General features: G+C 73.3%; 49 protein-coding genes and 1 pseudogene (2 of these 50 cut by a window edge). 27 read left to right on the forward strand and 23 right to left on the reverse strand.

Going from position 1 to position 57,239, the window contains the following annotated elements; genetic code table 11:
* Positions 1–2,231: the 3' portion of a vitamin B12-dependent ribonucleotide reductase gene (locus HD595_RS28795; RefSeq protein ID WP_253774368.1), read on the forward strand. It extends 646 nt beyond the left edge of the window; only the last 2,231 of its 2,877 coding nucleotides appear in the window; its start codon lies beyond the left edge, outside the window; its stop codon occupies positions 2,229–2,231.
* A 51-nt stretch (positions 2,232–2,282) separates the two neighbouring features.
* Here the strand turns inward: HD595_RS28795 and HD595_RS28800 are convergent, their stop codons facing one another.
* The 4 genes from HD595_RS28800 to HD595_RS28815 form a co-directional block, all read right to left on the reverse strand.
* Entirely contained in the window at positions 2,283–3,098 is an 816-nt protein-coding gene (locus tag HD595_RS28800) for an alpha/beta fold hydrolase (protein ID WP_253774370.1), read from the reverse strand.
* A 12-nt stretch (positions 3,099–3,110) separates the two neighbouring features.
* Positions 3,111–3,527 (reverse strand): VOC family protein, encoded by a 417-nt coding sequence (locus tag HD595_RS28805; protein ID WP_253774372.1) that lies wholly within the window; start codon positions 3,525–3,527, stop codon positions 3,111–3,113.
* A gap of 134 nt (positions 3,528–3,661) precedes the next feature.
* A complete protein-coding gene (locus tag HD595_RS28810) occupies positions 3,662–4,624 on the reverse strand; it encodes an AraC-like ligand-binding domain-containing protein (RefSeq protein WP_253774374.1) in 963 nt (320 codons plus the stop codon).
* Positions 4,625–4,651: 27 nt separating this feature from the next.
* The gene (locus HD595_RS28815; RefSeq protein WP_253774376.1) at positions 4,652–5,131 is read right to left on the reverse strand and encodes a PPOX class F420-dependent oxidoreductase; all 480 of its coding nucleotides are present in this window, start codon (positions 5,129–5,131) and stop codon (positions 4,652–4,654) included.
* Between the two features lie 171 nt (positions 5,132–5,302).
* Between HD595_RS28815 and HD595_RS28820 the strand changes: the two genes are divergently transcribed.
* Together HD595_RS28820 and HD595_RS28825 are read left to right on the forward strand one after the other, a co-directional pair.
* A complete protein-coding gene (locus tag HD595_RS28820; RefSeq protein ID WP_253774378.1) occupies positions 5,303–6,400 on the forward strand; it encodes a PrsW family intramembrane metalloprotease in 1,098 nt (365 codons plus the stop codon).
* Between the two features lie 58 nt (positions 6,401–6,458).
* A complete protein-coding gene (locus HD595_RS28825) occupies positions 6,459–7,874 on the forward strand; it encodes an MFS transporter (protein ID WP_253774380.1) in 1,416 nt (471 codons plus the stop codon).
* A 30-nt stretch (positions 7,875–7,904) separates the two neighbouring features.
* Here the strand turns inward: HD595_RS28825 and HD595_RS28830 are convergent, their stop codons facing one another.
* The gene (locus HD595_RS28830) at positions 7,905–9,200 is read right to left on the reverse strand and encodes an MFS transporter (protein ID WP_253774382.1); all 1,296 of its coding nucleotides are present in this window, start codon (positions 9,198–9,200) and stop codon (positions 7,905–7,907) included.
* A 98-nt stretch (positions 9,201–9,298) separates the two neighbouring features.
* On the opposite strand from HD595_RS28830, the gene HD595_RS28835 reads away from it, so the two are divergent.
* Complete coding sequence (locus HD595_RS28835; RefSeq protein ID WP_253774384.1) at positions 9,299–9,820, forward strand: winged helix-turn-helix transcriptional regulator; 522 nt, start codon at positions 9,299–9,301, stop codon at positions 9,818–9,820.
* 34 nt (positions 9,821–9,854) lie between these two features.
* On the forward strand, positions 9,855–10,475 hold the full coding sequence (locus HD595_RS28840; RefSeq protein WP_253774386.1) for a pyridoxamine 5'-phosphate oxidase family protein: 621 nt from the start codon (positions 9,855–9,857) through the stop codon (positions 10,473–10,475).
* Positions 10,476–10,485: 10 nt separating this feature from the next.
* Here the strand turns inward: HD595_RS28840 and HD595_RS28845 are convergent, their stop codons facing one another.
* Together HD595_RS28845 and HD595_RS28850 are read right to left on the reverse strand one after the other, a co-directional pair.
* Complete coding sequence (locus HD595_RS28845) at positions 10,486–10,656, reverse strand: hypothetical protein (RefSeq protein ID WP_175588129.1); 171 nt, start codon at positions 10,654–10,656, stop codon at positions 10,486–10,488.
* Positions 10,657–10,996: 340 nt separating this feature from the next.
* Positions 10,997–11,485: an RICIN domain-containing protein gene (locus tag HD595_RS28850; RefSeq protein ID WP_253774388.1), complete on the reverse strand. Its 489-nt coding sequence runs from the start codon at positions 11,483–11,485 to the stop codon at positions 10,997–10,999.
* Between the two features lie 126 nt (positions 11,486–11,611).
* On the opposite strand from HD595_RS28850, the gene HD595_RS28855 reads away from it, so the two are divergent.
* Entirely contained in the window at positions 11,612–15,109 is a 3,498-nt protein-coding gene (locus tag HD595_RS28855; RefSeq protein WP_253774390.1) for a protein kinase domain-containing protein, read from the forward strand.
* Here HD595_RS28855 and HD595_RS28860 read toward each other — a convergent pair.
* Positions 15,106–15,579 carry a hypothetical protein gene (locus HD595_RS28860; protein WP_253774392.1) on the reverse strand — a complete coding sequence of 158 codons (474 nt, stop codon included), beginning with the start codon at positions 15,577–15,579 and terminating at the stop codon, positions 15,106–15,108. The two genes, HD595_RS28855 and HD595_RS28860, sit on opposite strands and share 4 nt — an antisense overlap.
* A 227-nt stretch (positions 15,580–15,806) precedes the next feature.
* Here HD595_RS28860 and HD595_RS28865 point away from each other — a divergent pair, with 227 nt between their 5' ends.
* The 4 genes from HD595_RS28865 to HD595_RS28880 all read left to right on the forward strand — a co-directional run bounded on the left by HD595_RS28865 (position 15,807) and on the right by HD595_RS28880 (position 18,793).
* A complete protein-coding gene (locus HD595_RS28865) occupies positions 15,807–16,058 on the forward strand; it encodes a hypothetical protein (RefSeq protein ID WP_253774394.1) in 252 nt (83 codons plus the stop codon).
* 59 nt (positions 16,059–16,117) lie between these two features.
* On the forward strand, positions 16,118–17,521 hold the full coding sequence (gene sthA, locus HD595_RS28870; RefSeq protein WP_253774396.1) for a Si-specific NAD(P)(+) transhydrogenase: 1,404 nt from the start codon (positions 16,118–16,120) through the stop codon (positions 17,519–17,521).
* A gap of 49 nt (positions 17,522–17,570) precedes the next feature.
* Positions 17,571–17,765 (forward strand): hypothetical protein, encoded by a 195-nt coding sequence (locus tag HD595_RS28875; protein WP_253774398.1) that lies wholly within the window; start codon positions 17,571–17,573, stop codon positions 17,763–17,765.
* A 98-nt stretch (positions 17,766–17,863) separates the two neighbouring features.
* Entirely contained in the window at positions 17,864–18,793 is a 930-nt protein-coding gene (locus HD595_RS28880; protein ID WP_253774400.1) for a DMT family transporter, read from the forward strand.
* Positions 18,794–18,806: 13 nt separating this feature from the next.
* Here the strand turns inward: HD595_RS28880 and HD595_RS28885 are convergent, their stop codons facing one another.
* Positions 18,807–19,634 (reverse strand): DoxX family protein, encoded by an 828-nt coding sequence (locus HD595_RS28885; protein WP_253774402.1) that lies wholly within the window; start codon positions 19,632–19,634, stop codon positions 18,807–18,809.
* 35 nt (positions 19,635–19,669) lie between these two features.
* Positions 19,670–21,199, reverse strand: a complete 1,530-nt coding sequence (locus HD595_RS28890) for an MFS transporter (RefSeq protein WP_253774404.1) — start codon at positions 21,197–21,199, stop codon at positions 19,670–19,672.
* 317 nt (positions 21,200–21,516) lie between these two features.
* On the opposite strand from HD595_RS28890, the gene HD595_RS28895 reads away from it, so the two are divergent.
* Entirely contained in the window at positions 21,517–24,024 is a 2,508-nt protein-coding gene (locus tag HD595_RS28895) for a hypothetical protein (protein WP_253774406.1), read from the forward strand.
* Between the two features lie 187 nt (positions 24,025–24,211).
* Complete coding sequence (locus HD595_RS28900) at positions 24,212–26,560, forward strand: AAA family ATPase (RefSeq protein WP_253774408.1); 2,349 nt, start codon at positions 24,212–24,214, stop codon at positions 26,558–26,560.
* A 13-nt stretch (positions 26,561–26,573) separates the two neighbouring features.
* Here HD595_RS28900 and HD595_RS28905 read toward each other — a convergent pair whose 3' ends face one another.
* Both HD595_RS28905 and HD595_RS28910 read right to left on the reverse strand, forming a co-directional pair.
* Complete coding sequence (locus HD595_RS28905) at positions 26,574–27,134, reverse strand: transposase (RefSeq protein WP_253774410.1); 561 nt, start codon at positions 27,132–27,134, stop codon at positions 26,574–26,576.
* Positions 27,046–27,630, reverse strand: a pseudogene (locus HD595_RS28910) (RNA-guided endonuclease InsQ/TnpB family protein); the annotation flags it as partial. The pseudogene HD595_RS28910 and the gene HD595_RS28905, both read right to left, overlap by 89 nt.
* A gap of 247 nt (positions 27,631–27,877) precedes the next feature.
* On the opposite strand from HD595_RS28910, the gene HD595_RS28915 reads away from it, so the two are divergent.
* The 6 genes from HD595_RS28915 to HD595_RS28940 are packed head-to-tail and all read left to right on the forward strand — an operon-like array spanning position 27,878 to position 35,740.
* Positions 27,878–28,861 carry an ABC transporter permease gene (locus HD595_RS28915; RefSeq protein ID WP_253774412.1) on the forward strand — a complete coding sequence of 328 codons (984 nt, stop codon included), beginning with the start codon at positions 27,878–27,880 and terminating at the stop codon, positions 28,859–28,861.
* Positions 28,858–29,778: an ABC transporter permease gene (locus HD595_RS28920; RefSeq protein WP_253774414.1), complete on the forward strand. Its 921-nt coding sequence runs from the start codon at positions 28,858–28,860 to the stop codon at positions 29,776–29,778. Before HD595_RS28915 ends, HD595_RS28920 begins: the two co-directional genes overlap by 4 nt.
* A gap of 48 nt (positions 29,779–29,826) precedes the next feature.
* Positions 29,827–32,001, forward strand: a complete 2,175-nt coding sequence (locus HD595_RS28925; RefSeq protein WP_253774416.1) for a dipeptide ABC transporter ATP-binding protein — start codon at positions 29,827–29,829, stop codon at positions 31,999–32,001.
* Positions 31,998–33,701: an ABC transporter family substrate-binding protein gene (locus tag HD595_RS28930; RefSeq protein WP_253774417.1), complete on the forward strand. Its 1,704-nt coding sequence runs from the start codon at positions 31,998–32,000 to the stop codon at positions 33,699–33,701. The genes HD595_RS28925 and HD595_RS28930 overlap by 4 nt, the downstream gene beginning before the upstream one ends.
* A gap of 55 nt (positions 33,702–33,756) precedes the next feature.
* Positions 33,757–34,884, forward strand: coding sequence for a winged helix DNA-binding domain-containing protein (locus HD595_RS28935; RefSeq protein ID WP_253774419.1), 1,128 nt, complete (start codon positions 33,757–33,759; stop codon positions 34,882–34,884).
* Between the two features lie 25 nt (positions 34,885–34,909).
* A complete protein-coding gene (locus HD595_RS28940) occupies positions 34,910–35,740 on the forward strand; it encodes a PhzF family phenazine biosynthesis protein (RefSeq protein WP_253774421.1) in 831 nt (276 codons plus the stop codon).
* Between the two features lie 17 nt (positions 35,741–35,757).
* On the opposite strand, the gene HD595_RS28945 is transcribed toward HD595_RS28940, so the two are convergent.
* The 6 genes from HD595_RS28945 to HD595_RS28970 form a co-directional block, all read right to left on the reverse strand.
* Complete coding sequence (locus HD595_RS28945; RefSeq protein ID WP_253774423.1) at positions 35,758–36,780, reverse strand: 5-oxoprolinase subunit C family protein; 1,023 nt, start codon at positions 36,778–36,780, stop codon at positions 35,758–35,760.
* Positions 36,777–37,397, reverse strand: a complete 621-nt coding sequence (locus HD595_RS28950; RefSeq protein ID WP_253774425.1) for a 5-oxoprolinase subunit B family protein — start codon at positions 37,395–37,397, stop codon at positions 36,777–36,779. The genes HD595_RS28945 and HD595_RS28950 overlap by 4 nt, the downstream gene beginning before the upstream one ends.
* A complete protein-coding gene (locus tag HD595_RS28955) occupies positions 37,394–38,149 on the reverse strand; it encodes a LamB/YcsF family protein (RefSeq protein WP_253774427.1) in 756 nt (251 codons plus the stop codon). Before HD595_RS28955 ends, HD595_RS28950 begins: the two co-directional genes overlap by 4 nt.
* A gap of 21 nt (positions 38,150–38,170) precedes the next feature.
* Positions 38,171–38,941, reverse strand: a complete 771-nt coding sequence (locus HD595_RS28960; protein WP_253774429.1) for a thioesterase family protein — start codon at positions 38,939–38,941, stop codon at positions 38,171–38,173.
* 11 nt (positions 38,942–38,952) lie between these two features.
* A complete protein-coding gene (locus HD595_RS28965; RefSeq protein ID WP_253781350.1) occupies positions 38,953–40,476 on the reverse strand; it encodes a hypothetical protein in 1,524 nt (507 codons plus the stop codon).
* Between the two features lie 121 nt (positions 40,477–40,597).
* Entirely contained in the window at positions 40,598–40,822 is a 225-nt protein-coding gene (locus HD595_RS28970) for a hypothetical protein (protein WP_253774431.1), read from the reverse strand.
* A gap of 154 nt (positions 40,823–40,976) precedes the next feature.
* Here HD595_RS28970 and HD595_RS28975 point away from each other — a divergent pair, with 154 nt between their 5' ends.
* The 3 genes from HD595_RS28975 to HD595_RS28985 all read left to right on the forward strand — a co-directional run bounded on the left by HD595_RS28975 (position 40,977) and on the right by HD595_RS28985 (position 45,771).
* Positions 40,977–41,558 (forward strand): HhH-GPD-type base excision DNA repair protein, encoded by a 582-nt coding sequence (locus tag HD595_RS28975; protein WP_253774433.1) that lies wholly within the window; start codon positions 40,977–40,979, stop codon positions 41,556–41,558.
* Between the two features lie 194 nt (positions 41,559–41,752).
* On the forward strand, positions 41,753–43,846 hold the full coding sequence (locus HD595_RS28980) for a SpoIIE family protein phosphatase (protein WP_253774435.1): 2,094 nt from the start codon (positions 41,753–41,755) through the stop codon (positions 43,844–43,846).
* 242 nt (positions 43,847–44,088) lie between these two features.
* A complete protein-coding gene (locus HD595_RS28985) occupies positions 44,089–45,771 on the forward strand; it encodes an RNA polymerase sigma factor (RefSeq protein ID WP_253774437.1) in 1,683 nt (560 codons plus the stop codon).
* A gap of 163 nt (positions 45,772–45,934) precedes the next feature.
* Here the strand turns inward: HD595_RS28985 and HD595_RS28990 are convergent, their stop codons facing one another.
* A complete protein-coding gene (locus tag HD595_RS28990; RefSeq protein ID WP_253774439.1) occupies positions 45,935–46,687 on the reverse strand; it encodes a YaaA family protein in 753 nt (250 codons plus the stop codon).
* A 254-nt stretch (positions 46,688–46,941) separates the two neighbouring features.
* On the opposite strand from HD595_RS28990, the gene HD595_RS28995 reads away from it, so the two are divergent.
* The gene (locus HD595_RS28995) at positions 46,942–47,643 is read left to right on the forward strand and encodes a GNAT family N-acetyltransferase (protein WP_253774441.1); all 702 of its coding nucleotides are present in this window, start codon (positions 46,942–46,944) and stop codon (positions 47,641–47,643) included.
* A 214-nt stretch (positions 47,644–47,857) separates the two neighbouring features.
* Here the strand turns inward: HD595_RS28995 and HD595_RS29000 are convergent, their stop codons facing one another.
* The gene (locus HD595_RS29000) at positions 47,858–48,088 is read right to left on the reverse strand and encodes a DUF7455 domain-containing protein (RefSeq protein WP_253774443.1); all 231 of its coding nucleotides are present in this window, start codon (positions 48,086–48,088) and stop codon (positions 47,858–47,860) included.
* Between the two features lie 280 nt (positions 48,089–48,368).
* Here HD595_RS29000 and HD595_RS29005 point away from each other — a divergent pair, with 280 nt between their 5' ends.
* The 3 genes from HD595_RS29005 to HD595_RS29015 all read left to right on the forward strand — a co-directional run bounded on the left by HD595_RS29005 (position 48,369) and on the right by HD595_RS29015 (position 53,388).
* Entirely contained in the window at positions 48,369–50,435 is a 2,067-nt protein-coding gene (locus HD595_RS29005; protein WP_253774445.1) for a DNA gyrase/topoisomerase IV subunit B, read from the forward strand.
* A gap of 93 nt (positions 50,436–50,528) precedes the next feature.
* Positions 50,529–51,587 carry a GNAT family N-acetyltransferase gene (locus HD595_RS46875; RefSeq protein WP_253774447.1) on the forward strand — a complete coding sequence of 353 codons (1,059 nt, stop codon included), beginning with the start codon at positions 50,529–50,531 and terminating at the stop codon, positions 51,585–51,587.
* A 67-nt stretch (positions 51,588–51,654) separates the two neighbouring features.
* Positions 51,655–53,388, forward strand: a complete 1,734-nt coding sequence (locus tag HD595_RS29015) for a histidinol-phosphate aminotransferase family protein (protein WP_253774449.1) — start codon at positions 51,655–51,657, stop codon at positions 53,386–53,388.
* 36 nt (positions 53,389–53,424) lie between these two features.
* On the opposite strand, the gene HD595_RS29020 is transcribed toward HD595_RS29015, so the two are convergent.
* Both HD595_RS29020 and HD595_RS29025 read right to left on the reverse strand, forming a co-directional pair.
* Positions 53,425–54,465: a hypothetical protein gene (locus HD595_RS29020; RefSeq protein WP_253774450.1), complete on the reverse strand. Its 1,041-nt coding sequence runs from the start codon at positions 54,463–54,465 to the stop codon at positions 53,425–53,427.
* Positions 54,466–54,532: 67 nt separating this feature from the next.
* On the reverse strand, positions 54,533–55,027 hold the full coding sequence (locus HD595_RS29025; protein ID WP_253774452.1) for a beta-class carbonic anhydrase: 495 nt from the start codon (positions 55,025–55,027) through the stop codon (positions 54,533–54,535).
* Between the two features lie 139 nt (positions 55,028–55,166).
* On the opposite strand from HD595_RS29025, the gene HD595_RS29030 reads away from it, so the two are divergent.
* The gene (locus HD595_RS29030) at positions 55,167–55,490 is read left to right on the forward strand and encodes a hypothetical protein (protein ID WP_253774454.1); all 324 of its coding nucleotides are present in this window, start codon (positions 55,167–55,169) and stop codon (positions 55,488–55,490) included.
* 191 nt (positions 55,491–55,681) lie between these two features.
* Positions 55,682–56,065: a VOC family protein gene (locus HD595_RS29035; RefSeq protein ID WP_253774456.1), complete on the forward strand. Its 384-nt coding sequence runs from the start codon at positions 55,682–55,684 to the stop codon at positions 56,063–56,065.
* Positions 56,066–56,278: 213 nt separating this feature from the next.
* Here HD595_RS29035 and HD595_RS29040 read toward each other — a convergent pair whose 3' ends face one another.
* Positions 56,279–57,239, reverse strand: partial view of a glycoside hydrolase family 3 N-terminal domain-containing protein gene (locus HD595_RS29040; RefSeq protein WP_253774458.1) — the final stretch only. 2,117 nt of this gene lie beyond the right edge of the window; 961 of the gene's 3,078 nt are visible here — the last part of the coding sequence; its start codon lies off the right edge, out of view; the stop codon is at positions 56,279–56,281.

Raw genomic sequence — 57,239 nt, forward strand, 5'->3', positions numbered from 1 at the left:
CCGACGCCAGCGCGGGCACCATCAAGTCCGGCGGGGCGACGCGCCGCGCCGCCAAGATGGTCGTCCTCGACGTCGACCACCCCGACATCGAGGAGTTCATCGAGACCAAGGCGCGCGAGGAGGACAAGATCCGCGCGCTGCGCGACGCCGGGTTCGACATGGACCTCGGCGGCAAGGACATCGTCTCGGTCCAGTACCAGAACGCCAACAACTCCGTCCGCGTCTCCGACGAGTTCATGCGCGCGGTGGAGAAGGGCGGCGAGTTCGGCCTGCGCGCCCGCCTCACCGGCGAGGTGATCGAGACGGTCGACGCCCGCGGCCTGTTCCGCAAGATGGCCAAGGCGGCCTGGGAGTGCGCCGACCCCGGCGTCCAGTACGACGACACGATCAACGACTGGCACACCACGCCCGAGACCGGCCGCATCACCGCCAGCAACCCCTGCAGCGAGTACGTCCACCTGGACAACTCCTCCTGCAACCTGGCCAGCATCAACCTGCTGAAGTTCCTGAAGGACGACAACTCCTTCGACGTGGCGAACTTCGTCAAGCTCACCGAGCTGATCATCACCGCGATGGACGTGTCGATCACGTTCGCCGACTTCCCGACCGAGAAGATCGGCGAGACGACGCGCGCGTACCGCCAGCTCGGCATCGGCTACGCCAACCTGGGCGCGCTGCTCATGGCCACCGGCCACGCCTACGACTCCGACGGCGGCCGGGCCGTCGCCGGCGCGATCACCTCGCTGATGACCGGCACCTCCTACCGGCGCAGCGCCGAGCTCGCCGGCGCGGTCGGCCCGTACGACGGCTACGCCCGCAACGCCGAGCCGCACAAGCGGGTCATGCGCAAGCACGCCGCCGCCAACGACAACCTGCGCACGATCGGCTCCATGGACGCCAAGATCCACGCCGAGGCGTCGCGCCAGTGGTCGGAGTGCCTCAGGCTCGGCGAGAAGAACGGCTTCCGCAACGCCCAGGCGTCGCTGCTCGCCCCGACCGGCACCATCGGCCTGATGATGGACTGCGACACCACCGGCATCGAGCCGGACCTCGCGCTGGTCAAGTTCAAGAAGCTGGTCGGCGGCGGCTCCATGCAGATCGTCAACCAGACGATCCCGCGGGCCCTCAAGCAGCTCGGCTACCTGCAGGAGCAGATCGAGGCCATCGTCGAGTACATCGCCGAGCACGGCCACGTCGTCGACGCGCCGGGCCTGCGCCAGGAGCACTACGAGGTGTTCGACTGCGCGATGGGCGAGCGGGCGATCGCCCCGATGGGTCACGTGCGCATGATGGCCGCGACCCAGCCGTTCCTGTCGGGCGCCATCTCCAAGACCGTCAACCTGCCCGAGTCGGCCACGATCGACGACATCGAGCAGGTCTACCTGGAGGGCTGGAAGCTCGGCCTGAAGGCGCTGGCCGTCTACCGCGACAACTGCAAGGTCGGCCAGCCGCTGTCGGCGGGCAGCGGCGCCAAGAAGGACGAGGCCAAGGACGCGGCGGAGGTCGTCCCGGCCGAGCCCGAGGTCAAGGTCATCGAGGTCAACCGCCCGACGCGGCGGCGGATGCCCAACCAGCGCCCGAGCACGACGACCCGCTTCACGGTGGGCGGGGCCAAGGGCTACATGACCGCCTCCTCCTACCCCGACGACGGGCTGGGCGAGGTCTTCCTCAAGATGTCCAAGCAGGGCTCGACGCTGGCCGGCGTCATGGACGCCTTCTCGGTGGCGATCTCGATCGGCCTGCAGTACGGGGTGCCGCTCGAGACGTACATGAGCAAGTTCGTCAACATGCGCTTCGAGCCGGCCGGCATGACCGACGACCCGGACATCCGCATGGCGACCTCGGTGATGGACTACATCTTCCGCCGGCTCGCCCTCGACCACCTGCCGTACGACGAGCGGGCGGCGCTGGGCATCTTCTCGGCGGCCGAGCGCGCGGCGCAGCAGCGCGGCGAGGACCCGGCGGCGCTGCAGGAGACGGTCGACCGGGAGGCGCTCGCCCAGTCGGCGCCGATCGAGGCCAAGCCCGAGGACGCCCAGGGCGAGGACCGGCCGGGGGCCGCGGAGACGCAGGGCGGGGCCGCGCCGGCGAGCCCGTCGGCCATGACGCTGGAGAGCCACCAGCGCTTCACCGCCGACGCGCCGCTCTGCATGACCTGCGGCACCAAGATGCGGCCGGCGGGCAGCTGCTACGTCTGCGAGGGCTGCGGCTCGACCAGCGGCTGCAGCTGAGTTGATCAAGGGGAGGGGGCCGGACGGATGTCCGGCCCCCTCCGCCGGTTCTCAGGCGGCCACGAAGAACTCCAGGAGCTCCGGCGCCAGCGCCCGTGACGACACCGCGTGCGTCTCACCCTCCAGCACCCGGTGCTCGGCCCCCGGTACGGCCGCGGCCACCGCGTGCCCCGCGGCCAGCATCCAGCGGGGGCTCGCGCCGCCGTTCAGCACCAGCGTGGGCCGGCTGATCGCGGCGAGCGGGCCGGCGGGCAGGGCGTTGCGCGGGCTCATGACGGCCGCCTCGTACGCGAGGGTGTGCGCCAGCGCCTCCATCCCGGCCCAGCCGGGCCCGGCGCGCATCGCGGCGACCGCCTCGGCGGGCACCTCGGCGGCCCGCACCATGAACAGCTCCACGGCGTCGCCGCGCCGCCCCTCTCTCACCAGCGACTCCAGCCGCTCCGCGAAGCGGGCGGGCAGGTCGGGTGTGCCGGGGCCGACGTGGTACGGGGGCTCCCACAGCGCCAGCTTGCCGATCGGCAGCCCCGCGGCCGCCGCCCGCAGCGCCAGCGCGGCCCCCGACGAGCCGCCGAACACCATCGCCGGCCCTGCCGGCCCGCCGGCCTCGGCCAGCAGGGCGGCGAGGTCCTCGACCTCCCGCTCCACCGCGTACGGCCGGCCGTCGCCGCTCGTGCCCCGGCCGCGCCGGTCGTAGTTGTAGACCGTGAACCACGGCGACAGGGCGGCCGCCACCTCACGCAGCAGGGGGTGCGTCCGGTCGGTGAACGCCCCGTGCACGAGCACGACGGGCGTCCCGGTCCCGCACCGGTCGTAGCTGATGGTGGTGCCGTCGGCCGAGGTCACCCGGCCGGTCGCGGGCTCGTCCACGCGTCCGCCGCCTCAGCCCGCCTGCGGCACCAGGCACAGGGCGGACCACTGGTGGCCGTCGGGGTCGGCGAAGCCGCGCTGGTAGCGCTGCCCGTCGTCGATCGGCTCGCCGACGGGGGTGGCGCCCGCCGCCACGGCCTTGTCGAACATCGCGTCGACCGCCGCCGGGTCGTCCAGGCCGAGGACGAGGATCACCTGCGTGGTCTTGGCCGGGTCGGCGGGCTCGGAGCGCGCGTACGAGGCGAAGACCGGCTCGGTGAGCAGCATGACCTGCGTCCGCTCGTTGATCATCACCGACGCCATGGCGTCGGACGCGCCGAACAGCGAGAACCCCAGCGCGGTGAAGAACGCCTTGGAACGGGCCAGGTCGGCGACCGGCAGGTTGACGAAGAGGGTGTGGGAGAGGGGAGTCCGGGACGTCGTGGGCATCGGGGATCCTTCGTTGCGTGAGCGGTGGTGCGGACGGGTCCCAGTCTGCTCACGCGATCCCCGGCGGTCTTGCGCGCGCGTGCCACCCCCTTGACGATCCGTGCCGTCCCGAGAAGGTCCCGTCGCAGGAGCGGTCAGCGGGGGAGGCGGGCGCGGCGGTACTCGGCGGGCGGCATGCCGTACGCCTGCCTGAACAGGCGGCTGAAGTGGGCCGCCCCCGGCAACCCCCAGCGGGCCGCGACGCCGCTCACCGGGACGCCGGACAGCGAGGGGTCGGCCAGGTCCCGGCGGCAGCGCTCCAGCCGCCGGTGCCGGATCCAGGCGGCCACGGTCGTGTTCCGCGGCTCGAACAGCCGGTGGAGCTGGCGCAGGGAGACGTGGTGGGCGGCGGCGACGGCGGCCGGATCGAGCCCGGGGTCGCCCAGCCGCTCCTCGATGAAGGCGTCGACGCGCATGAGCAGCGTGCGGGCCCGCGTCTCGTCCGGCAGCGCCGCGGTCCGCTCCGCCCGTTCGGCGATGACGGTGGTGAGCAGGTCCATCACCACGCCCGACAGTCGGGCCGCGCTGTCCGGCCGGTACGTCTCCAGGTCCAGGGTGACCCGGCGCAGGAGCGGCGCGGCGAGCGCACCGGCGCCGTCGTCAGTGGCGATCGGGACCGCGGTGAGCCGGGCCAGCGCGTCGCGCGGGAGGGCGAGCGCGTCGCGGGGGAGGCTGAAGACCGCGAGGTCCACCGTCGAGGTGTAGGCGAGCCGGTACGGCCGGGCGAAGTCGTAGAGGGCGAGCCGGCCGGGGGCGAGCCGGGTGGAGCGCCCGTCCTGCTCCAGGACGGGCTCGCCGGACAGGGCCAGCACCACCCGGTAGAGCTCCTGCGAGCCCTGGCGGATCTGGCCGGGCGTGCGGTGGACGCTGTGCGGCGTGGGGGTGCGCACCCGGCCGACGCCCAAGGAGCCGAGCGTCCCGGCGCCGATCTCGCCGCGCAGCGGCGCGTCCGGGTCGATGCGGCAGTCCAGCGGGCCGAGGGCGTCGCACACGATGTCCAGCCAGGCGGCGCGCCGCCGCCCCGGCGGCACGTCCTCGGCGCGGATCAGGACCCCCATCGCCTCACCTCCGGGTCGCCCGACGCGTCACCCGGTGACGGGCAGGGCGGTTCCGTACAGCCGCGACGCCCTGAGCCGGATCACCAGGCGCCGGTCCACGACCATCTGCCGCAGGAACGCCTCCTCCCGCGCCGGGTCGGCGATGCCGCCGGCCATCGCGAGCAGCTCGCGCCCGACCTCGTCGCCCGGCTCGGCGCTGACCGGCGACAGCTCGGCCACGCCCTCGGCGACCGCGAAGGACCAGAAGTCGTCGCTGGTCACGTACAGGGAGCCGCGGGGGTCGCGCTGCAACTGGCGGACCTTGAGCCGGTCGGCGATCGTCGAGATCCGCGCCACGCGCCGGTCGGGGTCCCAGGTGTAGAGGACCGTGGACAGGTGGGGGAGGCCGTTGGCGCGGGTGGTCGCGAGGGCGCCGAAGCGCTGCCCCGCGATGAGCTTCGACAGCTCCTCGTCGGAGAGCCCACGGGGGGCGGGGCCGGCTCCAGGTGCGTAGCTTTCGTCGGTCATCTGGTGATTCCTCCCTGTTGTGGGGAACCCTATCGCCGCAACCCCCACCCGGTCGCCGATCGCTTCCGCCCTGCCCTCAAGCATCGCTTCGACCTCGCCGTCAAGCGACTGGCAAGCGTTCGTCGACGCCGGGGGTCCATGGTGGGACCCCGAGCGAAGAGAGGCGTGACGATGACAGTCCCCCTGCGCCCTCCCCTGCTGGTGCAGCGGCCCAGCAAGGCCCTGCTGGCCGGCATGGTGGTCTCCAGCCTGCTGGCCCTGGTCGTGCTGGCCGTCATGCTGTGGAGAGGGGGACCGGTCGGGTTCGGGCTGTCCCTGCTCCTGGCGCTCGCGCCGCTGCCCGTGCTGCTCGCGGCCGTCCTCTCGCTGGACCGCCTGGAGCCGGAGCCGAAGCTGCACCTCGCCTTCGCCTTCGCGTGGGGCGCCGGCGTGGCGATCGTGCTGGGCGTGGCGCTCACGCTGGCCGGTCAGGCGTTGTTCACCAGCGCCGGGTACGGGGCGCGGGTGGTGGACTCCATGGGCACCGTGTTCCTCGCCCCCGTGATCGAGGAGGCGCTCAAGGGGTCGGCGCTGCTGCTGCTCCTGCGCCGCCGCCGGGAGATCGACGGGCTGACCGACGGCATCGTGTACGCCTCGATGGCCGGGCTGGGCTTCGCCGCCGTGGAGAACGTCGGCTACTACCTGAGCGCCTTCCTGCAGAACGGCGTAGGCGCGACCGTGCAGCTCTTCGTCATGCGCGGCCTGATCGACCCGCTCGGCCACCCCGTCTACACCTCCATGATCGGGCTCGGGGTCGCCTACGCGCTGACCCGGCGCGGGGCCGTCCGGTACGCCATGGTCCCGCTCGGCTACCTGGCCGCGGTGGTGCTCCACGGGCTGTGGAACGGCGCCGCGGCCACCCAGTCGCTCGGCTGGCTCGCCGCCGCGTACCTGGTGATCATGACGGCGCTGGTGCTGCTCGTCGTGGTGGCGGTGCGCGAGCGGCGGCAGCTCGTCGCCAAGATGGGCGCCTACCTGCCCGCCTACCAGCAGACGGGCCTGATCGCCCCGCAGGACCTCGCCATGCTGGGCTCCCTGCCCGGCCGCGCCCGCGCCCGCCGGTGGGCCAGGCGCGCGGGGATCGGCCGCGCCATGAGCGACTACCAGCACGCGGCGACCGAGCTGACCATGCTGCACCTGCGCGCCGAGCGGGAGGGCATGGAGCCGGGCCGGTTCGCCGCCGAGCGCGACGCCCTGCTGGGAGCCATGGCCCACGCCCGCCGCTGGTAGGTCCCAGCCGCAAACATGTTCAAGACCGGACGAAGGCGCGCGATCGATACTCCACGGCATGTCCATCCCCACCACGACCGCCGCCTCCGCCGCCTCCGTAGTCCGTCGCGGCCCGATGCTGGCCGTGCTGCTCGCCGGCCAGGTCATGGCCTCCATGGACGGCTCGATCGTGTCGGTCGCCGCGCAGACCATCCGCGGCGACCTGCGCGCCGACGGCGCCGCCGTCCAGCTCATCGTGTCGGGCTACCTGCTGACCACCGGCGTGCTCCTGGTGACCTGCGCGCGGCTCGGCGACATCGTCGGGCACCGGCGGGCGTTCCTGGCCGGCCTCGCCTGGTTCACCGGGGCGTCGCTGGCGTGCGGCCTCGCGCCCACCGCGGGCGTGCTGGTGGCGGCCCGCGTCGCGCAGGCCGCCGGCGCGGCGCTTTTGACGCCGCAGGTGTTCTCGCTCATCCAGCTCCACTGGGACGGGCCCGCGCGCCGCCGGGCGATCGGCCTGTACGGCATGGTGCTGGCTCTCGGCGTCGCGCTGGGCCAGGTCATCGGGGGCCTGGTCGTCGGCGCCGACCTGTTCGGCCTCGCCTGGCGGCCCGTCTTCCTGGTCAACGTCCCGGTCGGCGCGGTCCTGCTGGCGGTCGGCCCGCGCCTGCTGCCGGACTCGCGCGCGGAGGGACGGCCCCGCCTGGACCCGCTGGGCGTGGCCGTCCTGACCGTCGCCATGGCCGCGGTGACCGTGCCGCTCATCTTCGGCCGCGACCACGGCTGGCCCGCCTGGTGCTGGGTGTCGCTGGCCGGTGGAGCGGCGCTGCTGGCGGTGTTCGGCCGGCACGAGCGGCGGGCGCGCCATCCGCTGCTCGACCCTGCGGCGCTGCGGCCCGCGGGGGTGAGGCCGGGGCTGGCGGCCTGCTGGATCGTCATGGGCTGCTACACGGTGTTCCTGCTCGTCCTGACCCTGCACCTGCAGTCCGCGCTGGGCTTCTCGCCGCTCCGGGCGGGGCTGGCGTTCGTGCCGTACACGGTCGGGTTCGGGACGCTCAGCCTGACCTGGACCCGCTACCCCCGGCGGCTGCGCGGCGCCCTGCCGGTGGCGGGGCCCGTCGCTTTCGCCGCCGGCGCGGTCCTGCTGGCGCTGCTGCACCGCCACCAGTGGAACGCGTACGCGGCCTCGCCGCTGCTCCTGCTCGCCGGGGCCGGGCACGCCGCCGGCTACAGCCCGCTGATCGCCCGGATCACGTCGCTGGTCGAGCCGCGCCTCGCCTCGGCGGTCTCGGCGCTCAACTCGACCGGACCGATGCTCGCCGGGGTCACGGCCGTCGCCGGGCTCGGCAGCGTCTACTTCGCCGCGCCGTCCTCGGCCGACGGTCTCCTGCGGGTCGTCGCGGCTGTCGCCGTGCTGCTCATGGCCGGTACGGCGTGCGCGTGGCGGGCCGTGCGCGACCGCCGCGCCGCCCCGGAGGGGCTCACGCGCGCGTGACGAGCGTCGCGACCGCCGCGCCGGAGGGCCTCACGCGCGCGTGACCAGCGTCGCGACGGCCGTGGCCGCCGTCAGCACGACGCATGCCGCCACCGCCACCGCCGCCCCCTGGTCCGCGCCGAGCTGCCCGACGACCGCGGCCACGCCCGCCGCGCCGAGGGAGCTGCCCACGTAACGGGCCGTGTTGTTGGCTCCCGAGCCCATGCTCACCCGGTGCGCCGGCACGCTCTCCACGGCGAGCTGCGTGATCGAGGAGTTGACCAGCCCCGACCCGGCCCCGCTGACCACCAGCCCGGCCACGATCGGGAGCATCGACCCGCCCGACCCCAGGCCGAGCAGACCGGTGAAGCCGGCCGCGCTGAGCGCCAGGCCGAGCGCGAAGCGCGCCGGGGTCGTCAGCCGTACGTGCCGGGACAGCAGGGCGACCACGAACGACAGCGACGACCAGAGCCCGAACAGCAGCGCGGTCTCCAGCGGGGTGAGCCCGCGGCCCTGCTGGAGCACGCTCGGCAGGTAGCTCAGCAGCCCCACGATCGCCGCCCCCACGACGAGCGCGCCCCCGGTCGCCACCAGGAACGCCGGCCGCCGGAACAGCTCCAGGTCGAGCAGCGGCTCCGGCCGCCGCCGCTCGGCCGCCACGAACGCGGCCCCGAGCACCACGGCCACCGCCAGGGCGCCCACGACGACCGGCCGCCCCCAGCCGAGCCTGCCCTCCGTCACCCCGGCCACCAGCGCGGCCACGGCCAGGCTGAGCAGGACCACCCCGGGCACGTCGAAACGCCGCGGCTCGGGGGAGCGTGACTCCTCCAGCACCCGGGCGGACACCGCCGCGAGCGCCGCCGCGCACCCCGCCACCAGCCAGTACGCCGCCCGCCAGCTCGCCACCGCGGCCAGCGCCCCCGACAGGAGCGGGCCCACGGCGGTGCCGAGCCCGATCATCGCCCCGTACCGTCCGGTGGCCCGCAGCCGCTCGGGACCCGCCGGATAGGCGTGCCCGACCAGCCCGAGGCTGCCCGCGAGCATGGCGGCGCTCGCCGCGCCCTGCGCGAAGCGCGCCGCCACGAACACCGGCACGGCCGTGGCCAGCGCGGCCACCACGCTCGCGGCGGCGAGCACGCAGGTGCCGGCGACCATCACCCGCTTGCGCCCGTAGTCGTCGGCCAGCCCTCCGGAGACCAGCAGCACGGAGGACAGCCCGAGGGCGATCGCGCCGAGGATCCACACCGGCCCGGTAGGTCCCGCGCCGAGCGCGCGGGCGGTGTCGGGGAGCGTGACCATCGGCACGGTGTAGTTCGTCAGCACCAGCAGCGGGGCCACGGACGCCACGGCGGGTGCCAGGGTGCGCCGCCCAGTTGGTTCAGTGATTGAACTCATCATGGCTGCGCACGTTACCACGGTTCAGTGAATGAACTAAGGTGAGGTCCATGGCGCTCGGCAAGAACTACGACGGCCAGGACTGCTCCCTGGCCAGGACCCTGGAACTGGTCGGCGAGCGGTGGACCATGCTCGTGATCCGCGACGCGCTCTACGGCGTGCGCCGCTACGGCGACTTCCTGGCCCACCTCGACATCCCGCGGGCGGTGCTGTCGCAGCGGCTCGCCACGCTGGTCGAGGCCGGCGTGCTCGAACGGCGGCGCTACCAGGACAACCCGCCCCGCGACGAGTACGTGCCGACCGCGATGGGCCGCGAGCTCTGGCTGCCCGTGCTGGCCCTGGGGCAGTGGGGTGAGCGTCACCTGAGCCGCCGTGGCACCCGCCGGGTGTTCTCGCACGTGGAGTGCGGCGGCCGGATCGACGCCACCGCCTCCTGCGCCGCCTGTGGCGCCGCGCACCTCCCGCCCGAGCAGGTCGAGGTGCGCCCCGGCCCCGGCCTGGAGGACGACCGGAGCGACCCGGTCAGCGTGGCCCTGCGCGAACCCCACCGGCTGCTGGACCCGCTTCCATGACAGGATTCAGGCGGACCCCCGAAGGGAGATCGCATTGAGCTGGGTCGAGATCGCCTCCGAGTCCGAGCTGCGCGAGGTGCTCGGTGACGTGATGCCACGGGCCGCCACCAAGGAGCGGGTGCGCCTGCACGAGCGCGACCGGCAGTGGCTGGCCGCGTCGCCGTTCTGCCTGATCGCCACCTCGGCCGCCGACGGATCCTGTGACGTCTCGCCGAAGGGCGACCCGGCCGGGTTCGTCCACGTCATCAACGACACCACCATCGCCATCCCCGACCGGCCGGGCAACCGGCGGGCCGACGGATTCCGCAACATCCTGACCAACCCGCGGGTCGGCCTGATCTTCCTCGTCCCGGGCCGCAACGAGACCCTGCGGATCAACGGCCGCGCCCGCCTCGTCCGCGAGGCCCCGTTCTTCGACGAGATGATCGTCAAGGGCCACCGCCCGCACCTGGCCCTCGTGGTGGAGATCGAGCAGATCTTCTTCCACTGCGCCAAGGCGTTCCTGCGCTCGGCGCTGTGGAAGCCCGACTCGTGGCAGCCCGAGGCCCTGCCCTCGCACGCCCGCCTGATCAAGGACGTGCAGGTCGTCGAGGAGTCACTCGAACAGCTTGAGCAGTACTACGGCGAGTCGTACGCCAAGAGGCTCTACGGCTGACCCCGCGCCGTCAGGCGGCCGGGGTCGGGCCGCCGGGGAAGCGGATCACGTTGCGGCCGGCGTAGGCGCGCAGGTCGACCACCTTCGGGTCGGGCGGCGACGGCCTGCGCCGGTCCGCCGTGCGGATGTCGCGCACCTTGTGCCGGACGATGTGCGGCGGCACCACCGCTAGCCTCTTCATGCCGAGCCCCCCGTGATGTTCCTGTTATCTAATTTAACTACAGAAACACCGGTAAGCGCGGTGTAAGAAACGGTTCGGCGGGGAAATCATTTTTCGGTCGCGCCGAAGAGACCAGGCCGGCCGTTCGGTCAGTAGGGGAGCCGGCGGCCCGAGGGTGAGCGCAGATCCAGGTCCGCGCCGGGGTCCGGCCGCCGCTTCGGCGGTCTGGTGATCCTGATGCGTCTCATGGTGAGCCTCCCGTCGCCCGGCCGTACGGGCGCCGCGCCCGCGCGGCCGGCGGGCCCGGAGCCCGCCATGCCGGACAACCTAACGCGGGGCCACCTGCGCGTTCAATGCATTTCTACCGGCGCAGCCACACCTGGTCGGTCTGGTCGCCGCACGGCCACTGGATGACGACCTTGCCCTTGCGCCGCTCGGCCTTGCCGACGGCCAGGCACATGCCGGTGGCCTGGTTGCGCATCCGCTGCATGCCGTCGTAGGTCCACTCCTGCTCCGAGCCGCCGTCGGTGCACGGCCACTGGATCACGCCCTCCGCCTTGCGGGCCGAGGCGCGCGGGACGGCCAGGCACATGCCGGTCTTCGCGTTCGTGAGCCGTCCGTGGTGGTAGATCCACTTCTGGTCCTTGTTGGTCGAGCACGGCCACTGGATGACCTTCTTGCCGGCCCGTACCTCGCTGCGGCCGACCGCCAGGCACATGCCGGTGGCGGCGTTCGTCAGCCGGGACCCGGCGGACGCCGAGGCGGAGGCGGAGGCGGGCAGGGCCGTGAGGGACAGGACCGCGGCGGCCGCCGCGGTGAGGGCCAGGACGCGCTGAGGGGCGATGAGCACGATGGGCGCCTTCCGTGATGTTCATGAAGAATCTGTCGATCGGGTGAGATGCACGCCCCGCCCCATTGGTTGGATCTTTTTTCGGGCGGCGGCAACCAGCCGCCGGGGCGCGGCATCTAACCCGCCGTGGAAACGCTCAGCGCGGGGGATCCGCAGCAGGTCGGCCCGTACTGGCTGGCCGGGCGGCTCGGCTCCGGCGGGCAGGGCATCGTCTACGAGGCCTACGACCCCGAGGGACACCGGGTCGCGCTCAAGATGCTCCACCCGGCCGGCAACGGCATGGCGGGCCGGCTGGCCAAGGAGGCCACGGCCGCGCGCCGGGTGGCGTCGTTCTGCACGGCGAAGGTCCTGGCCGCCGACCTCGACGGCAGCCGGCCGTACATCGTGTCCGAGTACGTCCCCGGCCCCAGCCTCCGCGACGCGGTGACCGAGGGGCGGCGGTTCACGGGCGACGACCTGCACCGCCTGGCCGCCGCGGTCGCCACCGCGCTCACCGCGATCCACGACGCGGGCGTCATCCACCGCGACCTCAAGCCCGACAACGTGCTCCTCGGGCCGGACGGCCCCCGCGTGATCGACTTCGGTATCGCCCGCACCCTCGACATGTCCCTCACCAGGACCGGCGAGGTGGCGGGCACGCCCAGCTACCTCGCGCCCGAGGTGTTCGCCGGGCAACGCGCCGGCGCCCCCGCCGACGTCTTCGCCTGGGGCGCCACCATGGTGTTCGCGGCGACCGGACAGGACCCGTTCCACGCCGACAACCTCGGCGGCGTCATGCACCGCGTGCTGTCCCACCACCCCGACCTGGGCGCGCTGCCGCCCGCGCTCGCGCCACTCGTCGGCGCCGCCCTGCGCAAGGACCCGGCCGGTCGGCCCGCGGCCCGCGACCTGCTCCTCGCGCTGGTCAGCGGCGACCCGTCCGACATCGGCGGGCTGCTGGCCGAGGGCAGCCGCGCGGCCGGCGGCGTGGCCGTCCCCGGCCGGGCCGACCCGGCCCTCGGCACGATCGCCGAGGACGCCTACGGCTCGCTCGGCCCCGAGGAGCGCGACCTGGCGGCGGAGGTGTTCCTGCGGCTGGTCGCCATCGGCGAGGACGGCCGGGAGACCGGGCGGGCCGCCTCGCACGACGAGCTGTTCGAGGGACGCCCGGAGCACGAGGCGGAGGCCGTGCGCCGGGTGCTGCGCGCGTTCTCGTACGTCGTCTCCACCGACGGGCACACCGTCGAGCTGTCCCAGCCGGCGCTGCTGCGCGCCTGGCCGCGGCTGCGCATGTGGGTCGACGCCGACCGGGACGGCCTCGCCGTGCTCGGCGAGATCAACCGGGCGGCCCGGCACTGGGCCGAGCACGGCCGGCGCCACGCCGACCTGCTCCAGGGCAGCCGGCTGGAGCAGGCGCTGCGATGGGCCGCCACCAGCCGCCGCCACGTCACCCTGACCCCGCGCGAACGTGACTACCTCCAGGCCGGCACCGAGCTGACCCGGCGGCGGACCCGCCGGCGCCGGCTCACCACCGTCGCGCTGGCCGGGATGCTGGCCGTCGCCCTGGCCGCCGGGGGCGTGGCGGTGTGGCAGGGGCGGCAGACCGCCCGCCAGCGCGACATCGCCGTCGCCAAGCAGGCGGCGGCCGAGGCGGACCGGTTACGCACCACCGACCCGGTCGCCGCGATGCGGCTGAGCGTCGCCGCCTGGCGGCTGTCGCCCCAGCCGGAGGCCCGCAGCAGCCTGATGTCGTCGCTCCAGCAGCAGGAGACGGCGGTGTTCCGTGACCCGCCGGTGCAGGGCATCGCCTACCGGGCGCTGAGCCGCGACGGCCGCACGCTGGTGAGCGTCAGCAAGCAGGGGGTGAACGTCTACGACGTGCGGACGGGACGGCGCACCGGCGGGTGGAAGGAACTGGACCTCGATGGCGAGATCGTCTTCCCTCCGGTGCTCAGCCCGAGCGGCCGCCTGATGGCGCAGTCCACGCCGAAGGAGCTCGGCGTCTGGGACCTCACCACGGGCAGGCGCGTCTACACGGAGAAGCTGGAGGAGGCGAGCGGCGGCGGCTACTTCCCGCGGTTCGGCGAGCACGAGACGACCATCCTCGTGTCCTACTTCGAGGGCCTGTCCCATCTGGTCGATCTCAAGACGGGCAGGCGGTTCGGCGGACCCGTGGACAGGCCCGACACCAGCGAGGCCGGTCCGGACGACCTGCTGGTGGACCCGGCGGGTCGCCGCATGCTGGTGACGGGGGAGCGGCTCGACGCGGTGTCGCTGCCCGGCTGGAAGCGGGAACGGCCCTCCTACTCCGCCTGCCGCACCGAGTGGAGCGTGGTCGCCTTCAGCACCGACGGCCGGACCCTGGCCTGCGCCCGCGACGCGATCACGCTGGTGGACGCGGCCACGGGACGGGTGCGCGCCAAGGACGAGGACTGGACCTGCGACCTGTGCGATCAGCCCGCGCCGCAGATGCGCCTCGACGACCGGCACGTGCTCGTCTTCGCCCGCCGTGACGTACAGGTGTGGCGGATCGCCGACCACAGGCAGGTGCTCGACTACCGGGCCGAGGGCGACCTGGACGACGTCCGGCTCGACCCCGACGGCAGGACGCTGCGCTACCTCATGGACGACGTGGTCGTGAGCGTGGACCTGACCGCCCGGGTGCCGTCCACGCGGCTGAGCAAGGACGGCGAGATCCGCTTCAGCCCGACGGGGCGCTGGGCCACGGTGGCCGGCTACGAGGCGACGCGGCTGAGGCTGATGGACCTCCGGACGCACCGGAGGCTCGCCACGTTCGCCAAGGGCTCCGAGAACTCCGTGGTGCCCGGTTTCGACGAGCCGCGCGAGCGCATGGTCCTGGCGGAGACGGGGGGCAAGGTCCAGCTCATCGACCTCAGGACCATGCGACAGGTGTGGGCGGTCCGGGCACCGGAGCCCAACATCCCCGAGCAGGTGGAGTTCACGGCTGACGGCGGGAAGGTCGTCGTGTCGATGGGACCGGCGGGGCAGGCGGAGGACTACCGCGTCATGGTGTACGACGCGGCGACCGGGCGGACCCTGCACGACTTCGCCACGGTCGTGCGCGGCGGGCCCCTGACCAAGGACGGCAACGACCTCGTCACCGGCAGCGGCACGTTCCTCGACCTGACCACGGGCCGTCCGGTCGGCAGTGGGTTCGACCTCTCCGCCGCCGGCTTCAGCCCGGCGCTGAGCAGCAGGGGCGTCATCGCGATCGCGCAGGACGAGGACGGGCGCATCGCCCTGTGGCAGATCGGTCCGCGGGGGCCCGTTCCGATCCGTCCCGCGCTGCCCCGCGCGGCGGGATCGGTCTCCCTGCTGGCCTTCTCACCCGACGGCGGCACCCTCGCCACCATGACCAACAGCGGGAAGGTCCAGCTCTGGGACCCCGCCGGCAAGCGCCGGCTCGGCGGCTCCTTCGACCTCCACATCATGCAGGAGCCCGAGGCCCTCACCTTCAGCGCCGACGGCCGCACCCTGTACGCCGCCGTGGACGGGACCGTCCACCAGGTGCCGGTGGACCCCGAGCAGGTGGCGGCGGCCGTGTGCCGGCGCGCCGGCGGCGCCCTGCCCGAGGCCGACTGGGCGGCGCACCTGCCGGACGTCCCCTACCGGAAGACCTGCTAGCCCTGGCAGTTGCCCCAGGACTTGCGGCCGCCCCACGCCTCGACCCGGTTGTCCGGGGTGCGGGTCCAGCCCTCGAACTTCACGCACTTCCAGCTGCCGTCCACGTGCCCGGTCTCGGCGTAGTACTGGTACTTCTGCACGTCCTCGGACCGGCCGCCGCCGCGCACCTCCAGGCTGGCGCCGGTGAGCGTGCGCGTGCCGGTGAAGCGGGTCTTGATCGCGGCCACGCAGTTCTCGCCGCTGCTCTTGCTGTACATGAGGTAGACGTGCCCGAACACCGACCCGTCGCGCGTCGTCATGGCCCGGTGGCCGTCCTTGACGCGGTGGAATCCGGCCCCGCACACGCGCTCCGGCGTGTAGGCCGCGGACGCGGCGTAGGCGGGGGCGGGGACGGCGGCGATCCCGGCGGCGACGAGGCCGACCGCGACGATCGTACGCTTGAGCACGAGGTTCCCTTCGTCGAACAACATCGTCGATCTTTACCATGGCTTGACAGCGGCGCGAGGGAGATTCGTGAAATATCGGGGGTTTCCGCTCATCGTGGTCTGCGGCGCGTGAGGCGTTGGCCCGCGCGGCCGTCGCCCGTTGAGCCGGCACCCGGGAGTACCGGGGGAATATGGCGGTCCGTTGGGGCAACAGTGGCGCGGGGCGGGGTATGTCCCTGCGGCGTACCGGTGACAGCGCGAGGGGGAACACCATGGCCGTCTGCGAGACCTGCGGCAACGACTACGACATGGCCTTCGAGGTGCACGCCCAGGGAGCCGTGCACACCTTCGACTCCTTCCAGTGCGCGATCCACGCGATGGCGCCCATCTGCGAGCACTGCGGCGCCCGCGTCATCGGGCACGGCGTCCAGTCGGGCGAGCACTGGTACTGCTGCGCCCACTGCGCCCGCCAGGAGGGCAGCCAGGGGATCGTGGACCGGGTGATGGCCGGCATGTCCGGCTGAGCGCCGGCGCCGCCCGTCCCCCCATGGCGGGAACGGCCCGCGGGGGAGACACTGGAGGTGTGGCCGACTTCGACGTAGCCGTCATAGGCTCCGGACCCGGCGGGCAGAAAGCGGCCATCGCCGCCGCCAAGCTCGAGAAGCGGGTCGCCGTCATCGAGCGCCGCAACATGATCGGCGGCGTCTGTATCAACACGGGCACGATCCCGTCCAAGACCCTGCGCGAGGCCGTCCTCTATCTCACGGGTCTCAACCAGCGCGAGATGTACGGCCAGAGCTACCGGGTCAAGGACGAGATCACGGTCGGCGACCTGGGCATCCGCACCCAGCACGTCATCGGCCGCGAGATCGACGTGATCCGCAGCCAGCTCTCGCGCAACCACGTCGCCGTGCTGCCCGGCACGGCCCGCTTCGTCGACCCGCACACCCTCGACGTGCTCGACGAGCAGGGTCGCGACGTCAAGATCACGGCCGACAAGATCATCATCGCGACCGGCACCCGGCCGGCCCGCCCCGACTCCGTCGAGTTCGACGAGCAGACCATCATCGACTCCGACGGCATCCTCAACCTCGCGGCCGTCCCGGGCTCGCTCGTCGTCGTGGGCGCCGGGGTGATCGGCATCGAGTACGCGTCCATGTTCGCCGCCCTCGGCACCAAGGTCACGGTGGTCGAGCGGCGCGAGCGGATGCTCGACTTCTGCGACCTGGAGATCGTCGAGGCGCTGAAGTACCACCTGCGGGACCTCGCCGTCACCTTCCGCTTCGGCGAGTCGGTCGCGGCCGTCGAACGCCGGCCCAAGGGGGCGCTGGCGCTGCTGGAGAGCGGCAAGAAGATCCCGGCCGAGACCGTCATGTACTCGGCCGGGCGCCAGGGCATGACCGACGGCCTGTGCCTGGACATGGCCGGCCTGTCGGCCGACGACCGCGGCCGCATCCGGGTGGACGAGCACTACCGCACCGCCGTGCCGCACATCTACGCGGTGGGCGACGTCATCGGGTTCCCGTCGCTGGCGGCCACCTCGATGGAGCAGGGCCGCATCGCCGCCCACCATGCCTGCGAGGAGCCGCTGGCCGGCATCCACCACCTCCAGCCGATCGGCATCTACACGATCCCGGAGATCTCCTTCATCGGCCGCACCGAGGACGAGCTGACCAAGGCGCAGGTGCCGTTCGAGGTGGGCATCTCGCGCTACCGCGAGCTGGCCCGCGGGCAGATCATCGGCGACACGTACGGCATGCTCAAGCTGCTGGTCTCGCCCGAGGACCGGTCGCTGCTGGGCGTGCACGTCTTCGGCACGGGCGCCACCGAGCTGCTGCACATCGGCCAGGCGGTCATGGGCTGCGGCGGCACGATCGACTACCTGGTGGACGCGGTCTTCAACTACCCGACGCTGGCCGAGTCGTACAAGGTGGCGGCCCTCGACGCGATGAACAAGCTCCGCCGCGTCGCCCGCTTCGAGCTGTGACGCCAGAGTCTTGATCGACTGCCTCGGGCGGGAGTCGTACCATCGCGTGATGAAGTTCGACAGACGCCTCACCCCCGTCACGAGAGGCGTGCTCGGCGCGGGGTCCGTGCTGTCGTTCGTGGCGGCGGCGGTCATCTTCCTCACGCTGCCCGACGTCCCGCTCGCCGCCAACGCTCTGATGGTGGTGTCGTCCGCGGTCGTGCTCACAGGCTTCGCCCTGTTGGTGTGCGACATATCGCGCTGAGGCGCCGCACATCAGAGGCGATAAATACGGAAATATCCCTACGCCTTCGGCCCGCTCCGGCCGTTACGCTCCTCGGGGTTCACCGAGTGGAGGCAAGGGTGCGGATCAAGGGCGCGGGACGGTGGCTGCCTGCCTTCCTGGTGCTGGCGGCCATCTGGGGCAACAGCTTCTTCTTCATCAAGGTCGCCGTGGAGGTGCTGCGGCCGCTCCAGGTGTCGTTCGCGCGGATGGTGCTGGGCGCCGCCGCCCTGCTCGCGGCGGTCGCCGTGAGCCGCAGGAGCCTGCCGCGCGACCCGCGCCTGTGGGGGCACTTCCAGGTCGCGTCCGTGGTGCTGACGACGGTCCCGTTCACGCTCTTCGCGTACGGCGAGCAGTACGTCTCCTCGGTGGTCGCCTCGATCTGGAACGCCACGACGCCGCTGTGCACCCTCGGCTTCACCCTGCTGCTGCGCGCCGAGCGGCCCACGGCGGGCCGGGTGGCCGGGCTCGGCCTCGGGTTCGCCGGGGTGATGGTCGTGCTGGGCGTGTGGCAGCCGATGGCGGGCGGGCAGCTCGCGGGCAGCCTGGCCTGCTTCGGCGCCGCGGTCTGCTACGGCGTCGGCGCCGCGTACATGGGCCGCTTCATCACCGGGCGCCGCTCCGAGCCGCCCGTGGTGCTCGCGGCCGGCCAGCTCCTCAGCGGCGCCGTGCAGGTCGGCGTGGTCGCGCTGGTGGCCGGCGTGCCGCTGGTGGACACCTCGGCCCCGCCCCGCGTGTGGTGGAGCCTGGTCGCGCTGGGCTGCCTCGGCACGGGGCTCGCCTACCTGCTGCTGTACTGGGTGCAGGGTCAGGCGGGGGTGACGACGACCTCGACGGTGACGTACCTGATACCGGTGTTCGCGGCGGCGTCCGGCGTGGTGGTGCTGGGCGAGAGCCTGAGCTGGAACCAGCCCGTGGGCGCCCTGGTGATCCTCGCGTCCATCGCCCTCAGCCAGGGGGCCGTCCGGCTCACCCGCGACCGCGACCGCCCGGCCGTCCGGGCGCGCTGAGCCCTGCGGCGGGTCACTCGTCGGGCTGGGTGCGGCGCCCCCGGGGCGGAGCGGGCTTCTTGCGGCCCGCCACCAGGGTGTCGCCGGGCGAGGGGGACGTCGAGGGTTCGTCGGCCGGCGTCGGCTCGGGGGCCGGGCGGCGCGGGCGTGGATGGGGGGTCGTGTCCCGCTGCTCGCCCTTCTCCGCGTCCGTACGGGCCCGGGCGCGAGCAGCCGAGGCCGCCGGGCCGGTACGGGTCGTCGGGCTCGATGTCGTCCCCTGCTCATCGGAAGCGCCAGAAGCCTGGGCGCCGGGAGCGTCGGGAACCTGGGCCCCGGATGACGTGCCGGGCGGCCGGGCCGTGTCGGTGTCCCGGGCGGAGGTGCCCGGGGCGGCGTCGGGGTCGCGGAGCGAGGCGATGACCCGGTCGGCCTCCGTGTCGGCCGCGAACTCGCTGGCCGCCTCCGACTCCCGCCGCCGGATCACCACCATGTGGTCCACCGACACCCGGCCGGCCCCCACGACGGCCAGCAGCAGCGCGGCCACCCCGAGCAGCACCAGCTCGTTCACGGTGATGGGGTTGAGCGGCGGCGCCACCAGGAACACCGCCAGCGCCTCGGCGAACAGCACCAGCCCCGTCAACGCCACCAGCAGCCCCGCGATGAGCAGCGCGCCGCCGATCAGCTCGGCCAGCATGGTGACCGTGGCCCACGCCCGAGGCGCGGGGGCGCCCTGCTGGGCGAAGTGCATGCCGGTGGTCTTCAGGCCGTCCTCGAGCTTGTGCCAGCCGTTGGCGAAGAAGATGCCGCCGACGCCTAATCGGGCGACGAGCGCGGCGAGATCATGGAGGGCCTGTCTCACGGTAGTTGTCTGCCCGGAGCGGGACATCGCACACCTCAATCACGGCGCAGCAGCATGGCCACGGCTATGGCGGTCAGGCTGAGCAGGACGATGCTCACCACGACAGTGGTGTGCAGGGCGTTGACGAAGGCCCAGCGGGCGGCCGTGAGCAGCGCGTCGCCCGTGCTGCCGCCGACCTCGTGGGCCACGTGGGCGGCGCCGGCCAGCGACTGCCGGGCCTGGTCCATGCCCGCGCCGGTCACGCCGGCCACGGACGGCAGGCCAGGCGCGTACACGATGGTGGTGATCGTGCCGAGGACGGCCACGCCGAGTCCGGCGCCGAGCTCGTAGGCGGTCTCCTCGACGGCGGCGGCGCCGCCCGCCCGCGCCTCGGACACCGACGACATGATCGTGTCGGACGCGGCCAGCAGCGCCACCTGCACACCGAACCCGATGCCGACGAAGCAGACGCCGAGCATGACGGGATGGCTCTCGACGCCCCAGCTCAGGGTGGGGGTGAGGGAGAGGGCGACGAGCCCGAGGCCGCCGCTCATGGTGGCGCGCATGCCGGCGCGCGGCAGGATGTGGGCCGCGGCGAGCCCGCCGGCGATGGCCGACAGCACCAGCGGCAGCATCCGGACCGCCGCCTGGGGCGGCGAGTCGCCGAGGACGAGCTGGAGGTACTGCGCCAGCATGAGCTGGAGCCCCACGAGGGCGAACACGCCCAGCAGCACCCCCGCCACGCCGGTGGCGAACGCCCGGTTGCGGAACAGGCCGATGTCCAGCAGCGGCGCCGCCAGCCGCGACTGCCGCCGCACGAACCACACCAGCAGCCCCACCCCGGCCAGGAAGACGGCCACGGACGCGCCGAACGGCATGAGGGTGCCCGAGCCCGCCTCCTTCAGGCCGAACGCGAGCGCCAGGATGCCGAGCACGGACAGGACGGCGCTCAGCCCGTCCCACGGCCGGCTCACGTCCCGGCGCGAGTCGGGCAGCAGCCTGGCCGCGGCGGGCAGCAGCACCAGCAGGATCGGCACGTTGATGAGGAAGACGGCGCCCCACCACACGCTCACGAGCAGGCCGCCGACCAGCGGCCCCACGGCGGCCCCGGCGGCGGCGACCGCGCTCCAGATGCCGAGCGCGACGGCGCGTTCGCGGCGGTCGGTGAAGACCTGGCGGATCAGCGACAGCGTGGCGGGCATGATCATGGCGCCGCCGACGCCGAGCAGCGCCCGCGCCAGGATGAGGAAGAGCGGACCGGGGGAGCAGGCCGCGGCGGCCGAGGCGACCCCGAACAGCACGTAACCGCCCAGGACCAGCCGTTTGCGGCCGTAGCGGTCGCCCAGCGTGCCGAACATGATCAGCAGCGGCGCGACCACCAGGGAGTAGACGTCGATGATCCACAGGAGCTGCACGGCCGACGGCTCCAGCGCCGCGGTGAGGGCCGGCACGGCGATGTGCAGGACCGTCGCGTCGACCGTGATGAGCAGGAGACTCAGGCAGAGCACCAGGAGGATCGCCCAGCGGCTGTCGGGGTGTCGCCGGGCCCCACGCCGTACGAGGGGTGCGGCCTGTGTGACGGTCATGGACCTCCTTGCCGGCCGATCCGTCCACAACGGGCCCGCGCGTGCCTGTGGTCGCCGTGAGTGCGGGAGCCCGACGGTTCGTGCCTCTGCTCTCTGCTGCTCTCCGCGCTCCGCCGGGACGCCGCCTGGCGGGACGCTGATGGTGGAAACGCTGCCTCCGGGCTCCTCCGCTCCAGCTTGCGTGGCAGCTTAGGCCATGGCATGCGCTTGGTATAGCGGTATCGACGCATCGAAGGCCCTCACGCGTACCTCTCTAGAGAGATACAGCCCTATGTCGCGACCTGTTCAACTTTCATCGAACAGCCGATCATGAGCTGGTGGGGACGGATGGAAATCATAGCAAGAACCATGAAAAAACCGACAAATCCCCGCGCGAATGGTGCGCCGAAGCCGTCACCCGCCTCCACGCCGGCCGCCCCGAGGAGGCGCTGCACGCCGCCCACCGCGCCGCCGAGGCGGCCGCGCGCGACGACCACGGAGAGGCCGCCGCCGCGGGGGAGTGGGCGCACCGGCTGGTGAGCCTGGCCCTCGAACGACTCGGCCGCGACGCCGAGGCCCTCCCTCCGGCGCGCGAGGCGGTACGGCTCTCGCCCGGCTCCTGGGCCGCCCGGGTACGCCTGGCCGCCGCGCTGTCCCGGCTGCCGGGGCACGCGGACGAGGCCGCCGCCCAGGCGGGGCTGGCCCGGTCGTTCGCTCCGGAGCAGCCGGCCGTCCACGTGCTGGAGGGGGACCTCGCCCTGCTGCGCGGGGACCACCGGCGCGCGGCCACGGCCTACCGCACCGCCCTCTCCCCGCAGCGGACCGTCTCCGAGCATGCGGTCCTCTCCGAGCATGCGGTCCTCTCCGAGGATGCGGCCCTCTCCGACTCCTCCCTCACCGACCGCTCAGCCGCCGCCGCGCACCGGGCCGACGGCTCGCACCCGGCAGTCGGCTCGCACCCGGCAGTCGGCTCGCCGCTCGCGCCGCTGGAGGTCGCCGACCCATCCGTCCCGCCGCCAGGCGTCGCCCGCTCGCCCGGCCTGCCGCCGCGGCGCATATCGGGCTCGCCCGCCGTCCTCCCGCCGGGTTCCTCGGACTCGTCGGGGTCCTCGGGCTCGTCGGCCGCGCCCGTGCCGTCTCACACCCCAGAGCAGTCCGTCCGGCCCGCGACCCGTCATGACCCGGTCGGGCGTGACCCGAGTTGGTCCGGGTCTGGGGCGCGTCAGGGTTCCGGCTGGTCCGCTCGATCGGGGCCGCCCGAGGACTCCGACCTGGTCTCCGCGTCCGTGGCGCCGTACGTCGGCTCGGCGGGGGAAGAGGCGGTGCTGGTGCGGGCGCGGGTCAATCTGGGGCTGGCGTTGCTGCGCTGGGACCGGCCCCGGGCTCATCACGACCCCTCCTGGCCGGTGGACCCCCGCGAGACCGGCCGGGCCAGGCGCGCCCTGGAGGTGTGGGCGCGGCAGGCCCGCCTGCTGGTGGCGGCGGTCACTCTGGGGGTGGCCATGCTGGCGTACACCGCCGACCTCGCCGTGCAGGCGGAGCTGGGCGGCGTGGCCGCGCTGGGGCTGCTGGCCGTGCTCACCGCGCGGCAGGCTCGTCGGGTGCGGGTGTGGCCGCGCGTGCCCGCCATGCTGGGACGCGACCCATGGCTCGGGACGGAGGTGGTCTCGGCCGCCGTGTCGGTGACCGCGTACGCCGCCTGGCTGTCCCTGACCGCTGTCCCGGGCGTGCCGTCGTGGCTGGACCCGGTGTGGGCCGGGCTCGCGGCGATCGCGGTGCTCGGCTGGCCGGCGCACGCCGCCCTGCGCGCCCTCGCCGGTACGTGGCGCGGCCGTCCGGTCCAGGCCCTGGAGCGGTTCGCCACCGCAGCGTACGGCGAGCGCCCGCGTGGCGAGACCGCCGTGGAGAGCGGGCGGAGGGCTCGTGGGAACGCCCCTGAGAGGGAGATGACGGCGCGGGGGCACGCCCGGGAGGGCGCGCAGGCGGCGCGCGACCACGCGGCGGAGGGCGAGCAGAGGGCGCACGGGAACGTCGCGGATGGCGGCTGGAATGCGCGGGGGAACGTCGCGGAAGGGGTGCGGACGGCGCGTCGGAACGCCGGGGTGGCCTTGTGGATCATCGCTGGTCGCACCTGGTCGGTGCTGGTGCCGCTGGTCCTGGGCGCCCTGGCCGTCGAGCCGAGGGTCGCGCTGGTCTCCGCGGCCGTGCCGTACCCGCTGCTGCGCTGCTACCGGCGCGTCCGCCCCGCGCCGGGCGCGCGCCGCGAGGACGGGTGGCTGCGCGCGGCGGTGGTCCTCCTCACCGTGGCGGCGGCCGGATGCGCGGCGGGCGCCCTGCTCGGCTGGGTGGCGCGCGTGACCGTCCGGGGCGGGGCCGAATGGGCGTGGCGGGTGGGGATCGCGGCGCTGGGCCTCGTGGCCGTCGTGTTCGCGGTGCGGGCCGCGCGATCGTGGTGGCGCGGCGGCCCGGGACCCTGGCGCTCCTCGCTCCTCATGTGCGACCTGCCCGCCGGTGACGAGCCGTCCGTGCCGCTCGGCCCCGAGGCGCGCCAGGCGCTCGCGTACGCCAGGAACGTCGTCCTGTCCTTCGCCGACCCGCTCGGCCCGCGGACGGTCGGCGCGGCGGCGTCCATCGGGCCCGCGGGCGAGCTGCGGCTGGTCGCCGGGGCCGGGGCGGGGGAGGCGGTGGAGGCGGACCCGCGGGTGGCGGTGTTCGCGGCGGGCCCGTCGCCGCGCCGCCGCTGGGTGGAGGTGCGCGGCGTCGCCGTGGCGGGCTCCGGCCTGCTGCGCGTCACCCCCAAGCAGGTGCTGACCGGAGACTTCCCCGGACGGCACCAGCGCGGCTGACCCCATGGAGAGGCGGCGCCGTGCCGAGCCGACGGCGTCGGTCCGTGGCGGCCGCGATCCGTGAACGCCGTGGCGAGCGTCCTGTTCGTCCCGTAAGTCCCCCGAGCGTCAGGCGTCACGCGGCGTGTCAGGTCCGCCCAATCGTCGGTCTGGTGCGGTATAACCGGGGGCGGACCGGGGAGGCGTGATGCGTGAGTCCGGCAGGGCCCAGGCCGCGGGGCGGGTCGCGGCGCGGGATCTGTTCGAGCGGGTGCGCCTGCGCTATTTCCATCTGCCCCCGGCCGTGCGCCGGGTGATGTACGCCTCGGCGCTGATCGGGTCCGTCGGCCTCGGCGCGGCCCTCGGGTGGGACCTCGCCCGGACGTTCCTCGTCACGCTGACCCTGCTCGCCTTCGCCGCGCTGACCCTGCGCTTCCCGCGCGCCGCGGCCACCGCCGTGGTCGTGGCCGCCTGGGTCGTGCTCATGCCGGTGTTCGTCATGCTGTTCCCGGTCGGCTCGCCCGCGCCGACGCTCCTGCTCGCGCTGGCCGTGCCGGTGGCGGGCGTCGCCCACCTGATCCGCTGGGTGCCGCCGTGGCTGACCGCCCTGCTGGCGCTGCTGCCCGCGGGCCTGCTCGCCGCCGCGCTCTCCCTGGTCTCCGACGCCACCGCGGTCTGGGTCGCGTACGGCGTGGCCGCCGCGGTGCTGCTCTACCGCTTCGTGCTGGCCCGCCGCGCCCGGGCCGAGCTGGCCGGCCAGGAGCAGGAGCAGCTGCGCGTACGGGTGCGCGAGGGCGGCCCGGCGCAGCAGCACGAGCGCGGGACGGCGCCGCCCAGCATCTCGGTCGAGGAGGCGCTGGGCGAGCTGGAGAGCATGATCGGCCTGGCCCCGGTCAAGGAGCAGGTGCGCTCCATCGCGGCCTCGATCGAGGCGTCCCGGCTGCGCGCCGAGGCCGGCTACACGGCCGGCCGGCCGACCCGGCACTTCGTCTTCTCCGGGCCGCCCGGCACCGGCAAGACCAGCGTGGCGCGCACCCTCGCGAAGATCTTCTACGCGTTCGGCCTGCTCGACACCCCGTACGTGGTCGAGGCGCAGCGGGCCGACCTCGTCGGCGAGTTCCTGGGCGCGACCGCCATCAAGACCAACGAGCTGGTCGACCGCGCCCTGGGCGGCGTGCTGTTCATCGACGAGGCGTACAGCCTGGTCAACTCCGCCGACGGGCAGCCCGACCGGTTCGGCGCCGAGGCCGTGCAGACCCTGCTCAAGCGGGCCGAGGACGACCGCGACCGGCTGATCATCATCCTGGCCGGCTACGAGCAGGAGATGGCCGGCTTCCTCGCCTCCAACCCCGGCCTGGCCAGCCGGTTCGCCACCCGCGTGCGCTTTCCCAGCTACTCGCCCGCCGAGCTGGCCGAGATCACCGAGCTGCTCCAGCGGCGCCGGGGCGACACGATGTCCGACGAGACCAGGGCCGCGCTGCTCGGCCTGTTCGAGGACGTGCAGCGGCGCGGGCTGGTCGACGAGCTGGGCAACGCCCGTTTCGCCCGCAGCCTCGTCGAGGCGGCCGCGCAGGCCCGTGACGTGCGGGTGGTGGGCGCGGGCGGCACCCCCTCCACCGAGGACCTCGTCACCACGACCACGCCCGACGTGACCAAGGCGTTCAACGAGCTGACCGCCCGCTTCCGCGGTCACGAGGCCATCCCCACGCTGGAGGAGGCGCTGGCCGACCTCGACCGGATGGCCGGGCTGGCGCCGGTCAAGCGGCAGGTCCACGCCATCGCCGCGCAGCTCCAGGTGGCGCGCATGCGGCAGGAGCGGGGCCTGCCCACGCCGCCGCAGACCCGCCACTTCGTGTTCGTCGGCCCGCCCGGCACCGGCAAGACCACGGTGGCCCGGGTCGTCGGCCGGGTCTTCGCCGCGCTCGGCCTGCTCGCCCGGCCCGACGTGGTGGAGGCGCAGCGCGCCGACCTGGTGGGCCAGCACCTCGGCGCGACCGCGATCAAGACCAACGAGCTGGTCGACCGGGCGCTCGGCGGCGTGCTGTTCGTCGACGAGGCGTACAGCCTGGTCAACCCCGGCTACGCGGGCGGCGACGCCTTCGGCGCCGAGGCCGTGCAGACCCTGCTCAAGCGGGCCGAGGACGACCGCGACCGGCTCGTCATCGTGTTGGCCGGCTACGAGCGCGAGATGGACGCCTTCCTGGCCACCAACCCCGGCCTGGCCAGCCGCTTCAACCAGCGCGTCGCCTTCCCCAGCTACACGCCGGCCGAGTTGTCGGAGATCGCGGTGCTGCTGGCCGACAAGTCCGGCGATCACTTCGACGAGGCCGCGCGGCGCGACCTGGATGAGGTCTTCACCTGGGTCTGCGAGGAGCGGCTGATCGACGGGCTCGGCAACGGCCGCTTCGCCCGGTCGCTGTTCGAGCGGGCGGCCATGCGCCGCGACGTGCGGCTGGCCGCGCTGGCCTCGCAGGGCGGCTCCGCCACCTCGGCCGAGCTGACCACCATCACCAGCGAGGACGTGCGCACGGCCGTCGACGAGATCTCGGGCCGTTGACTTCCTCCCCGCCCTAGAGGACCGGGATTCCCCGTGTCACGAGCGAGGCATGCTGCCGCGCTCGTGACTGGGGTGGTTGACGCTTCACAGACCGCCCAGCGGCGAGGTCTCCACGTCCTGACACGGACTGCCCGCCCGCGTGTTTGATGTTGACGGCGGCGTTCACGTCCGCGTGCACGACCAGGCCGCACCCGGTGCACCGGAAGACCGCTTGACTCTCGCGGGACTTCAGGTCCACATGGGCGCAGGCCGAGCACATGATGCTTGTGTACGCCGGGTTCACCTTGATGATCTGAGTACCGGTGGAGCGGGCCGCACTGGTGAGGGCGAGTTCCAGGCCATGCCAGCCCTTGTCGGTGATGGCCCGGTTCAGGCCCCGTTTCCGGGCGACACCCCGGCCGGGGGCCTCGATGGTCCCCCTGGCTGTGTTGAAGCCGCCGGTACCGCTGCAACTCGCCAAAGGTGATGTAGGAACGGTCGTGGAACGCGCCGTCGCTTGTGCAGGCGGCCACGACCACGCCTCGGTCGATCCCCACCGCAGGGCCGGGATGCGCGGTCGGGATGGCCTGCCCATCCTCCACCAGGAAACTGATGTACCAGTGGCCACCCTCACGCGAGAGGCTCGCCGATCGGATGGCACCGCCCAACGGGCGCGACCAGCGGAAGCGGACCCACCCGAACTTGGGGAGTTTCACCCGGCCCCAGTGGCGGCCCAGCCGCTCCACCGCGATCGCGCTGCCTTGCGGGAACCGGAACGACGGCCTCCAGCGGCGTGCTGAGCGCCAGCGGACCTTCCACGCCCCGTGCCGGGCGCACGCCGTATCAAGATCCTTCAAGGTCTGCTGGAGGACCTGAGAGGGTGCGTCGGCCAGCCAGGCGAACTCGGTTTTGGCCTGTGCCAGTTGGGCACACTGTGCCGCATACCCGATGAAAGCCTCCCGCTGCCGGTAGTGACGGCGCTGCTCCAGAGCGGTGTTCCACACGCTGCGGCAGGTCCCGCCGACCTGTTCGGCGTAGACCTCCTGGTCGGCGGTGAGGTGCAGCCGGTAACGGCGTCCCGTCAGCACCATGCACCCCCTCCAGCATGCTTATCGAACACCTTATCGGTCGTCTCATTGATCACAAGGTGGAATGCCAGCACGGAGGCACATGAAAACCGCGCTGCATGTCCATCCGGTCTTCGTCATCGGGTGCCGGCGTGGTGATCGCCTTCGACAGTGCGGTAAACCCCGGGAGCGCGGGCCCCGCGCGTCCTGGCCCCCTGCCCGTCGCATGGTGTAGCAATATGACTACGCATCGTGCGCGGGAGGGGGGAGCATGGCGGGGTTCCTGGCCCGCAGGCTGCTCAACTACGTCGTGCTCGTCGCCGTCGCCGCGAGTCTGGCGTACATGCTGGCCGCCACGGCCCTCGACCCGCGCTCCAACTACGCCGACCGCACGCCCAAGCCGCCGCCGGCGGTCATCGACGCCCAGCTCACCGCGCTCAACCTGAACGACCAGGTGCCGCTGCTGGAGCGCTACGCCGTCTGGGCCGGCGGGGTGCTGCACGGCGACCTCGGCAAGAGCGTGACCGGCTCGCCGGTCAACGACGACATCGCCCGGCGCGCCGGGGTCACCTTCCGGCTGGTGCTGCTCGGCATGATCGTGGGCAGCGTCGGCGGGGTGCTGCTGGGCGCCTTGGCGGCGGTCCGCCAGTACGGGTGGTTCGACCGGGTGTCGACGGGCCTGTCCTTCGCGGTGCTCGCGGTGCCCGTGGTCGTGCTGGCCAACATGCTCATCCTGTTCGCCACGTGGGTCAACGACCGGCTCGGCACCCAGGTCTTCCTGGTCAGCGGCGAGTACACCGGCGGCCTCGACACCGGCTTCTGGGGCAGCGCGGTCGACCGGATCCAGCACCTCGTGCTGCCGACGGTCTCGCTGTCGCTCGCGCTGGTCGCGGTCTTCAGCCGTTACCAGCGCAACATGATGCTCGACGTGCTCGGCGCCGACTTCGTCCGCACCGCGCGGGCCAAGGGCCTGAGCCGGCGCGCCGCGCTCACCCGCCACGCGCTGCGCACCGCGCTGGTGCCGGTCATGACGTACTTCGCGTTCACGTTCGGGGCGTTGCTGACCGGCGCCACGTTCACCGAGAAGATCTTCGGCTGGCACGGGCTCGGCGAGCAGCTCATCAACTCGATCTTCACCAACGACGTCAACACCGTGGCGGCGATCGCGCTCCTCGCGGCCGTGGCGGTGCTGTGCGCCTCGCTGGCCTCCGACCTGCTGCACGCCGCGCTCGACCCGCGGGTGAGGGCGGGATGACGCTCCCCGAGGAGGAGGTGGCCGAGGAGCTGACACCCGGCGTCCCCGGGCGGGGGCCGCGCCGGGCGCCGTCGCGCGGCCGGGTCGTGGTGCGGCGATTCCTGGGCTCCCGGCAGGGGGCGGCCGGGCTCGCGGTGCTCGTGGTGATGTTCCTGCTGGCCTTCGCCGGGCCGCTGCTCAGCCCATGGTCGTACACCGACCGCGACTTCACCGCGTTCCTCCAGCCGCCCTCCGCCGACCACTGGTTCGGCACCCTGCAGACCGGCGCCGACGTCTACGCCGTGACGCTGCGCGGCATGCAGAAGTCGCTGATCGTGGGGCTGCTCGCGGCCCTGGTCTCCACCGCGCTGGCCGCGCTCGTCGGCGCCTTCGCGGGGTACTTCCCGGGCTGGGCCGACCGGACGCTGACCTGGGTGACCGACCTGCTGCTGGTGCTGCCCGCGTTCCTCATTCTGGCGATCATGTCGCCGGTGTTCGGCGAGGGGACGTGGGCGCTGTTCGTGCTCATGCTGGCGCTGTTCCTGTGGATGGTCACCTCCAAGATCGTCCGCAGCATGACGGTCTCGCTGAAGCGGCGGGAGTTCATCCAGGCCGCCCGGTTCATGGGCGTGCGTCCGGTGACGATCATCTTCCGGCACGTGCTGCCCAACCTGTCGTCGCTGCTCATCGTGGACGCCACCCTCAACGTCAGCGCCGCCATCCTCACCGAGACCTCCCTGTCCTACTTCGGTTTCGGCATCCAGCCGCCCGACGTGTCGTTCGGCACGCTCATCGCCGACGGCTCCAAGACGGCCGTGTACGCGCCGTGGACGTTCTGGTTCGTCGCCGGGCTCCTCGTCGTCACCGTGCTGGCCGTCAACCTCGTCGGCGACGCCCTGCGCGACGCGTTCGACCCGACCTCCACGAGGCCCCGATGACGCCCCCGTGCACGAGGCCGCGATGACGCTCACCTTCACGAGGCCGCGATGACACCCGCCACCACGCCCGAGACCGCCCCGGCGCCGACGCCCGCGTCGGCGCCCGTGCTCGACGTCCGCGACCTCGGCGTCTCCTTCGGCGACGTGCCCGCCGTGCGCGGCGTGTCCTTCGAGGTGCGGCCCGGCGAGGTGCTCGGCGTCGTCGGCGAGTCCGGATCAGGCAAGTCGGTCACCGCGTCGGCGATCATGGGCCTGTTGCCGTCCTCGGCCCGCGTGTCCGGCTCGGTGCGGCTGCACGGCAGGGAGCTGGTCGGCGCCCGCGACAAGGAGTTGAACGCGCTGCGCGGCCGGGCCATGTCGATGGTCTTCCAGGACCCGCTGTCCGCCCTCACCCCCGTCTACCGGGTCGGCGACCAGATCGCCGAGGCCGTGCGGGTCCACCAGCGGGTCACCAAGGAGCAGGCGCTGGTCAAGGCCGTGTCGCTGCTCGACCTGGTCGGCATCCCGCACCCGGCGGAGCGGGCGCTGGCCTTCCCCCACGAGTTCTCCGGCGGCATGCGGCAGCGCGCGATGATCGCGATGGCCATCGCCAACGACCCCGACCTCGTCATCTGCGACGAGCCGACGACCGCGCTCGACGTCACCATCCAGGCCCAGGTGCTGGAGGTGCTGAAGAAGGCGCGCGACGAGACGGGCGCCGCCATCATCATGATCACCCACGATCTGGGGGTGGTCGCCGGGCTCGCCGACCGGGTACTCGTCATGTACGCGGGTAGGCCGGTCGAGGTGGGGACCGTGGACGACGTCTACTACCGGCCCCGCATGCCGTACACGGTGGGGCTGCTGCGCTCGATCCCGCGGGTGGACCGGGGCGCTCAACGACGGCTGGAGCCCATCGAGGGCTCGCCGCCCTCGCCCGCGGCGCTGCCGCCGGGCTGCCCGTTCGCGCCGCGCTGCCCGCTGCACGTCGCCGCCTGCGACGAGGCGGAGCCGCCGCTGTTCGAGACCGGTCCCGGCCATCTGGCCGCCTGCATCCGGTGGGAGGACGAGGCCGCGTCCGAGGCCGGCGAGGAACCCCGCTCTCCCGAGGAGACGGAGGCCGCCGAGGAGCCGGAGGCCGCCGAGGAGGCGGAGGAGGCCGGGGAGGCGGAGGAGGCCGGGGAGGCGGAGAAGGCCGCCGTCCCGAGGGGCGAGCCGGTGCTGCGCGTGGAGGGCCTGGTCAAGGACTATCCGCTGCTGCGCGGCGCGGTCTTCAAACGCCGCGTCGGCACCGTCCACGCCGTGGCCGGCATCGACTTCACGATCCGCGAGGGCGAGACGCTCGGGCTGGTCGGCGAGTCGGGCTGCGGCAAGACCACGACGCTGCTGGAGATCCTGGAGCTGGCCAGGCCGCAGCGGGGCCGCGTCGTCGTCTTCGGCCACGACACCGCCCGGCTCGGCCCCGCCGAGCGCATGGCGATCAGACGTGACATGCAGGTCGTCTTCCAGGACCCGCTGGCCTCGCTCGACCCGCGCATGACCGTCCACGACGTCGTGGCCGAGCCGCTGCGCACCCACGGGCTCCGCGACACCGGCCGGCGCGTCGCCGAGCTGCTCACGCTCGTCGGTCTGGAGCCGGCGCACGCCGAGCGCTACCCGCAGGACTTCTCGGGCGGCCAGCGGCAGCGCGTCGGCATCGCCCGGGCCCTGGCGCTGGAGCCCCGGCTGCTCGTGCTCGACGAGCCGGTCTCGGCGCTCGACGTGTCCATCCAGGCCGGCGTCATCAACCTGCTCGCGGCGCTGAAGGCCAGGCTCGGCCTGTCGTACCTGTTCGTGGCGCACGACCTGGCCGTGGTCCGGCACATCGCCGACCGGGTCGCCGTCATGTACCTCGGCAGGATCGCCGAGATCGGCTCCGTGGACGCCATCTACGACGCCCCCGCGCACCCGTACACCCAGGCACTGCTGTCCGCCATCCCGCTGCCCGACCCCGCCCGCGAGCGCTCACGCAGGCGGATCCTCCTGGAGGGCGATCTCCCCAGCCCGGCGGACCCGCCGTCGGGCTGCCGCTTCCGCACCAGATGCCCGAAGTTCCGCACGGTGCTGACCGAGGACGAGCGCGTCCTGTGCGTCGAGGCCGAGCCCGATGTGCTGCCGGTCGGCGAGCCCGCCGGCGACCAGGGCGCGGCCTGCCATTACGCGGAGAAGCTCGACGTCGTCCAACCCAGGAGGAACTCCCGATGAAGGCACACGCTGCCCGGATCGCGGCCGTCGCCGTGGCCGTCGCCCTTTCCGTCCCCGCGGCGCTCACCGGCTGCGGCGGGGGACAGGGCGCCGGGGGCGGCCCCGGCGACGAGACCGTACGGTCGCTCAAGGCGTACGACATCAACCCGCAGCCGCGCGAGAAGGTCAAGGACGGCGGCACGTTGCGCTGGGGCGTCGACGAGTTCCCCGCCCAGTGGAACCGCAACCACGTCGACGGCAACCTCGCCGTCGCCGCCGTGATCAGCAACGCGCTGCTGCCCGCGCCGTTCCTGTCCGACGAGAAGGCGGTGATCAGGCCCAACCCCGACTTCGTCCTCGACGCGAGGATCACCGCACGGGAGCCGAAGCAGGTCGTCACCTACCGGCTCAACCCCAAGGCCCACTGGTCCGACGGCAAGCCCATCACGTGGGCCGACTACGAGGCCCAGTGGCAGGCGCTCAACGGCAAGGACCCGCGCTACCGCATCGTCTCGGCCACCGGCTACCAGGACATCCAGAAGGTCGCCCGGGGCCGCGACGACCACGAGGTGGTGGTGACCTTCGCCCGGCCGTTCGGCGACTGGCAGTCGCTGTTCGGCCCGCTGCTGCCGGCCTCCGCCAACCGCACGCCCGACGCGTTCAACAACGGCTGGCTGAACAACATCCCCGTGACCGCGGGCCCGTTCCGGCTCAAGGGCTTCGACCAGACCGCCAAGACCATCACGCTCGTCCGCGACGAGCGCTGGTGGGGGCAGCGCGCCAAGCTCGACCAGATCGTCTACCGCGCCTCGGAGCAGGACGCCCTGATCGGCGCGTTCGGCAACGGCGAGCTGGACGTCGCCGACATCGGCCCGTCCGCGCCCGACTACGCCCGCGCCCGCACCACGCGCGACGCCCAGGTGCGCCAGGCGGCCGGCCCCGACTTCCGCCACATCACCTTCAACGGCTCCAGCGACCTGCTGCGCGACCAGCGGGTCCGCCAGGCCCTCCAGCTCGGCGTCAACCGGCAGGCCATCGCCCAGTCCGACCTGCAGGGCCTCGACTGGCCGATCACGCCGCTCGACAACCACTTCTTCATGAACACCCAGGAGGGCTACCAGGACAACGCCGGCCCGCTGGGCGCCTACGACCCGGCGCGCGCCAAGCAGCTCCTCGACCAGGCCGGCTGGAAGGTCGCCGGCGCGGTCCGGCAGAAGGACGGCAGGCCGCTGGCGCTGCGCTTCGTCGTGCCCTCGGGCGTGCAGGTCAGCAAGTCGGAGGCGGAGCTGGTGCAGAGCATGCTGAGCCAGATCGGGGTGCAGGTCTCCATCCAGGCCGTGCCGAGCGACGACTTCTTCACCAAGTACGTCATCCCCGGCAACTTCGACCTGACGGCGTTCGCCTACATCGGCACCCCGTTCCCGGTGTCGAGCAGCTACGGCATCTACGCGAACGCGCCGGACGGCAAGACGTGGAACGCCAACTTCGGCCGCACCGGGTCGCAGGCCATCGACGACGCCATGAACAAGGCGAGCCAGAGCCTCGACCCGGCCAAGGCCCGGGCCGCCACCAACGAGGCCGACCGGCTGATCTGGCAGGAGGTCAACGTGCTGCCGCTCTACCAGCGCCCGCAGAACGTCGCCGTGCGGTCGTCCCTGGCCAACGTCGGCGCCCGCGGCTTCTACGACCTGCGCTACGAGAACATCGGCTTCACCCCCTGACCCGGTGGTCGGCGCAGGTCGCGGGACTGTCGGCGGCATCCGGTAGAACGGGGCCGTGACGACTTCCCTCGCCTGGTCCCAGATCCTCGCCTGGCGGCTGCGCCGGCAGTTCGTGAGCAGCCCGGACGGCGCCGACGCCGTGGCGGTCGCCCGGCGGCTGTGCGGTGTGCAGGCGCAGGTCGCCTCGTCGGCGCGCCTGGCCGTGGCCGTCAGGAGCGCCCGCCCCGACCCGGGCGGGCCGGACCGCGCGCTGTGGGAGGCCCGCACGCTGGCCAAGACCTGGGTCATGCGCGGCACCCTGCATCTGGTGCCCTCCGACATGCTGCCCGACCTCTGCGCGGCGCTCGGCACGCTGCGCTTCTGGGAGAAGGCGTCGTGGCAGCGCGGGCACGGCGTCACCGCGGCCGAGATGGAGGCCGTCATCGACGCCGTGCCGCGGGCCCTGGGCGAGCACCCGATGACCCGCGAGGAGCTGGTCGGCGCCGTGGTCGAGGTGACCGGCGACGACCACCTGCGCCAGGCGCTCACCTCCGGGTGGGGCGCGCTGCTCAAACCGCTCAGCCGCCTCGGCGAGCTGTGCTACGGGCCGCCGCGTGAGGGCCGGGTCACCTTCACCGTCCCGCACCGCTGGCTGCCGGGCTGGCCCGCCGCGCTGCCGCCGCAGGAGGAGGCGGGGGTGCGGGTGGCGCGGGCGTTCCTCGGGGCGCACGGGCCGGCGACGCCGGAGATGTTCGACAAGTGGCTGTTCGGCGGGGTGGCGCGCAAGGCGGTGCTCAAGGCGTGGTTCCGCGACCTCGCGCCGGAGCTGACCGAGGTGGAGACCGACGACGGCCGCACCCTGCTGGCGCTCACCGAGCACCTCGACGAGCTGGCCGCGACCCGGCCGTCGGAGGAGGTCTTCCTGCTGCCGGGCTTCGACCCGTACATCCTGGGCGCGCCCCGCGACCTGGAGCCGCTCATCCCGGCCGGCGCCAAGGCCAAGGTCAGCCGCCAGGCGGGCTGGATCTCGCCGGTCGTCCTGCGCGGCGGGCGGGTGGCGGGCGTCTGGCGGCCCGAGGGCGGCCGGGCCGCGGTGGAGCTGTTCGAGCCGGTGCCGGAGATGGCCCTGAAGGAGGCCGTGGCCCGGGTGGAGTCGCTCCTGATCTCCGTCCCTGCTGACACCACCGACGAGGCGAACGCCTGAACGGGCGGTCTGCCACACTTGCGGGATGCAGCGTGCATTCACCCAGGTCGATGTGTTCACGTCCGTTCCGTACCACGGCAACCCGCTCGCCGTCGTCCTCGACGGCAAGGGGCTGACCACCGAGGAGATGCAGCGGTTCGCCCACTGGACGAACCTGTCGGAGACCACGTTCGTCCTGCCCCCGACGGACCCGGCCGCCGACTACCGGGTGCGGATCTTCACCACGGACTCCGAGCTGCCCTTCGCTGGCCACCCCACGCTCGGCACCTGCCACGCCTGGCTCGCCGCAGGCGGCAAGCCCCAGCGGCCCGGCATGATCGTGCAGGAGTGCGGGGCCGGGCTGGTGAAGGTGCGGGAGACCGAGGACGGGCTGGCGTTCGCCGCGCCGCCGCTCGTCAGGTCGGGGCCCGTGGAGGAGGCGTTCGCCGAGCACGTGGCCGGCCTGCTGCGCCTCGACCGGAGCGAGATCGTCGACATCGAGTGGGCCGACAACGGGCCCGGCTGGGTGGCGGTGCTGCTGCGTGACGCCGACGCGGTGCTCGCGGTGGAGCCGGCCGTCGTCGACTGCTTCATCGGCGTGGTGGGGCCGTACCCGGAGGGGGCGCCGCACGCGTTCGAGGTGCGGGCGCTCTGCCCGTTCAGCGGCGGCACCGTGGAGGACCCGGTGACCGGCAGCCTCAACGCCTCGGTGGCCCAGTGGCTGCTGCGCACCGGACGGGCGAGGGCGCCGTACGTGGCCGCCCAGGGCACGCGGCTCGGCCGCGCCGGGCGCATCCACGTCTCGACCGACGACGAGGGCACGATCTGGGTGGGCGGCTCGACCGTCCCCTGCGTCTCCGGGCACGTCGAGCTCTGAGCCCGCGGGCGCCCGGCTCAGGCGCGGCGGTGGGTGGTGAACCTGACCCGGTCGCCCGGCCTGAGCTGGGCGGCCACCGGCAGGTCGGCCGCCACCAGCACCGCGATGACCGGGTATCCGCCGGTCGGCGGGTGGTCGGCGAGGAACACGATCGGCTGCCCGCTCGGCGGCACCTGCAGCGCCCCGGCGACCATGCCCTCGCTGGGCAGCTCGCCCTCCCGCGCCCGCGCCAGCTCCCGGCCGCCGAGCCGTACCCCGACGCGGTTGCTGTCCTGGCTCACCGTGTACGGCTCCGCGCACAGCTCGGCCAGCGCCCCGGGTGCGAACCAGTCGTCGCGCGGCCCCGGCAGCACCCGCAGCACGGCGGGCCGCGGCCCGCGCGGCGGCGCGACGTCCGCGACGATCGGCTCCAGGCCCGTCACCGGCCCCACAGGCAGCACCGTGCCCGCGCGCAGCGGCTCGGGGCCCAGGCCCGACAGCGAGTCGGTCGAGCGGCTGCCGAGCACCGGCTCCACCGCCACCCCGCCGCGCACCGCCAGGTAGCTGCGCAGCCCCCACGCGGGCGTCCCGAACCGCAGCTCGGTCCCCGCCGGCACCCAGAACGGCACCCCGGCACCGGCCGCCGGCGCCCGCCATCCGGCCCCACCCGGCGCGGCGGCCGAGGAAGCGCCCTCGCCGGGCGCGGCCGTCCCCGGAGGCCCTTCGCCGGGCACGGCCGTTCCCGAGGTGCCCGCGGCGGCCGTGGCCTTCGCGTCCAGGGGCACGGCCGAGAGCGGGCAGCCCGCGCCCGTGACGGCCACCCAGGCGCCCGCGTGGAAGGCCAGGCGCGCCCCGCCGAACGTCAGCTCGATCCCCGCCAGCCCCTCCGGGTTGCCGACGAGGCGGTTGGCCAGCCGCAGGGCGTCGGCGTCGGCCGCGCCGGAGCAGGGCACGCCCAGATGGGCCAGGCCCGGCCGTCCCAGGTCCTGCACGGTGGCGTACGGGCCGGGCGCCAGCACCTCGACGACGCGCGCCGCCCCGCGCGCGAGCACCCCGCTCATGCGCGCTCGAACCTCACCCGGGTGCCCGGCCGGAACGGCGAGGGCGGGTCGGCCGTGACGTCCCACACCCGCAGCGACGTGCGGCCCAGCAGCCGCCACCCGCCGGGCGAGGCGCTCGGATAGACGGCGGAGTACGGCCCGGCGACCGCCACCGAACCCGCGGGCACGGACGTGCGCGGCGTGCCGAGCCGGGGCACGCGCAGAGCCGGGTCCAGACCGGTGAGATAGGCGAACCCCGGCGCGAACCCGAGCCACCCCACCACCAGCTCGCGCCCGGTGTGCCGGGCGACCACCTCGTCGGGGGAGAGGCCGGCCAGCTCCGCCACCGCGCCGAGGTCCTCCCCGTCGTAGACGACGGGGATCCGCACGAGATCCGGCTCACCGGACCCCGCGGCGCCGGCGGTCGCGCTCTCCGCCTCGGCCGCCAGCCGTTCCAGGGTGGCGCGCAGCCGCGCCCGGTCCGCGCCCGGAGCGACCACCAGGACCGTCTCCGGCCCCGGCACGATCTCCACCACCCCGCGCGGCCGGTCGTCCCGCAGCAGGGCGTCCAGGCGGTGCGACACCTCCAGGGTCCCGGTCTCCACGATCAGCCCGTGCTCCCCGGCCGAGCGGATCACGCGAACGCCTGGAGCACGACCCCGGCCTCCAGCAGCCCGTCGCGCACCGCCCGCGCCAGCCGCACCGCGTCGGGCGTGTCGCCGTGGACGCAGATCGAGCGGGCCCGCACCTCCACCGTGCCGCCGTCCACGGCCGTCACCGCGCCGTCCACGGCCATGCGCACCGCCCGCGCCGAGACCGCCTCCACGTCGTGGAGGACCGCGCCGGGCTCGCGGCGCGGCACGAGCGCGCCCGCCGGCGTGTACGCCCGGTCGGCGAACGCCTCCGTCACCGTGGAGATGCCCTCGGCGGCGGCCGCCGCGTGGACCGCCGAGCCGGGCAGCGTGAGGATCGGCAGCGACGGGTCGTAGTCGGCCACGGCGTCCACGACCGCCGCGGCCTGCTCCGCGTCGCGGCAGATCCGATTGTAGAGCGCGCCGTGGGGTTTGACGTAGGAGACCCGGCCGCCCATGGCCCGCGCGACGCCGTCGACGGCCGCGAGCTGGTAGAGCACCTCGGCGCACAGCTCCTCGGGCTCGACGTCCATCTCCCTGCGCCCGAAGTGCGCGAGGTCGCGGTAGGACACCTGGGCCCCGATCGAGACGCCGCGGTCGACGGCCGCGGCGCAGGTGCGCCTGATCGTCACCGGGTCGCCGGCGTGGAAGCCGCAGGCCACGTTCGCGCTCGTGACGACGTCGAGCAGCGCGAGGTCGTCGCCGAGCGTCCAGATCCCGAAGCCTTCGCCCAGGTCGGCGTTGAGGTCGATCACCATGGACCCATCATGGCGTCATCGCTACCGCGGCGCGACGAAGAGGGTCTGAGTCGCCGTGCCGACCTCGCCGGACTCGTCGTACAGGGTCGAGCGGGTCAGGCCGCGGCCGGACGGCCCGACGACGGTGGCGGCGTCCATGCAGATCCACTCGCCGGCCGGCGCCCGGAACAGGGAGATCGTCAGGTCCACGTTGACGAACAGGTGGGTGGCGAAGTCCACGGCCGGGCTGACGCCGTTGCCGCTGTCGGCGAGGACGGCCAGCCGTTCCAGGGGCGTGGTCTCCTCGCCCTCGACCAGCGGCACCGTCAGCCGTCCCCACACCGTGGCCGGTCCGACCTCCAGAGGCCGGCCGGCGACGAAGCGCCAGTCCATGGCGCGCCCGTACCCGAAGCCGCTGCCCAGCCACGAGTCACGCTGACCGGGGGAGGGGGGCGGCACGGGCGCGGGCGGGCCCGGCACCGGGGTGGCGGGCGTGGCGGACTCCCGGATCCGCCAGGCGGTGGCCCGGCAGTGCTCCCGCCCGCCCGACGACACGCTCGCCGACAGGCACTGCACGCGCTTGCCGTCGCGCCGCACGTCCGTGCGCACCTCCAGCTCGCCCATCGGCACGGGGCCGTAGACGTCCACGACCAGGCGCGACAGCTCCAGTCCCGGACGCGGGGCGGTGGCGGCCAGCTCGTGCGCGATCAGCGCGGTGACGGGGCCCATGTGCTGCGCGCCGGGATCCCACGGGCCCTGGGTGAACTCGGTCGCCAGATACCGGCCCGCGCCCAGGGCCTCGTACATCGCCATAGAACGAAATTCTAGAACTCGTCCGGGATGTCGGCGATGTCGTCCAGGGCGGCGGCCAGCTCGTCGGGGTCGCCGCCGATCCGCTCGGCGATCTCGATGAGCACGTGCAGCACGTCGTGGCGGTCGTGACCCAGGTCCAGCAGCCGCTGCGCCGCCTCCCAGAGCTGCGGCGGGTCGCCCTCCCACAGCCGGGCGGCGATCTCCTCGTGCCAGGCCAGGTGCTCCTCGTCCATCGTCCCGACGTGGTCGATCTCCAGCAGCGCCCGCCGGTCGGCCTCGTCGGCCGGGTTGAGCCGGTCCAGCTCGATCCCGTTGTGGAAGCCCTGCAGGAACGGGAACGCGAACGCGCGCCGCGCCAGCGCCGACAGGTCGCCGTCGGGCAGCAGCCGCTCCAGCAGCGGCCGGTCCAGCCCGAACGAGGTCGGGTCGCGGTAGGCCTCCGGGAACTTGCCGATCGCCTCCCACACGGCGTCCAGCGTGGCCTTCAGCCCCTGCTCCGGCAGGCCCGAGCGGCGCGCGGCGAAGCGCACCCACGCCGCCAGCACGTGCGGCATCGCCTCCTGCTCGGCGGTGCTCAGCATCACCTTGCGCGGCAGCCAGTCGAGCAGGAACGTCTCGCACTTGGTCGGGCTCACCCGCAGCGGCCGGCTGAAGTCCTGCTCGCAGCCGTACTCGATGATGTGGTCGGCGCAGCGCGAGGCCGCCGACGGGTCCGACAGGTGCTCGGCCGCGTCGGAGGCGAGGAACTCGGCGGCCAGCATGGCCCGCCGCTCCCGGCTGTAGGGCGCCTCGATGTGCAGCGGCGCCGGGCGCTTGCGGCCCGGCGGCAGCGCCTTCAGGCGGGCCCTGGCGAAGGCGTGGTAGGCGCTGTAGCTGTCGCTGACGGGCGGCGGGGTCTTCGGCTCGCTCGTGGCCTTCATCGCCGACTCCAGCAGCGCCCTGGCCTGCTGCGGCTCGATCTCGCCGAACAGCAGCATCGGGTTGCCCGCGGCCTCCGCCCGGGCCTGCTCCAGCAGCTTGTCCACCTGGGAGGAGACCCAGGCGTCGCGCGCCATACCGGACATGTTGTGGTCGACCACCATGACCAGCGCGTGCCGCTCCTGGCCGCCCGCGGCCCCCGCCAGCGCGTCGCCGCGCTCCTGCTCGCCCTCGCCGAACCGGTAGGCGAACGTGCAGATCACGGTGTCCTGGTCGCCGTACGCGTCGCGCGAGACGTAGCAGCCGGCGGGCTTGACCGCCCCGACCCGGTCGGCCCAGCCGGGCCGGGCCACGCCCGACTCCATCATCGCCAGCGCCGCGCCCTCGGCCTTGGCGCCCTGGCGGGCCGTGCCGAGGTAGGCCAGGCAGATGAGCAGCGTCAGCGACGCCGGAGTGCCCGCCTTGGCGGCGTAGTCGACGAGCCCCTCACCGAGCACCTGCTCGACGTCGCCGCCCCTGACCCGCCGGCCCCACCAGGCGCCTATCATGTCGGAGACCATCAGCTCCGCGTCGAGCGGGCTGCGCACGGCCAGCAGTTCGCGGGCCGCCTGCACCATCTCCTTGAAGACGTCGTCTGGGGGGGTGCTCTCCCGGGGATCTCGTCGGTGTCGGCGCACGCCCTCACTCTCTCGCATTCCAGGCGGAAACGGTGCGTAGAACGCGGCCGTGACCCCGATGTTATCGGGGACTTCGCGGCGGCGGGGCGGAGTTCACGATCGCGAGCAGATGCTCCCGCGCGACGCGCTCCACGATCTCGGGAGTCGCCGGGATGCCCAGGTGCTGGGCGCACGCGCACACGTCGGCCACACAACGGTCGATGGTGTCCACGGGCACTGTCAGGAACTCCTCGGCCAGCCGAAGACTGACCGGCTCCCTGAGGAAGCGTGTGGCCAGAGCGAGCATAGGTGTGAGATTCCTCTGGATGCCCAGGGGCAAACCCCCAGGAACGGACTCAGGGCGACTTGCGCTCTCATTCCACCTTTTCTCGGGCCTGTGTCAAGCCTCCACTACGGTTGTGTTCGCATCCCCGCAAGCGCTTTCATGCGAAGCTGTTCCCATGCGCATCCAGCTCGCCCAGCGGACGGAGGCCGACGACCTGCTCGGCCGCAGCCCGCTCGCCCTCCTCATCGGCATGCTGCTCGACCAGCAGATCCCGATGGAGTGGGCGTTCACGGGCCCGTACACCATCGCCGAGCGGCTCGGAGGCGACCTCACGGCCGAGGAGATCGCCGCCCGCGACCCCGAGGAGTTCGCCGCCCTGCTGGCGGAGAAACCGGCGGTCCACCGCTATCCCTCCTCGATGGCGGCGCGCGTCCAGAGCCTGGCGGCCTATCTCGTCGAGCAGTACGGTGGCGACCCCGAGAGGATCTGGGCCGAGGCGGCCGACGGCAAAGAGCTGCTCAAGCGATTGCAGGCGCTTCCCGGTTACGGCAAGCAGAAAGCCCAGATATTTTTGGCACTGCTCGGCAAGCAACTGGGGGTCCGGCCGCCCGGGTGGCGCGAGGCGGCGGGACCGTACGGCGAGGAGGGATCGTTCCGGTCGGTGGCGGATGTGGTCGACGCCGACACGCTGGGCCGCGTGCGGGCCGCCAAGCAAGAGGCCAAACAGGAGGCCAAGCGGGCGGCGCGGGCCAAGTAGCCTGATCTTGCTGCGTAACGTGGAGCGATTTTGACAGGATGCGTTGACCGTATGGCCTGCGGGGCTTCCGTCCGCGCATGCCCATCGCCGATGATGTACAGCAGGATCCGGTCGCACGGAGCTGCGCTACGCCGATACACAGTTATGGAGATGTGCCGCGTGGGAGACCCTGGCACGCGACGGAGGTGCCGAGCATGAGCGCCGAGACCTCCGTTCCCCGTCCCCGGGAGTCGGATGTGGACATCTCAGACTCCGCCCTCTTCGGGGGCCTGCTGGCGGAGGCGCGCTACGCCTTCGCCTTCTTCGACCCCGACGGCCGGGTCCAGCGGGTCAACGACCTGTTCACCGACGTCGTCGGCGTGCCCGCCGAGCGGCTCGTCGGGCGCGTGCCGGTCGAGGCCCTGGCCGCCGACCTCAGCCAGCTCATCACGCACGCGGTGCAGGGCGTCGTCGAGACCGACGCGCCGGTGACCGAGAGCCGGGTGCGCGTGCGCACCCCCGAGGGCGAGCACCGGCACTGGTCGCTGTCGTTCTCGCCGATCCACGACGACGCGGGCGAGCTGCGGGCCGTCGCGCTGGTCGGGCTCGACGTGACCGAGAGCCGCCAGACCGAGGAGGACCTGCGGCGCAGCGAGGAGCGTTACCGGTCGCTGGTCGAGGCCCAGTCGCAGCTCGTCTGGATCACCTCGCCCACCGGCACGGTCGTCGAGGACGCGCCGCAGTGGCGCGCCATCACCGGCCAGGGCCTGGAGGAGTACCTCGCCCACGGCTGGCTGGAGGTCGTCCACCCCGAGGAGCGCCGGCAGACCGAGGAGGCCTGGAAGGAGGCGCTGCGCGGCCGCACGATGTTCGAGTGGAACTACCGCGTGCGCACCCGGGCCAGCGGCTACCGCCACTTCGAGGTGCGCGCGGTGCCCATCATCCGGCACGGCCGCGTGGTCGAGTGGGTCGGCGCCAACACCGACGTCACGCCGCAGCGCGAGGCCGAGGAGATGCGGGGCAGGCTGACCGACCAGCTCGGCGCCGCCGCGCTGCGCACCGCCCGGCTCCAGGGCGCCACCGCCATACTGGCCGAGGCGCTCACCGTGGAGCAGGTCGTCCAGGTCATCATCGACGTGGGCCGCACGGCCCTGGCGGCCGACCGCTCGGCCGTCGCGCTGCTCGACCCCGACCGGGCCGCCCTCAAGCTGATCAACGGCGAGGGCGTCCCCGAGGCGGCCGGCACCTCCGGCGAGGAGATCCCGCTCTCCCACACCAGCGTGCTCACCATGGCCGTCAACAGCCGGCGGCCGGTGTTCGCCGAGTCGCCCGACAGCCTGCGCACGCAGCTCCTGGAGGCCGGCGGCGACGAGCAGGTGCTCGCCAACTACCTCACCAACAGCGACGAGCGGGCCTGGGTGGGCCTGCCGCTGCTGGCGGCCGGCCGGGCCCTCGGCGCGCTGCGCTTCTCGTTCACCCGGCCGCAGAAGATCTCCCAGGAGGACGGCGTCTTCCTGGAGGCGCTGGCCGGGCAGTGCGCGCTCGCGGTCGAGCGAGCGACGCTGTTCGAGCGCGAGCACAAGACCGCCGAGACGCTCCAGCGCAGTCTCCTGCCCGACCGCCTGCCGGTGGTCAAGGGGCTGGAGCTGGCCCAGCGCTTCCGCTCGGGCAGCCGCCACGTGCAGGTCGGCGGCGACTGGTACGACGCGTTCGTGCTGCAGGACGGGCGGGTCGCGGCGGTCGTCGGCGACGTCATGGGCAAGGGCGTCAAGGCCGCCGCGGGCATGGGCCGCATCCGCAACGCCATGCGGGCGCTGGCGCTGACCAACCCGCCGCCCGCGGCCGTGCTGACCGGCCTCGACCGGGTCTTCGACGCCACGGAGGAGGAAGAGCAGGTCACGACCCTGGCGTACATGGTGGTCGAGCCGGTCACCGGCGAGGGCACGCTCGCGCTCGCGGGTCACCCGCCGCCCGTGCTGGTCTCGCCGCAGGGCACCGCGATGCTCTGCGACGCCCAGCCCGGCACGCCGCTCGGCTGGCCGACGAGCCGCCGGCAGTTCCGGTTCGTGGTGCCACCGGGTCACACCGCGGTGCTGTACTCGGACGGTCTGGTGGAGAACCGCAAGCGGGGTCTCGACGCCGGACTCGCAGAGATTTGCAGTGTTGTGACCGAAGCGCCGCCTGAGGTCGTGAGAAGTCCGCACATGCTGCTGGACTTCCTGGTTGACCGGATGTTGTCGGGATATGAACAGGATGATGACGTTACCGCCCTGGCCATCCACGTGCCGCCCGCCACGAAGAGTGACTGAATGAAACAGTCATAAGGGTTGCTTTCGGGTATCAGTGGCGCGCTTACGTACGCACTACTGCCTTGGTCGGCCTAGGGTGGAGGTCAACCGCCGGGAGGTGGCCGTATGGAGTGCGAGGTCGTGCCACAATGCTGGGCAGGTCCGTCGCGGTCCGCACGGCCTCACCGATCTCCGAGAGAGGCAACAGCCCCCCAGCGGGCATCTGGGTCCATTGTCGCCACGCGTTCGTTCGAGAGGTGTTCGTGTCGCCTGCAAGTTCGACTCGCTCGAAGCCACAAGAGCTGAACGAGCCCGTCATTCAGCGACTGCTCGAGCGTGGGCGCTCGCAGGGTTTCCTCGAGTCCGAGGATGTTCGCCAGGCCTTCGAGGAGGCGGACATCCCCATGTCGCACGCCGCCGCGTTCTTGCGGAACCTCAGCAAAGAGGGCGTGACCGTGGTGGTGACCGCCGCGGATTCGGCTGCGCCGAAGAAGTCTCGGGGACCAGCAAAGCGCCGCACCGCCGCCCCCGTCAAGACCAAGACCGCGGCGGCCGCCAAGGAGCAGCAGCCCGAGACCGTGACCGCGGTCGTGGGAGCAGCCGAAACCGCCGATTCCGCCGCGCCGAAGAAGCCGGCCGCCGCCAAGCCGGCGCCACCGGCCAAGCCGGGTCCCGCCAAGAAGGCCGCCCCCGCGGCGGCCAAGAAGGCGGCCCCGGCCGCCGCCAAGAAGGTCGCGGCTGACAGCGCCGGGCCTGCACCCACCAAGCCCACCGCTCCGGAGGGCGTCGACGACGACGAGGACATCGAGCTCGACGGCGACGTGGAGCTCGACGACCTCGAGGACATCGTGGTCGAGGACGACGACATCGTCGCCGAGGGCGATGCCGAGCCGGAGCCCGACGAGGACACCGACGACGAGCCGAAGGCCGCCGACGCGGCCGCGGCCGCCGCGCAGAAGAGCGAGGACGAGGTCCTCATCCTCTCCGACGACGACGATGACGCCCCTGTCGCGCAGGTCGCGGCCGCCGGCGCCACCGCCGACCCGGTCAAGGACTACCTCAAGCAGATCGGCAAGGTCCCCCTGCTCAACGCCGAGCAGGAGGTCGAGCTGGCCAAGCGCATCGAGGCGGGCCTGTTCGCCGAGGAGCAGCTCGGCAGCGGCGAGGCCGACGGCCTGCCGGTCGACGTCCGCGCCGAGCTGGAGTGGATCGCCGAGGACGGCCGCCGGGCCAAGAACCACCTGCTGGAGGCCAACCTCCGGCTGGTGGTCTCGCTGGCCAAGCGCTACACCGGCCGCGGCATGCTCTTCCTGGACCTCATCCAGGAGGGCAACCTCGGTCTGATCCGCGCGGTGGAGAAGTTCGACTACACCAAGGGCTACAAGTTCTCCACCTACGCCACGTGGTGGATCCGGCAGGCGATCACGCGTGCCATGGCCGACCAGGCGCGGACCATCCGCATCCCGGTCCACATGGTCGAAGTGATCAACAAGCTGGCCCGCGTCCAGCGGCAGATGCTGCAGGACCTCGGCCGCGAGCCCACGCCGGAGGAGCTGGCCCGCGAGCTGGACATGACCCCCGAGAAGGTGGTCGAGGTCCAGAAGTACGGCCGCGAGCCGATCTCCCTCCACACGCCGCTGGGCGAGGAGGGCGACAGCGAGTTCGGCGACCTCATCGAGGACTCCGAGGCCATCGTCCCGGCCGACGCCGTCAGCTTCACGCTGCTGCAGGAGCAGCTGCACTCCGTTCTCGACACGTTGTCGGAGCGCGAGGCGGGCGTCGTGTCCATGCGGTTCGGTCTCACCGACGGTCAGCCGAAGACGCTGGACGAGATCGGCAAGGTCTACGGGGTGACGCGCGAGCGCATCCGGCAGATCGAGTCGAAGACCATGTCCAAGCTCCGTCACCCGTCCCGGTCCCAGGTGCTGCGCGACTACCTGGACTGACACGCCGACGAGAAGCCCCGCACCGATCCTTGGTGCGGGGCTTCCGCGTTTTTCACGTGGGCAGAGGCAACCGGCCCGACCCGTACGGTGTGCGATCCGCCGGGCACGCCGGCGTCGACGTGGCCCGCGACATCGCCTGGCGCGGTGCCGCGAGCCCGGTCGTCTACAGCGGAGAAGCCGACGGCAGGCGGACGTCGAGGGTCCAGGGGCGGGTGGGGCGGGGCGGCTCCGTCAGCTCGACGGTGTGGCCCAGGGCGTCGAGGGTCTTGGCCAGTTCGTCGGGGGTCGCCGGGTCGGCGCCGGAGACGAGCAGCGCGCGGGCGATCTCGCCGCGGGTCGCCTTGGCCATGTGGCTGACGACCTTGCCGTCCTTGAACACCCGGACCGCGACGGAGCGGTCCCCGGGCTGCCAGGCGCCCGCGTACGTGGCCGAGCGGAGGTCCACGACGAGTCCGGGCAGGGGATCGAGCTGGCGGGCCACCAGAGGCCGCCAGAAGGCCGCCAGGCCGCCCAGGGGCGGCAGGTTGACCCCCATGGACAGTCGGTAGGGCGGGACGCGGTCGGCGATGCGCAGGACGCCCCACAGGCCCGAGAAGATCAGCACCGACTCCTCGGCCCTCCGCCTCGCCTCGGCGTCGAGGGTCGTCAGGCTCAGGTTGTCGTACAGGACGCCGGTGTAGAGCTCGGCGGCGGGGAGCGTGGGCGCCGTGCCGATGGCGAGGTTCTTGGCCGTCTCGCCCGCCAGCCCGGGGGTCAGGCCGAGGACGTCGAGGGCGTCGCGGCGCTTGGAGGCGCGCCGGAGCGCGGTGAGCACGCGCTTGCGCGGCTTGTCGAGGGCGGGGAAGGACAGCTGGCCCGAGGGCGGCCCACTGCCCTCGGACGCCTTGCTCTCGGACGGCGGCAACAGGATCAGCACGGTGCCCCAGCCTATAAGGCCAGCTCGGCGGTGCTTCCGCGAGTTCCGGGTTCCCTCTGTGCCCGGGGGCGCGCCGCCGCTCGTCTTCGTGGCGTGCTTCCGTTACGGCACGGCACGGGAGGGCCCACCCGCCGCACGGGGCCGGGGGCCTCCAGGGAGACGGCCTCTGACCCGCACGTGGCCGGCCGCCGTCACGGCGTCCCCTGGGCCGTCCCCTTCGGACGGACCGGAACCGGGTCGATACCCTGCGCTGGATGGAATTCGACAGACTCGTCCACGAAGCCTGGCCCGCGTACGAGTCGCGGGAGCACGACGGCTGGATCCTGCGCTACGCCGGCGGCGTGACGAAACGCGCCAACTCGGTGCTGCCTCTGGACACGCCGGCCGACCTGGACGCCGCGATCGCCGCCGCCGAGGCGTTCTACGCGGAGCGGGGGACGCGCACCGCGTTCTCGCTGGGTCCCGGCGCGGCGCCCGGGCTCGACGCCGAGCTGGAGCGCCGGGGCTACGAGCTGGTGGACCCCACGCTGATCATGTCGTGGTCCGGGGAGACGCGCGAGCCCGAGCGTCCCGTGCGGATCGAGGAGAGCCCCTGGCCGGCGTGGGGGGACGCGTGGTGGGCCGTGGACGGCCGCCACGCCGACGGGCGGCGGGCCGTCGAGCGGATCCTCACGGGCGCCCCGGCGTGGTACGCGGCGGTCGAGGAGGACGGGGTGCCGCTCGCGGTGGGCCGGGCGGTGCCGCAGGGGGACACGCTGGGCGTCTACTGCATGGCCACGCTGCCGGGGGCGCGCCGCCGCGGGCTGGCCCGCAGCGTCCTGCGCGCCCTGCTGAGGCGGGGCGGCCTGCCGTCTGCGTACCTGGTCGTCACCCGGGCGAACGCGGCCGCGCAGGCCCTGTACCGGAGCGAGGGCTTCGAGCCGCTCCCCGTCGGCTACCACTACCGCGTCCGCTGACGGCGGGCCGCGGGCAAGCCGACCCGGGCCGCGGGCAAGCCGATCCGGGTCGCGGGCAAGCCGATCCGGGCCGCAGCAAGCCGACCCGGGTGCGGGTGGCCGACCCGGCCGCGAACAAGCCGGCCGGAACGCGAAACAGCGGCCCCGGGGATGCCGGAGTCGCCGTCTCGCGCTTTGTGCGTTATGTAATTATCTCGTCACGCCGAGACGCTGGTCAGCGCTCGTCGTTGCGGGCAATTGTTGGGGTTTCGCTGAGACGTGCCGACTCGTCCAGGATGTCGGCGCCCTTCTCGCGCAGCGCCGCGATGTGCTGACGCCCGTGGTGGGCGCAGAACAGCAGCTCCCCACCCACAGGCAGGGTCGCGCGAATGTAGGCCTGGGCACCGCAACGGTCGCAGCGGTCGAGGGCCGTCAGCGGCTTAACGGGGGCGAGAGCTCCAGTCACGTATCGCCTTTCGGGTCACCCCCGCCGAAGCGAGGATCTGGCGTCAGTCACTTGGAACAACATCTAACCGGACGTGGACGTTCCCAACCGTCGCCCCGCTACGCCGAGAGCGGAATGTGTCCCGAAGTAATGACGATCAGCCTGTTGGTAACGCCAAACATGACCGCATGGCAAGCTTGTACGCGCGCGTGTGCGTAAGTACGCCTACGCAGGCGAAGAACGGTAGGCTGCGCACTGGTGTTCGATACTGGTGTTCGATGACTAACCCGGAGGAGCTGGAGTGACGCTAGTGGAGGCCGGTTACACGGCTCGTCACCTCTCGGTGCTTGAGGGGCTCGAAGCGGTCCGCAAGCGTCCGGGCATGTACATCGGGTCCACCGACAGCCGCGGGCTCATGCATTGCCTCTGGGAGATCGTGGACAACGGCGTCGACGAGGCGCTGGGCGGCCACTGCTCCCGCATCGAGGTCGAGCTGTACGCCGACGGCTCCATCGAGGTCCGCGACGACGGCCGCGGCATCCCGGTCGACGTCGAGCCCAAGAGCGGCCTGGCCGGCGTGGAGCTCGTCTACACCAAGCTCCACGCGGGCGGCAAGTTCGGCGGCGGCTCCTACGCCGCCTCCGGCGGCCTGCACGGCGTGGGCGCCTCCGTGGTCAACGCGCTGTCCTCCCGCCTCGACGTCCAGGTCGACCGCGACGGGCGCGTCCACGAGATCAGCTTCCGGCGCGGGGTGCCCGGCGTGTTCGACGGCGACGGGCCCACCGCCAAGTTCCGCAAGAAGTCGGGGCTGCGCGACGGCGGCAAGCTCGACCGCGACGTCACCGGCACCCGCGTCCGCTTCTGGGCCGACAAGCAGATCTTCCTGCCCGACGCCGAGGTCTCGCTCGACGAGATCCACGTCCGCCTCCGCCAGACCGCCTTCCTGGTGCCCGGCCTCACGCTCGTGGTGATCGACAGCCGCCACGAGGAGCAGGTGGTGGAGGAGTTCCGCTTCGACGGCGGCATCTCCGAGTTCACCGAGTTCCTGGCCCGCGACGAGGCCGTCTGCGACGTGCTGCGCCTGCAGGGCGTCGGCCACTTCCACGAGACCGTCCCGGTGCTCGACGACCAGGGCCACATGACGCCCACCGAGGTCCAGCGCGAGCTGACCGTCGACGTGGCCGTGCGCTGGGGCCGCGGCTACGAGTCGACCGTCCGTTCGTTCGTCAACGTGATCGCCACCCCCAAGGGCGGCACCCACATCACCGGCTTCGAGCGCGGCCTGGTCCGCACGATCAACGAGGTGCTGCGCGAGACCCGCCTGCTGAAGAACGGCGACGACCCGGTCACCAAGGAGGACATCCTCGAGGGCCTGACGGCCGTCGTCACCGTCCGCGTGCCGGAGCCGCAGTTCGAGGGCCAGACCAAGGAGGTCCTCGGCACCTCGGCGGCCACCCGCATCGTCTCCCACGTGGTCTCGCGCGACCTGAAGGAGCTGTTCGCCAACCCGCCGCGCGGCTTCAAGCAGCCCCTGCGCGCCGTGCTGGAGAAGATCGTCGCCGCCGCCAAGGCCCGCATCGCGGCCCGCGAGCACCGCGACAACCAGCGCCGCAAGAGCGCCCTGGAGAACTCCGCGCTGCCCGCCAAGCTCGTCGACTGCCGCAGCGACGACGTCGACCGCAGCGAGCTGTTCATCGTCGAGGGCGACTCGGCGCTGGGCACCGCCAAGCTGGCCCGCGACTCGGAGTTCCAGGCGCTGCTGCCGATCCGCGGCAAGATCCTCAACGTCCAGAAGGCGTCGATGAGCGACATGCTCAAGAACGCCGAGTGCGCCGCCATCATCCAGGTCGTCGGCGCCGGGTCGGGCCGCTCGTTCGACATCGAGGCGGCCCGCTACGGCAAGGTCATCCTCATGGCCGACGCCGACGTCGACGGCGCCCACATCCGGTGCCTGCTCCTGACGCTGTTCCACCGCTACATGCGGCCCATGGTCGAGGCCGGCCGCGTGTTCGCCGCCGTCCCGCCCCTGCACCGCATCGAGCTCACCAACCCGGGCCGGGGCAAGGAGAAGTACATCTACTGCTACTCCGACGCCGAGCTGCACAAGGTGCTGCGCGACCTGGAGCGGCGAGGCAAGCGCTGGAAGGACCCGGTGCAGCGCTACAAGGGTCTGGGCGAGATGGACGCCGACCAGCTCGCCGAGACCACGATGGACCCGCGCCACCGCATCCTGCGCCGCGTCCGCATCGAGGACGCCGAGGGGGCGGAGAGCATCTTCAGCCTCCTCATGGGCAGCGACGTGGCGCCGCGCCGTGAGTTCATCGTCAACAGCGCGGCCGAGGTCGACCGCGACCACATCGACGCCTGACCGGCCTCCCGGGCGGCCCTCCCGGACCGCCCAGGCCTGACCGGTGGTCCTGGGCCTCCTCCACACAGAACCAGGACTTCGGTGGGCGTGACTGTGGAGATCGTTCCGTTCCAGAGGGGTTTCGCCGGGCAGGCCGCGGCGCTGCTGGCCGAGACGCACACCCCGAGCGGGGCGGGCGCGAGCGCAGGCGGATGGGACGTCGCGGATGTGGGCGTGGCCCGTCGTCTGGTGGCGCGGTGGCAGGGCTCGGGGCCGGCGGTGGCCGCCGTGCGCGACGGCGTGGTGGTCGGGTTCATGGCGGCCACGCTGCCGACGCTCCCCGGTGACCAGTCGGCGCGCGTGCGGCTTCACCAGCACGCGTGCGCGGGGCCCGACCGGCGCATGACGTACCGGCGCCTGTACGCGGCCCTGTCAGGCCGGCTGGCCCGTGTCGGCGCGTTCCAGCACAGCCTCGCGGTGTCGGCCCACGACCAGGACACCCTTGCCTGCTTCTTCGAGCTCGGCTTCGGAGTCGACCAGATCAGGGGCTTCCGGCCGGTCCCTCGCCCGGGGACGCCCGCCCGGGAGGCGCGGGGGATCCGGCTGCGCACGGCCCGCGCGGACGACCTGCCGCAGATGCTCGACCTGTCCGTCGAGCTGACGCGGTTCCACGCCCGGCCGCCCATGCTGCGACCCGCGCTGGACGACCTGCGGGCGATTCGGAACGGCTTTCTGGCGGCGTTCGACGACGATCGCCAGGTGCTGCTCGTCGCCGAGGAGCAGGGCCGCCTGCTGGGCCTGATGCAGGCCCACCCGGACGGCAGCCATCTCGGCGCGGCGAGGATCGGTCTCGCGGTGGTGGCCGCGTCGTCACGGTCCGCCGGCGTGGGCACCGCGCTGCTGTCCGGCGTGGGCGCGTGGGCGGCGGGGCGCGGCTTCGACCTGTACGGCGCCGAGTGGTCGTCGGCGAACCTCGTCAGCGACGCGTTCTGGCGCGGCCGGGGCATGGTTCCGGCGCTGTTCAAGCTCAGCCGGTTGATCGACTCCCGTGTCGCGTGGGCCGACGCGGGGTTCGACCACCGGCACCTCCTCCCGGAGTCGTTCGAAACCGGCGGGCCACCCGGTGCGCAGCCCCCTGCCCCGAAGACTGAGCGGTCACGTCCGCCGCCCTGAGGTTCTCGGGTCGACCCCGCTCGGGCGCGCGCTCCCCGGCCGACACCGTGGGCGTACGGTGGAGATCATGACTGTGGCTGCCGACAGGCTGGAACTGCGGCCGGCGACCGACGCCGACCGCGAGTGGATCTACCGACTCCGGCACGACGTGTACGCGCGGGAGCTGGGACAGCACACCCCCAACGCGGCCGGGCGGCTCACCGACGACCTCGACGAGAACAACGCCTACATCGTGGCGGCCCACCAGGACGGCCCGGTCGGCTTCGTCAGCGTCACGCCTCCCTGGGCCGGACGCTACTCGATCGACAAGTACCTGCGCCGGCAGGACCACCCGGAGCTGCGCCGGAGCGACCTGTTCGAGATAAGGATCCTCACCGTCGACCCGAGCCGGCGCGGCGCGATGACCGGCAAGCTCCTGATGTACGCGGCGCTGCGCTGGGTGATGGCGCACGGCGGCCGGGTCGTCGTGGCCCTGGGCCGGGTCGAGCTGCTGCCGATGTACCTGTCCCTGGGCCTGGTCTCGACCGGCGTGCCGGTGCGTTCGGGCGCCGTGGACTTCGAGCTCCTGACCGGCGAGGTCGCCGACCTCGCCGACCGGACGCTGCGCCGCTACGGGCCGTTGCTGGACGAGCTGGGGCAGACGGTGCGTTGGGCATTGGACATGCCCTTCCTGCCCGAGGCGGACTCCTGCCAGCACGGGGGCGCCTCCGTCGAGGCGCTGGGGCGGCGGTTCGACACCCTGGAGGCGCACCGCGACGTCGTGCCCGCCGACGTGCTGGACGCCTGGTTCCCGCCCGCCCCCGCCGTCGTCGCGGCCCTGTCCGGCGGCCAGGAGTGGATGGCGCGGACCTCGCCGCCCGCGCGGGCCGCGGGACTCGTCGAGGAGATCGCGTTCCGCCGGAACGTGCCCGAGCAGGCCGTGGCCGTCGGCGCCGGCTCCTCCGACCTGATCTTCCGCGCGTTCGGCCACTGGCTGGACGCCTCCTCACGGGTGCTGCTGGTCGATCCCTCCTACGGCGAGTACGCCCATGTGGTCGAGCGGGTGATCGGCTGTCGCGCCGACCGGTTCTCCCTGCGCCGCGCGGAGGGTTGGCGGATCGACCCGGACCGCCTCGCCGACCGCCTGCGCGAACGCTACGACCTCGTGGTCGTCGTCAACCCGAACAACCCCACCGGCGTGCACCTGGACGCCGACGAGCTCCGCGAGGTGCTGGCGCGGGCGCCGGGCGGCACCCGGTTCTGGATCGACGAGGCGTATGCCGGCTACAGCGGGCCCGGGCAGTCGCTGGAACGGTACGCGGCCGACACGGACACCACGGTCGTCTGCAGGTCCATGTCCAAGATGTACGCGTTGTCGGGTCTGCGGGTGGCGTACCTGACGGGGCCACCGCGGGTCGCGGCCGAGCTGCGCCGCCGGACCCCGCCGTGGGCGGTGAGCCTGCCCGCGCAGATCGCCGCGGTGCACGCCCTGCGCGACCCCGGCTACTACAGCGGCCGATGGGCGCAGACCGCCGCGCTGCGGGCCGAGCTGGCGGCGGCGCTCGCCGGGGCCGGTGCGGACCTGGAGGCCGAGGAGTCGGTGGCGAACTTCGTGCTGCTCACGTTGCCCCGTGGCGGTCCCGGGGCCGCCCGCCTGGTCGGGCTGTGCCGGCGGCAGGGGGTGTTCCTTCGTGACCTGTCACCGCTCTCGCCGGCGTTCGAGGGCAGGACGGTGCGGATCGCGGTGCGCGACGCCGCCGCCAACGCCCGCACGGCCGAAGCCGTCGCCGAAGCGCTGCGGGACCTAGCGCGGACGGTGTGAGCGCCGGCGGCGCGCCGGCGCGGCTCCGTGGGGGACTCAGCCGGTGACGGCCGGGTTGACGGCCAGGATGTGCTCGGCGGCCTGCCGGAGGCGGGGCAGGAAGCGGGTGACCTCCGCGCCGCGCCGCCGCAGGTCGGCGGGGGAGACGATGCCGAGGTCCGCAAGCGCGGCCCGGAACGCGGGCAGGCGGGAGTGGTGGAGCTCGGGCGCGTCGGCCGCCAGGATCGCGTGACAGCGGGCGAACGTCGCGATGATCCAGAACACGGCCTCACGGTGGTCGCCGCGCTCCACGAGCTCCAGGCTGCCGCCGATCGCGATGGGCCGGGCCGCCGGGGTGATGTCGCCGCTGAAGGGGAACGCGGTCGTCGCGACGTCCGCCGCCAGGTCGAACGTCCCGGCCAGCTCGCCCACGTGGTGCCGGACCCGCTCGGCGGACAGGTCGGAGCAGCCGAGGAGGTCCAGCAGCTCCGGGTAGAGGCCGGACGGCCCGTAGGAGGCCAGGACCTCGCGCGCCGCCGGGTAGCGCAGCCGTACCGTCGGATTGCGCAGGGCGGCGACCAGCAGCACGTGGGTGGTGACCCCGGTCGCGAACAGCCAGGTCATGACCTGCTCGTGGAACGCGCGGTCCCCGGGGGCGGCGAGCGCCGCGAGACGCGTCTCGATCCTGCGCACGGCGTCTTCGCACCGGCGGCGCACCCACGGCCGGGCGGCGAAGCGCGCCGCCACGTGCTCCTGGACGGCGCGCAGGCGGCCGGTCGGGTCGTCGATCACCGTGTCCGTCCGGAACGCGCCCGCCAGGTGGTACGACGCCAGCACCTCGTCCGGCGACCCGAGGGCGGACCACGGGAGGTGGCTGACCTCCAGCAGGACGCCCCGGTAGCGCAGCTTGCCGGGTTTGGCGCCCGCGGTCTCCGTGACCACGAAGAGGTCCAGGTCCGAGGACGGCGGCAGCTCGGCGTCGTCCGGCAGCCCCACCGTGGACCCGGTGACGTACGCGCCGCGATAGCCGGGATCGCGGCGCGCGTGCTCGGACACCCATCGCGCCGCGGCCTCGCGCGCGGCTCCCAGTCTCACCATGCCATCCATCATGGGGCCGTCCATCATGGGGCCGCCCTACGAGGCCCCGACCCCCGGAAAGCTCCCGTCAGAGGGAGACCGGCATCAGCTTTCCCGTGTGGACGTCGTAGATGGCGCCGCCGACCGGCATGTCCTTGGGCAGGAACGGCGAGGTGCGGATGCGGGTGAGGTCGTGGCGCAGCGCCGCGTCCTGGTCGGGCACCGTGTGGAACTCCAGGCTGCGGGTGTCCACCCCGTGCACCTGCGTGAGGTCGTGCACGTCGCCGTCCGTCACCTTGGCCATGCCGCAGTCCGTGTGCGGCATCACCAGCACGCGCTCCACGCCCAGCAGGTACACGGCCAGGACCAGAGTACGCAGGACGTCGTCGGTGACGCGGGCGCCGGCGTTGCGCAGGATCTTGGCGTCACCCGCCTTCAGGCCCAGCAGTCCGAGGGGGTCGATGCGGGAGTCCATGCACGTGACCACCGCGAGTCCGCGTGCCGCGCGGCCGGTCAGGCCGGAGTTCGCGAATCCCGTGGCGTATTCCGCGTTTCCGGCAATCACATCGTCGAACGCACTCATGCTGAGATAGTGCCCCATGCCGTATTGAGGAACGCGCCCGGGGTCCCGACAGGCGAGAGTTGGTCAAGGTCCCACCATCGGCCGTCACGATGGGTGATGATGTCGTAGCCCTAAGTGTGAGTAGCCGAAGAAGGTTGTCGTGAGTAGGTCCGAATCCCTCGCCGCGTACTTCCGCGCCCAGGCGCGACGCCGTCTCGACCGGGTCGAGTCCAACGACGCGGGCCGCAACGCGCGGTCCGCGCTGGCGCTCCTCGACGCCGCCGCCTACGCGGCCGCCCTCCCGGACGACGATCCGCTCATCGAGCGGCTCGCGGAGGCCGGGTGCTTCGGCGCCCCGGGCGGTGAGGACGGGTTCGTGTTCGACCCCGGGCCGGAGGGCACCCGGATGGTGCGCCTCTGGGAGGGCGGCGAGCCCCGCGAACTGATCCTCGCCCTGCCCACGGTCGCGGCGACGACGGCGTAGGCGCGGGTCCGGTCGGCTCAGTCCCGGGCGCAGGCTCGCGGCGCCTGGGGCGATCCTGGCGCCGCGCATGCGTTCCGACCTCCATGGAAGGGCCCTCCGCCGCGGCGCGGCCACCGCGCGACGGCAGATCGCCGGTGTGGGGAGGCGTCGCCTGGGTAGTCCCGCCGTCGGAACGCTCTGGGAGGTTTGTGGTGAAGGGCATCGCGGAATTCCGCACGATCGTCCTCGACTGCGCGAATCCGCGCATGCTGGGCGAGTTCTACGCGGGAGTGCTGGGCTGGTCGATGGACGACCGGGACGACGACTGGGTGGTCGTCACCGACGGCGGCTCGCCGAAGCGGCTGGCGTTCCAGCGGGTCGAGGACTACCGCCCGCCGATCTGGCCCCGCTCCGAGCGTCCCCAGCAGTTCCACCTCGACCTGACCGTGCGGGACATGGAGCAGGCGGAGAAGGCGGTCATCGAGCTGGGCGCCACCAAGCACGACCACCAGCCGAGCGAGGGGGACACCTTCCGCGTCTTCCTCGACCCGGCGGGGCACCCGTTCTGCCTCTGCCGCGACGTCTCCGACGACTGACCGCTCCGCCGCCACCGACCGGCCTTCGACGGCCGCCCCGTTCGAGCACCACTGACCGACCGGCCTTCGCCGCCCGGTCCCCCGAGCAGCCGGACGTCCAGGACGCCCAGGAATCGAGCCAGGGGCCCCCGCCCTGGAATTCCGGTGCAGGAGGGGCCGGGTCTCCCGCGGGAGACCCGGCCCCTCGCCGCGATCCAGTCCCGCAGGAAGGGCTCAGCGGGCCGCCTGCGCCAGCAGGCTCACCGCCTGCCGTACCCGGCCCGCCGCCAGCTCCTGGTCCGCGCGGGCCGTCAGGTCGGGCCGCCGGCCCGTCGCCTGCGCCACGTCCCGCGCCACCGACGCCAGCGTGTCGTCCTGCTGGTACGTGTCCGTGGCCGACCGTTCCAGCAGCGCCGCCGCGGCCTCCAGCGCGCCCAGCACGACGCGGGAGTCACGCACCGTCCCGTCGGCGCCCCAGTTGCGCTCCGGCAGCGCGACCGTCAGCGCCACCGCGGCGCCCTTCGCCGCGGCGTCGCCGCCCGCGAGCCGGTCGCGCAGCGCCCTGAGCCGGTCGCGGCCCGGGTCGGTCCGCAGGCCCCAGCCGTACGGGAACAGCGGGTCGTACGCCGCGTCGCCCACGTTGATCGGGAGCTGCGCGGCCGTGCGGAACCAGGTGAAGGGCAGCCGGCCCGTGTACGGCACGGCCCCGAACAGCGGGTCCGCCACGCCCGCGCCCTCCGTGCCGGGCAGCCACGACGCGACCAGCGCCGTGACGCGCGACAGGTCGCCGAGGACCATCGGCCGCCCCGACACGACCAGCACCACGCACTTCATCGCCCCGCACACCCGGTCCACCGCGGCCCGGTCGGCGGCCGAGAGGTCCAGCGTGCGACCGGCGCGGCCCACGTCACCGAACCCCTCCGCGTACGGCGTCTCGCCCACCACCACGACGCCCACGTCGTGCCCGGCGAGCGGCGCCGAGGCGTCCCGGGACCAGGTGACCGACGCGGCGCGCGAGCGGATGGCCGACAGGATCGTCGTGCCCGTCGTGATCGGCCCGGACGAGCCCTGCCAGGTGATCGTCCAGCCGCCCGACTGGTTGCCGAGGTCGTCGGCGTTCGACCCGGCCACGTACACCTTGGCGTCGCGGCGCAGCGGCAGCAGGCCGCCGTCGTTCTTCAGCAGCACCTGCGAG

The sequence above is a fragment of the Nonomuraea roseoviolacea subsp. carminata genome (assembly GCF_024172185.1).
In the GTDB taxonomy this organism is placed as follows: domain Bacteria; phylum Actinomycetota; class Actinomycetes; order Streptosporangiales; family Streptosporangiaceae; genus Nonomuraea; species Nonomuraea roseoviolacea.

What these genes read in the sequence shown, in the direction of transcription:
- HD595_RS28805 (WP_253774372.1), bottom strand. Translation starts at nt 3,527, where the DNA reads ATGCCCACGACGTCCCGGACTCCCCTCTCCCACACCCTCTTCGTCAAC.
- HD595_RS28810 (WP_253774374.1), bottom strand. Translation starts at nt 4,624, where the DNA reads ATGGGGGTCCTGATCCGCGCCGAGGACGTGCCGCCGGGGCGGCGGCGC.
- HD595_RS28815 (WP_253774376.1), bottom strand. Translation starts at nt 5,131, where the DNA reads ATGACCGACGAAAGCTACGCACCTGGAGCCGGCCCCGCCCCCCGTGGG.
- HD595_RS28820 (WP_253774378.1), top strand. Translation starts at nt 5,303, where the DNA reads ATGACAGTCCCCCTGCGCCCTCCCCTGCTGGTGCAGCGGCCCAGCAAG.
- HD595_RS28825 (WP_253774380.1), top strand. Translation starts at nt 6,459, where the DNA reads ATGTCCATCCCCACCACGACCGCCGCCTCCGCCGCCTCCGTAGTCCGT.
- HD595_RS28835 (WP_253774384.1), top strand. Translation starts at nt 9,299, where the DNA reads ATGGCGCTCGGCAAGAACTACGACGGCCAGGACTGCTCCCTGGCCAGG.
- HD595_RS28845 (WP_175588129.1), bottom strand. Translation starts at nt 10,656, where the DNA reads ATGAAGAGGCTAGCGGTGGTGCCGCCGCACATCGTCCGGCACAAGGTG.
- HD595_RS28860 (WP_253774392.1), bottom strand. Translation starts at nt 15,579, where the DNA reads ATGTTGTTCGACGAAGGGAACCTCGTGCTCAAGCGTACGATCGTCGCG.
- HD595_RS28865 (WP_253774394.1), top strand. Translation starts at nt 15,807, where the DNA reads ATGGCCGTCTGCGAGACCTGCGGCAACGACTACGACATGGCCTTCGAG.
- HD595_RS28875 (WP_253774398.1), top strand. Translation starts at nt 17,571, where the DNA reads ATGAAGTTCGACAGACGCCTCACCCCCGTCACGAGAGGCGTGCTCGGC.
- HD595_RS28890 (WP_253774404.1), bottom strand. Translation starts at nt 21,199, where the DNA reads ATGACCGTCACACAGGCCGCACCCCTCGTACGGCGTGGGGCCCGGCGA.
- HD595_RS28900 (WP_253774408.1), top strand. Translation starts at nt 24,212, where the DNA reads ATGCGTGAGTCCGGCAGGGCCCAGGCCGCGGGGCGGGTCGCGGCGCGG.
- HD595_RS28905 (WP_253774410.1), bottom strand. Translation starts at nt 27,134, where the DNA reads ATGGGCAGGCCATCCCGACCGCGCATCCCGGCCCTGCGGTGGGGATCG.
- HD595_RS28915 (WP_253774412.1), top strand. Translation starts at nt 27,878, where the DNA reads ATGGCGGGGTTCCTGGCCCGCAGGCTGCTCAACTACGTCGTGCTCGTC.
- HD595_RS28920 (WP_253774414.1), top strand. Translation starts at nt 28,858, where the DNA reads ATGACGCTCCCCGAGGAGGAGGTGGCCGAGGAGCTGACACCCGGCGTC.
- HD595_RS28925 (WP_253774416.1), top strand. Translation starts at nt 29,827, where the DNA reads ATGACACCCGCCACCACGCCCGAGACCGCCCCGGCGCCGACGCCCGCG.
- HD595_RS28930 (WP_253774417.1), top strand. Translation starts at nt 31,998, where the DNA reads ATGAAGGCACACGCTGCCCGGATCGCGGCCGTCGCCGTGGCCGTCGCC.
- HD595_RS28940 (WP_253774421.1), top strand. Translation starts at nt 34,910, where the DNA reads ATGCAGCGTGCATTCACCCAGGTCGATGTGTTCACGTCCGTTCCGTAC.
- HD595_RS28945 (WP_253774423.1), bottom strand. Translation starts at nt 36,780, where the DNA reads ATGAGCGGGGTGCTCGCGCGCGGGGCGGCGCGCGTCGTCGAGGTGCTG.
- HD595_RS28955 (WP_253774427.1), bottom strand. Translation starts at nt 38,149, where the DNA reads ATGGTGATCGACCTCAACGCCGACCTGGGCGAAGGCTTCGGGATCTGG.
- HD595_RS28960 (WP_253774429.1), bottom strand. Translation starts at nt 38,941, where the DNA reads ATGGCGATGTACGAGGCCCTGGGCGCGGGCCGGTATCTGGCGACCGAG.
- HD595_RS28965 (WP_253781350.1), bottom strand. Translation starts at nt 40,476, where the DNA reads ATGGTGCAGGCGGCCCGCGAACTGCTGGCCGTGCGCAGCCCGCTCGAC.
- HD595_RS28970 (WP_253774431.1), bottom strand. Translation starts at nt 40,822, where the DNA reads ATGCTCGCTCTGGCCACACGCTTCCTCAGGGAGCCGGTCAGTCTTCGG.
- HD595_RS28975 (WP_253774433.1), top strand. Translation starts at nt 40,977, where the DNA reads ATGCGCATCCAGCTCGCCCAGCGGACGGAGGCCGACGACCTGCTCGGC.
- HD595_RS28980 (WP_253774435.1), top strand. Translation starts at nt 41,753, where the DNA reads ATGAGCGCCGAGACCTCCGTTCCCCGTCCCCGGGAGTCGGATGTGGAC.
- HD595_RS28995 (WP_253774441.1), top strand. Translation starts at nt 46,942, where the DNA reads ATGGAATTCGACAGACTCGTCCACGAAGCCTGGCCCGCGTACGAGTCG.
- HD595_RS29015 (WP_253774449.1), top strand. Translation starts at nt 51,655, where the DNA reads ATGACTGTGGCTGCCGACAGGCTGGAACTGCGGCCGGCGACCGACGCC.
- HD595_RS29020 (WP_253774450.1), bottom strand. Translation starts at nt 54,465, where the DNA reads ATGGTGAGACTGGGAGCCGCGCGCGAGGCCGCGGCGCGATGGGTGTCC.
- HD595_RS29025 (WP_253774452.1), bottom strand. Translation starts at nt 55,027, where the DNA reads ATGAGTGCGTTCGACGATGTGATTGCCGGAAACGCGGAATACGCCACG.